Origin of the sequence: Pseudonocardia yunnanensis (assembly GCF_039534065.1) — a bacterium.
GTDB lineage: Bacteria > Actinomycetota > Actinomycetes > Mycobacteriales > Pseudonocardiaceae > Pseudonocardia > Pseudonocardia yunnanensis.
The window spans coordinates 109,336-154,172 of sequence record NZ_BAAAUS010000043.1; the positions used below are offsets into that span (position 1 = coordinate 109,336).

General features: G+C 71.5%; 50 protein-coding genes. 31 read left to right on the top strand and 19 right to left on the bottom strand.

Translation table 11 applies throughout. The annotated features are described in order from the left end of the window. Positions 1–119: 119 nt before the first annotated feature. Positions 120–806: a TetR family transcriptional regulator gene (locus tag ABD743_RS33965; protein ID WP_344727124.1), complete on the bottom strand. Its 687-nt coding sequence runs from the start codon at positions 804–806 to the stop codon at positions 120–122. Between the two features lie 59 nt (positions 807–865). On the opposite strand from ABD743_RS33965, the gene ABD743_RS33970 reads away from it, so the two are divergent. Together ABD743_RS33970 and ABD743_RS33975 are read left to right on the top strand one after the other, a co-directional pair. Further along, complete coding sequence (locus tag ABD743_RS33970; protein ID WP_344727125.1) at positions 866–2,023, top strand: acyl-CoA dehydrogenase family protein; 1,158 nt, start codon at positions 866–868, stop codon at positions 2,021–2,023. A 127-nt stretch (positions 2,024–2,150) separates the two neighbouring features. Further along, entirely contained in the window at positions 2,151–2,933 is a 783-nt protein-coding gene (locus ABD743_RS33975; RefSeq protein WP_344727126.1) for a DUF899 family protein, read from the top strand. Between the two features lie 110 nt (positions 2,934–3,043). On the opposite strand, the gene ABD743_RS33980 is transcribed toward ABD743_RS33975, so the two are convergent. From ABD743_RS33980 to ABD743_RS34005, 6 genes are all read right to left on the bottom strand, one after another. Beyond that, complete coding sequence (locus ABD743_RS33980; RefSeq protein WP_344727127.1) at positions 3,044–3,811, bottom strand: hypothetical protein; 768 nt, start codon at positions 3,809–3,811, stop codon at positions 3,044–3,046. Further along, positions 3,739–4,071: a hypothetical protein gene (locus ABD743_RS33985; RefSeq protein ID WP_344727128.1), complete on the bottom strand. Its 333-nt coding sequence runs from the start codon at positions 4,069–4,071 to the stop codon at positions 3,739–3,741. Before ABD743_RS33985 ends, ABD743_RS33980 begins: the two co-directional genes overlap by 73 nt. Then, positions 4,068–4,937: an ATP-binding cassette domain-containing protein gene (locus ABD743_RS33990; protein WP_344727129.1), complete on the bottom strand. Its 870-nt coding sequence runs from the start codon at positions 4,935–4,937 to the stop codon at positions 4,068–4,070. Before ABD743_RS33990 ends, ABD743_RS33985 begins: the two co-directional genes overlap by 4 nt. Beyond that, the gene (locus tag ABD743_RS33995) at positions 4,930–5,319 is read right to left on the bottom strand and encodes a GntR family transcriptional regulator (RefSeq protein ID WP_344727130.1); all 390 of its coding nucleotides are present in this window, start codon (positions 5,317–5,319) and stop codon (positions 4,930–4,932) included. Before ABD743_RS33995 ends, ABD743_RS33990 begins: the two co-directional genes overlap by 8 nt. A gap of 108 nt (positions 5,320–5,427) precedes the next feature. Next, complete coding sequence (locus ABD743_RS34000) at positions 5,428–6,150, bottom strand: TIGR03089 family protein (RefSeq protein WP_344727131.1); 723 nt, start codon at positions 6,148–6,150, stop codon at positions 5,428–5,430. Positions 6,151–6,164: 14 nt separating this feature from the next. After that, positions 6,165–7,643, bottom strand: a complete 1,479-nt coding sequence (locus ABD743_RS34005) for an LCP family protein (RefSeq protein WP_344727132.1) — start codon at positions 7,641–7,643, stop codon at positions 6,165–6,167. A 409-nt stretch (positions 7,644–8,052) separates the two neighbouring features. Here ABD743_RS34005 and ABD743_RS34010 point away from each other — a divergent pair, with 409 nt between their 5' ends. From ABD743_RS34010 to ABD743_RS34050, 9 genes are all read left to right on the top strand, one after another. Next, positions 8,053–8,880 carry a glycosyltransferase gene (locus ABD743_RS34010; RefSeq protein ID WP_344727133.1) on the top strand — a complete coding sequence of 276 codons (828 nt, stop codon included), beginning with the start codon at positions 8,053–8,055 and terminating at the stop codon, positions 8,878–8,880. 51 nt (positions 8,881–8,931) lie between these two features. Further along, positions 8,932–9,777 (top strand): tetratricopeptide repeat protein, encoded by an 846-nt coding sequence (locus ABD743_RS34015; protein ID WP_344727134.1) that lies wholly within the window; start codon positions 8,932–8,934, stop codon positions 9,775–9,777. An 81-nt stretch (positions 9,778–9,858) separates the two neighbouring features. Continuing rightward, on the top strand, positions 9,859–10,737 hold the full coding sequence (locus tag ABD743_RS34020) for a glycosyltransferase family protein (RefSeq protein ID WP_344727136.1): 879 nt from the start codon (positions 9,859–9,861) through the stop codon (positions 10,735–10,737). A 48-nt stretch (positions 10,738–10,785) separates the two neighbouring features. Further along, positions 10,786–11,856, top strand: coding sequence for a mannose-1-phosphate guanylyltransferase (gene manB, locus ABD743_RS34025; protein WP_344727691.1), 1,071 nt, complete (start codon positions 10,786–10,788; stop codon positions 11,854–11,856). After that, positions 11,849–12,778 (top strand): DNA-3-methyladenine glycosylase family protein, encoded by a 930-nt coding sequence (locus ABD743_RS34030; RefSeq protein WP_344727138.1) that lies wholly within the window; start codon positions 11,849–11,851, stop codon positions 12,776–12,778. The genes manB and ABD743_RS34030 overlap by 8 nt, the downstream gene beginning before the upstream one ends. A 40-nt stretch (positions 12,779–12,818) precedes the next feature. After that, entirely contained in the window at positions 12,819–13,646 is an 828-nt protein-coding gene (locus ABD743_RS34035) for an NmrA family NAD(P)-binding protein (protein WP_344727140.1), read from the top strand. A gap of 58 nt (positions 13,647–13,704) precedes the next feature. Then, entirely contained in the window at positions 13,705–14,697 is a 993-nt protein-coding gene (gene cofD, locus ABD743_RS34040; protein ID WP_344727142.1) for a 2-phospho-L-lactate transferase, read from the top strand. Further along, positions 14,690–16,042, top strand: a complete 1,353-nt coding sequence (locus ABD743_RS34045) for a coenzyme F420-0:L-glutamate ligase (RefSeq protein WP_344727693.1) — start codon at positions 14,690–14,692, stop codon at positions 16,040–16,042. The genes cofD and ABD743_RS34045 overlap by 8 nt, the downstream gene beginning before the upstream one ends. Continuing rightward, entirely contained in the window at positions 16,036–16,587 is a 552-nt protein-coding gene (locus tag ABD743_RS34050) for an NUDIX hydrolase (RefSeq protein WP_344727144.1), read from the top strand. The genes ABD743_RS34045 and ABD743_RS34050 overlap by 7 nt, the downstream gene beginning before the upstream one ends. A 21-nt stretch (positions 16,588–16,608) precedes the next feature. Here the strand turns inward: ABD743_RS34050 and ABD743_RS34055 are convergent, their stop codons facing one another. Further along, the gene (locus ABD743_RS34055) at positions 16,609–17,382 is read right to left on the bottom strand and encodes a site-2 protease family protein (protein WP_344727146.1); all 774 of its coding nucleotides are present in this window, start codon (positions 17,380–17,382) and stop codon (positions 16,609–16,611) included. 173 nt (positions 17,383–17,555) lie between these two features. On the opposite strand from ABD743_RS34055, the gene ABD743_RS34060 reads away from it, so the two are divergent. After that, positions 17,556–17,888 (top strand): WhiB family transcriptional regulator, encoded by a 333-nt coding sequence (locus tag ABD743_RS34060; protein ID WP_344727148.1) that lies wholly within the window; start codon positions 17,556–17,558, stop codon positions 17,886–17,888. Positions 17,889–18,248: 360 nt separating this feature from the next. Here the strand turns inward: ABD743_RS34060 and ABD743_RS34065 are convergent, their stop codons facing one another. Beyond that, a complete protein-coding gene (locus ABD743_RS34065) occupies positions 18,249–18,728 on the bottom strand; it encodes a metallopeptidase family protein (RefSeq protein WP_344727150.1) in 480 nt (159 codons plus the stop codon). Between the two features lie 101 nt (positions 18,729–18,829). On the opposite strand from ABD743_RS34065, the gene ABD743_RS34070 reads away from it, so the two are divergent. The 5 genes from ABD743_RS34070 to manA all read left to right on the top strand — a co-directional run bounded on the left by ABD743_RS34070 (position 18,830) and on the right by manA (position 23,289). Next, a complete protein-coding gene (locus ABD743_RS34070) occupies positions 18,830–19,177 on the top strand; it encodes a DUF3499 domain-containing protein (protein ID WP_379659187.1) in 348 nt (115 codons plus the stop codon). Positions 19,178–19,232: 55 nt separating this feature from the next. Further along, a complete protein-coding gene (locus tag ABD743_RS34075; protein ID WP_344727154.1) occupies positions 19,233–20,594 on the top strand; it encodes a phosphomannomutase/phosphoglucomutase in 1,362 nt (453 codons plus the stop codon). 121 nt (positions 20,595–20,715) lie between these two features. Then, on the top strand, positions 20,716–20,937 hold the full coding sequence (locus tag ABD743_RS34080; RefSeq protein ID WP_344727156.1) for a Trm112 family protein: 222 nt from the start codon (positions 20,716–20,718) through the stop codon (positions 20,935–20,937). Continuing rightward, positions 20,934–22,067 carry an SIS domain-containing protein gene (locus ABD743_RS34085; protein WP_344727158.1) on the top strand — a complete coding sequence of 378 codons (1,134 nt, stop codon included), beginning with the start codon at positions 20,934–20,936 and terminating at the stop codon, positions 22,065–22,067. The genes ABD743_RS34080 and ABD743_RS34085 overlap by 4 nt, the downstream gene beginning before the upstream one ends. 7 nt (positions 22,068–22,074) lie before the next feature. Next, positions 22,075–23,289: a mannose-6-phosphate isomerase, class I gene (gene manA / locus ABD743_RS34090; protein WP_344727694.1), complete on the top strand. Its 1,215-nt coding sequence runs from the start codon at positions 22,075–22,077 to the stop codon at positions 23,287–23,289. On the opposite strand, the gene ABD743_RS34095 is transcribed toward manA, so the two are convergent. Then, a complete protein-coding gene (locus tag ABD743_RS34095; RefSeq protein ID WP_344727160.1) occupies positions 23,286–24,434 on the bottom strand; it encodes a DUF418 domain-containing protein in 1,149 nt (382 codons plus the stop codon). The genes manA and ABD743_RS34095 overlap by 4 nt on opposite strands. A gap of 94 nt (positions 24,435–24,528) precedes the next feature. Here ABD743_RS34095 and ABD743_RS34100 point away from each other — a divergent pair, with 94 nt between their 5' ends. Both ABD743_RS34100 and ABD743_RS34105 read left to right on the top strand, forming a co-directional pair. Further along, entirely contained in the window at positions 24,529–25,122 is a 594-nt protein-coding gene (locus ABD743_RS34100; RefSeq protein WP_344727162.1) for a TetR/AcrR family transcriptional regulator, read from the top strand. A gap of 39 nt (positions 25,123–25,161) precedes the next feature. Then, on the top strand, positions 25,162–26,082 hold the full coding sequence (locus tag ABD743_RS34105) for a cation diffusion facilitator family transporter (RefSeq protein WP_344727164.1): 921 nt from the start codon (positions 25,162–25,164) through the stop codon (positions 26,080–26,082). Here ABD743_RS34105 and ABD743_RS34110 read toward each other — a convergent pair. After that, positions 26,040–27,335: an O-antigen ligase family protein gene (locus tag ABD743_RS34110; protein ID WP_344727166.1), complete on the bottom strand. Its 1,296-nt coding sequence runs from the start codon at positions 27,333–27,335 to the stop codon at positions 26,040–26,042. The genes ABD743_RS34105 and ABD743_RS34110 overlap by 43 nt on opposite strands. A 187-nt stretch (positions 27,336–27,522) precedes the next feature. On the opposite strand from ABD743_RS34110, the gene ABD743_RS34115 reads away from it, so the two are divergent. From ABD743_RS34115 to ABD743_RS34145, 7 genes are all read left to right on the top strand, one after another. Further along, entirely contained in the window at positions 27,523–29,070 is a 1,548-nt protein-coding gene (locus tag ABD743_RS34115) for an amino acid permease (RefSeq protein WP_344727168.1), read from the top strand. Between the two features lie 57 nt (positions 29,071–29,127). Next, positions 29,128–30,480 carry an MSMEG_0569 family flavin-dependent oxidoreductase gene (locus ABD743_RS34120; RefSeq protein ID WP_344727170.1) on the top strand — a complete coding sequence of 451 codons (1,353 nt, stop codon included), beginning with the start codon at positions 29,128–29,130 and terminating at the stop codon, positions 30,478–30,480. 48 nt (positions 30,481–30,528) lie between these two features. Beyond that, positions 30,529–31,041, top strand: coding sequence for an MSMEG_0572/Sll0783 family nitrogen starvation response protein (locus ABD743_RS34125; protein ID WP_169399708.1), 513 nt, complete (start codon positions 30,529–30,531; stop codon positions 31,039–31,041). 139 nt (positions 31,042–31,180) lie between these two features. Further along, positions 31,181–32,032 (top strand): carbon-nitrogen hydrolase family protein, encoded by an 852-nt coding sequence (locus ABD743_RS34130; protein WP_344727172.1) that lies wholly within the window; start codon positions 31,181–31,183, stop codon positions 32,030–32,032. A 12-nt stretch (positions 32,033–32,044) separates the two neighbouring features. Further along, entirely contained in the window at positions 32,045–32,869 is an 825-nt protein-coding gene (locus ABD743_RS34135; protein WP_344727174.1) for a carbon-nitrogen hydrolase family protein, read from the top strand. A 37-nt stretch (positions 32,870–32,906) separates the two neighbouring features. Then, positions 32,907–33,221, top strand: a complete 315-nt coding sequence (locus ABD743_RS34140) for an ArsR/SmtB family transcription factor (RefSeq protein ID WP_344727696.1) — start codon at positions 32,907–32,909, stop codon at positions 33,219–33,221. Next, on the top strand, positions 33,221–34,000 hold the full coding sequence (locus ABD743_RS34145; RefSeq protein WP_344727176.1) for an SRPBCC family protein: 780 nt from the start codon (positions 33,221–33,223) through the stop codon (positions 33,998–34,000). The genes ABD743_RS34140 and ABD743_RS34145 overlap by 1 nt, the downstream gene beginning before the upstream one ends. A gap of 195 nt (positions 34,001–34,195) precedes the next feature. Here the strand turns inward: ABD743_RS34145 and ABD743_RS34150 are convergent, their stop codons facing one another. Then, positions 34,196–34,753, bottom strand: coding sequence for a nucleoside/nucleotide kinase family protein (locus ABD743_RS34150; protein ID WP_344727178.1), 558 nt, complete (start codon positions 34,751–34,753; stop codon positions 34,196–34,198). A 38-nt stretch (positions 34,754–34,791) separates the two neighbouring features. Beyond that, positions 34,792–36,420: a long-chain fatty acid--CoA ligase gene (locus tag ABD743_RS34155; RefSeq protein ID WP_344727180.1), complete on the bottom strand. Its 1,629-nt coding sequence runs from the start codon at positions 36,418–36,420 to the stop codon at positions 34,792–34,794. A gap of 114 nt (positions 36,421–36,534) precedes the next feature. Between ABD743_RS34155 and ABD743_RS34160 the strand changes: the two genes are divergently transcribed. Next, positions 36,535–37,827: a glutamate mutase L gene (locus tag ABD743_RS34160; RefSeq protein WP_344727182.1), complete on the top strand. Its 1,293-nt coding sequence runs from the start codon at positions 36,535–36,537 to the stop codon at positions 37,825–37,827. Positions 37,828–37,924: 97 nt separating this feature from the next. On the opposite strand, the gene ABD743_RS34165 is transcribed toward ABD743_RS34160, so the two are convergent. From ABD743_RS34165 to ABD743_RS34190, 6 genes are read right to left on the bottom strand one after another with little or no spacing between them, the layout of a single operon-like run. After that, positions 37,925–38,428, bottom strand: a complete 504-nt coding sequence (locus ABD743_RS34165) for an SRPBCC domain-containing protein (protein WP_344727184.1) — start codon at positions 38,426–38,428, stop codon at positions 37,925–37,927. Further along, positions 38,425–38,748: an ArsR/SmtB family transcription factor gene (locus ABD743_RS34170; RefSeq protein ID WP_344727186.1), complete on the bottom strand. Its 324-nt coding sequence runs from the start codon at positions 38,746–38,748 to the stop codon at positions 38,425–38,427. Before ABD743_RS34170 ends, ABD743_RS34165 begins: the two co-directional genes overlap by 4 nt. Before the next feature lie 44 nt (positions 38,749–38,792). Further along, on the bottom strand, positions 38,793–39,308 hold the full coding sequence (locus ABD743_RS34175) for a hypothetical protein (protein WP_344727188.1): 516 nt from the start codon (positions 39,306–39,308) through the stop codon (positions 38,793–38,795). Further along, a complete protein-coding gene (locus ABD743_RS34180; RefSeq protein ID WP_344727190.1) occupies positions 39,305–39,829 on the bottom strand; it encodes an RNA polymerase sigma factor in 525 nt (174 codons plus the stop codon). Before ABD743_RS34180 ends, ABD743_RS34175 begins: the two co-directional genes overlap by 4 nt. Beyond that, positions 39,826–40,497: a class F sortase gene (locus ABD743_RS34185; protein WP_344727192.1), complete on the bottom strand. Its 672-nt coding sequence runs from the start codon at positions 40,495–40,497 to the stop codon at positions 39,826–39,828. Before ABD743_RS34185 ends, ABD743_RS34180 begins: the two co-directional genes overlap by 4 nt. A gap of 2 nt (positions 40,498–40,499) precedes the next feature. Continuing rightward, positions 40,500–40,880, bottom strand: coding sequence for a hypothetical protein (locus tag ABD743_RS34190; protein WP_344727194.1), 381 nt, complete (start codon positions 40,878–40,880; stop codon positions 40,500–40,502). A gap of 544 nt (positions 40,881–41,424) precedes the next feature. On the opposite strand from ABD743_RS34190, the gene ahcY reads away from it, so the two are divergent. The 4 genes from ahcY to mtrA all read left to right on the top strand — a co-directional run. Next, entirely contained in the window at positions 41,425–42,936 is a 1,512-nt protein-coding gene (ahcY, locus tag ABD743_RS34195) for an adenosylhomocysteinase (RefSeq protein ID WP_344727196.1), read from the top strand. 105 nt (positions 42,937–43,041) lie between these two features. After that, on the top strand, positions 43,042–43,494 hold the full coding sequence (locus tag ABD743_RS34200; RefSeq protein WP_344727198.1) for an NUDIX domain-containing protein: 453 nt from the start codon (positions 43,042–43,044) through the stop codon (positions 43,492–43,494). A gap of 54 nt (positions 43,495–43,548) precedes the next feature. Then, positions 43,549–44,190 (top strand): dTMP kinase, encoded by a 642-nt coding sequence (locus ABD743_RS34205; RefSeq protein ID WP_344727200.1) that lies wholly within the window; start codon positions 43,549–43,551, stop codon positions 44,188–44,190. Between the two features lie 97 nt (positions 44,191–44,287). Further along, positions 44,288–44,837, top strand: a 550-nt coding sequence (gene mtrA / locus ABD743_RS34210; protein ID WP_425567028.1) for an MtrAB system response regulator MtrA, incomplete at its 3' end; no start/stop codon positions are given.

The window sequence follows — 44,837 nt, forward strand, 5'->3', positions numbered from 1 at the left end:
CCGTGATCCCCGGGCCCGAGCTCGTCCAGCTCGGCTTGCGCACCCCCCTGGTGCGGCCCGGGGATCACGCATGTCCGGACCCCTTCGCGCTCCGCCACCGGCCCGGCTGCGCGGTCGGGTCATTCGGTCGGTGGTGCGGTCCGCTCCAGGCGGACCACCGCCTGCTCCAGGCGCTGGGTCACGGCGTGCAGGCCGTCTGACGGCTCTCCGGGAAGCATCTCGGCCACCTGCCGGAACCGCTGGAGGGAGGCCTCCATCCCGTCCTCCGGCGCCCCGGCGGCGAGCCAGGCCCGTAGCGCCAGGTTGTGTGCCGCCACCACGGCCGCCCCGATCACCGCCGCGCGCAGGTCGCCGTCCGGGTCGCCGTCGAAGCGCAGGCGCAGGTAGCGCGTGAACATGCGGCGGTAGTGGTCGACGCTCGCCGACTCCCGGTCGCGCAGTGCCGGGACGTCGTGGGTGAGCCGGTAACGCTCCACCGACAGCTTCGGATCATCGGCGTAGATGTCGAACACGGTCTCGCCGGCGCGCAGCGCGAGCGAGGTGGCGGGTTCGGTGGGGTGGGCCGTCTCGAAGATCTCGGCCACCCGGGCGAGCGCCGTCTCGTGGTCGGGAGAGACGGCGTCCTCCTTGCTCCGGAAGTAGCGGAAGAACGTGCGCCGCCCGACTCCGGCTGCCGCGGCGATGTCGTCGACGGTCGTGTCCTCGTAGCCGCGCTCCCGGAACAGCTCGACGGCGGCCGCCACGAGTTCACGGCGGATCTCGGCGCGCCCCTCGGGCGAGCGGCCCCGTCGGGTGGCGACAGTCATGGCACGCAGGGTAGCAATCGGGTTGATTGGTGGCACGCAGTGCCATTAAGATATCGCCCATGGACCCCCAGTTCGACACGTATCGGCTCAGCGATGAGCATGAGGCGCTCCGCGACGCCGTACGCGCGCTGGCGGAGAAGGAGATCGCCCCGTACGCCGCCGAGGTGGACGAGCAGGGCCGCTACCCGGTGGAAGCGCGCGCCGCGCTGGTCAAGGCCGGGTTCCATGCCGTCACGATCCCCGAGGAGTACGGCGGCCAAGGCGCCGACGAGCTCGCGGGCTGCATCGTGATCGAGGAGGTGGCGCGCGTCTGCGCGTCGTCGTCGCTGGTACCGGCCGTCAACGGGCTCGGGCTCACCCCGATCCTGCTCTCGGCGTCCGACGAGCTGAAGAAGCAGGTTCTCCCGTCGATCGCCGCCGGTGAGGCGATGATCAGCTACGCCCTCTCGGAGCGGGAGGCAGGCTCCGACGCCGCGTCGATGAAGACACGTGCACGCCGCGACGGCGACTCCTGGGTGCTGAACGGCACCAAGGCCTGGATCACCAACGCGGGAGAGTCCACCTGGTACACGGTGATGGCGTCGACCGACCCGGGGCGCGGGGCCAACGGCATCTCGGCCTTCGTGGTGCACCGGGACGACCCGGGCTTCGATGTGGGGCCCAAGGAGCGCAAGCTCGGCATCAGCGGCTCGCCCACCCGGGAGATCTACTTCACCGACTGCCGGATCCCGGCCGATCGCATCATCGGCGCGGAGGGCACCGGCTTCAAGACGGCGCTGCGGACGCTGGACCACACCCGCCCCACGATCGGCGCGCAGGCCGTCGGTATCGCGCAGGGGGCGCTGGACGTCGCCATCGGGTACGTCAAGGAGCGCAAGCAGTTCGGCAGGCACCTCGCCGAGTTCCAGGGCCTCCAGTTCATGGTCGCCGACATGGCGATGAAGGTGGAGGCGGCTCGCCAGCTCGTCTACGTGGCGTCCTCCCGCGCGGAGCGGGGCGAGGCGAACCTCGGCTTCATCTCGAGCGCGGCCAAGTGCCTGGCGTCCGACACCGCGATGAGCGTCACCACCGACGCCGTCCAACTGCTCGGCGGGGCCGGGTACACGAAGGACTTTCCCGTGGAACGCATGATGCGCGACGCGAAGATCACCCAGATCTACGAGGGCACCAACCAGATCCAGCGCCTGGTGATGGCCCGAGCGCTGCTCAGGGACTAGACCACCGAACTCGTCGCCCGATCTCCGCGGGCGCCTCCACCGCGATGAGTTCCGGCCGGGTCGCGGGTCTGTTCTGGTGACCGTCGACGTACGACGCTCCCCGGCACGAGACACCACGGAGGACACCATGGCGACCACACCGGACGACCTGACCACCGCGCTGCCCGGCCGCCCGCCCGTCGTCGACCTGGCCACTTGGCAGGCCGCCCGTGACGAGCTGCTGGTCCGCGAGAAGGCCTACACCCGCGAGGGCGACGCCCTCGCCGCGGCCCGCCGCCGACTGCCGATGGTGGAGTTCGACGGGACGGTCGAGGTCGTCGGACCCGACGGCCCGGTCCCGTTCGTGGACCTGTTCCAGGGCCGCGACGAGCTCGTGGTCTACAAGCACATGTGGCACGACGGCGCGCCGCACCAGGGGCAGTGCGAGGGCTGCACCACCACGGCCTGGCACCTGAAGGACGCTGCCTATCTCAACGCCCGCGGCGTCTCGTTCGCCATCCTGACCACGGGCTCGTGGAACGAGGTGGCTTCCTACGTCGAGTTCATGGGCTACACCCAGCCCTGGTACTCGGTGCGCGGTGTGGAGGCGCCGGTCGGCGAAGACATGGGGCACATCACCTGCTTCCTGCGCGACGGCGACCGCGCGTTCCTCACCTACTCCACGACGGGCCGTGGCAACGAGCGGGTCAACGGGTCCCTCGGCCTGCTCGACATGACGCCCTACGGCCGCGGCGAGGCATGGGAGGACAACCCCGAGGGCCGGCCCGAGGGGCGCCACTCGTGCTGGAGCTGGCGCTCGGACGCGGACGGGAACCCCACCTGGGGCCCGACCAGCCGCCCCGTGCCGCAGTGGACCCGCCCCGGCGCGACCCCCGTGGAGACCCTGGGCCGCAACGGCCACCACCACTGACGCGCCTCCGAGTGACAACGCTGTGAGGCAGCTCGGAGCTGCTGGACGCGGATGGATCCCCGGCTTGCGCTAACGGTGGGAGCGCGGCAGGCAACACGATCAACTGGGTATTACAGCTGGATCATCGATGTCGGCCCCGCAGTGCGCTTCGGGGCGGTGACTCGCCGGTCTCGCCACCGCGCGGCGACCCGTGGATGGGTCGACGCGAGAACCACCGCCGACAGCGCCACGAGAATCGCGGTTTCGATCAGCTGGAACGCCCGGTATCGGTGGTCCGGTTGGGTACGCACCTCATCGCCGGTCACGCCCGCGTCGTGCAGGCAGCGCAGGTACTCGTCGGCCTGGCCGCAGCCGGTGGTGTGGCGCTGGACGCCCTGGTCGTCGACCCAGTGGCGCTCGATCTGCCAGGTGCCTGCGACGTCGGTGAGCCCGCCGTCCGGGCGGGTGGGATCGATCGACTGTCGCACGATCTCGGCGGGCAGGTAGTCCGGCCGGGCGATCGTCGCGAGCACGAACATCAGCACGCCGTAGCCGACGACCGCGACGATGACCGCGGTCAGTCGACCGCCGGCGACGAGCCCGGTGCCGGCCGCGAGGGTGAACGCCAGCAGCGCGTACGCGCCCGGGACGATCCCCGAGATCTCGAAGATCGGAGTCTCCAGCGGGCTGAACGAATAGGTGATCAGATCGAACGGGGCGTACGCCCACCCGGCCACGACGCCGAGCAGCACGGGGAGCACCGCGACGGGAACGCCGGTCACCAGCAGGTTGGTCGCCCACCACCGGGTGGGGGTGACGCCCTGGGTCAGGGCGAGGACGTAGGTCCTTTCGTCGATCTCGCGGTGGAACAACCCCACCCCGGCGAGCAGCCCGACCACAAGGGTAGTGCCAGCAGTGCGAAGTGGCCCAGACCCCAGAACATGCCGTAGCCCGACGGCTGGTCCACGCCGAGCGCGGCCGCCGCGTCGCGCCGGCACGCTTCGGACAGCACGTCGAAGCACGTCGCGTCGACACCGTGGGCGCGCATGTGGGCGAGGAAGGCCATCCGGCCGGCGACGAGCACAACGGCGACCACGGCCACCAGCCCGGCGACCGTCAGGAGGGCGGCGCGCTGGCGGCGCCAGACGAGCCAGATCATGCGGCACTCTCCGGTTCCCGCAGGTAGGCAAGGACGAGATCGTCGAGGGTCGGCCGCTCGGCACGGAACGCGGGTGGAGCCTCGGTGCCGCAAACGAGCGCGGTGGTCTGCCGCCCCACCGTGGAAGCGTGGACGACTGTCGCGTCTGCGAGGTCGTCTCGGTTGGAGGTCGGTCCGGCCAGGTGTCGGTGCCCGGCGAGAAGGTCGTCGATGGCACCGGAGAGGCGCACCCGGCCGTTGCGCAGGAGCACCAGATGGTCGCAGGAGTCTTCGAGGTCGGAGAGCACGTGCGAGGACATCAGCACGGTCATCCCGGTCTCGGTGGCCTCGGCGAGCACGGAGCCCATCACCTGCCGGCGGGCCAGCGGGTCCAGCTCGGAGAGCGGCTCGTCCAGGAGCAGTAGCTCGGGCCGGCGGCCGAGCGCGACTGCGAGTGCGACGCGAGCCCGCTGTCCGGGGGAGAGCTCGCGGACGCGTTCCTCCGGGCCGATGCCTGCTTCGTCGATCAGGCGCGCGGCGTACCCGGCGTCCCACCGGGCGCGGGAGTTGAGGGCTGCCGCCGCCCGCAGTACCTCGGCGACCCGGAACGTTCGGTACAGCGGCTTGTCCTGCGCCAGGAAGCTGGCCCCGGCCGGCATGCCGGTGCGTGCGGGGTCGGCGCCGAGGACGTCGATCGTGCCGGAGGTCGGGCGAAGCAGGCCGGTGGCGAGCATGAACAGTGTCGTCTTGCCTGCGCCGTTCGGGCCGACCAGCGCCGACACGCGCCCGCGGGGCAGCTCGAGCGAGCAGTCGCGAAGTGCCCACCGACTGCGGAAACGCCTGCTCAAGCCGTCAAGCCGCAGGGCGACGCCCTCCGCCTCAGCCATTCGTCCTCTCCCTTCGGAAGTGCCGATCACGCACGTCCGCGACCAGCGCGTCGATGTCCTCGCGGTCGAGGCCGGCCGCGATGGCCCGCTCCATCCACTCCTCGAGGTCCCCCCGCAGCTGCTCGTGTGCTCCGGGCCTGGCGAGCGACCGCAGCACGAACGTGCCCGCGCCAGGGCGGGGTTCGACGAGCCCGTCACGTTCGAGCTCGCGGTAGGCCTTGAGGACGGTGTTCGGGTTCACCGCGGTCTGCGCCACGACGGCCTTGGCCGTCGGCAGCCGGTCGCCGGGCTGGAGCGTGCCGAGTCGCAGTGCCTGCTTCACCTGCGTGACGATCTGCAGGTACGTCGGTACTCCCGACCGCCGTTCGATCCGGAACTCCACGCGATGCACCCTCAAATCACTAAGTAAGTAGTGGAATGATGGAGATCGTCGGGTATCGAGTCAATCCCAGATGCAGCAGCGAGCGGAGCAGCAGCTCTTCACGGCCGGCTATGCCAGGCGCACCGTTGTGCGCTCCGCCGCCGCCCTGCGTTCCATCGCGTCCGCCGCCGGGTTCCTGACCTGAACCAGGGACGCTCCGGCCGCCAGCACGGCGAGCAGGCCGTTGCCCAGGCCGTCGGTGGTCGACCACTCCAGTGTGGACAGCACGCGGTCGGAGCCCGTGAGGCCGAGCGCTGCGGCTCGGGCGCGGGCGTCGGCGAGCACCTCCGCCACGGTGGCACCGGCCAGGGCGGGGGTGTCGTCGGGGATCGGTTCCCACGAGACGAACTCGTCGCCGTGCAGCCGCACCTCGGTCGCGAAGTCGATCACGCCCGACGGGAGCCCGGGAACACCCTTGCCGAACGCGTCCAGCGAAAGCGCCAGCACGCCGCCCGACGGGGCCGCGGCCAGCGCGAGATCGAGGCGGTCGGCGTCGCACAGCACCCACTCCGCCTCGGTGGGCGCGTCGACGATCTCGGCACCGCAGGACCAGGCCCCCAGCAGCACGGCGGCCGTCTGCCAGTGCGCGGGGAGCAGCAGGGCCACCCGGGCGCCCGGCTCGACGTCGCACTCGTCATGGAGGAGGTTGGCCGTCTTCGCGGTCCAGTTGGCGGTGGTGGTGCCGGACAGCTCGATGCGCTCGCCCGTCGCGTCGTCGTAGAAGGTGATCAGCGGCCGGGCGGCGGCCGCACCTGAGCGCAGGGGGTCCAGCAGGGCTGCGGTGAGCGTCACGGGCACACCGTAGGTCAGTCGACGCAGGGCACGCCCGCTGCCGTGATCGGCGCGGCGGCACCCGAAGGAGCGGCGACCGGGCGGGCCTGGGCGTCGTCGGCCGCGGCGGGGAGCGTGGCCGGGTTGAAGTCGGCTCCGAGCAACACGACCAGGTGGCCGGGCGTCACACCGCCCTCGCTCTGCACCGGGATACCGCCCAGCTGGTCGGCCACGGCCTGGGCCGCCTGACGGTCGGAGCCGGTGTAGCGGACAACGGAGGTGGGCGTCGGGCCGGTGTTGTCCACAGTGCCCGAGACGAAGTCGAGCTCGCGCATGCGGCGGGCGACCGCGGCGGCCATCCCGGTCAGGTTCGAGCCGTTCTGCACGTCGACGACGTAGCGCGACGCGATCACGTCGATCCGGGCCGGTGGCAGGGGAGGCGCCTTCTGCTCCTCCTCGGCCGCGCGTTGTTGCTCCTCGATGCGCTGGTCGACGAACGTCGTCACCTGTGCTGGATTCACCAGCACGACGTCGCCACGCGAGTTCGACTCGGTACCGGTGGTGGGGATGGTGAGGAACTCGAGGTTCCCCGCTGCGATGTCGGACGCCTGTTGGGCGAAGCTGAGGAGGTCCCAGCCGGAGTCGATGACCAGGGCCTGCTGAGCGGCGCTGATCAACGATCTGAGCTTGCCCGGGTTGGTCAGCGTGCCGCTGGAGAGGATCTTGTCGGCGACCGCGGCGAGGAACACCTGCTGGCGGCGGATCCGCGACATGTCGCCTTCCGGCAGCCCGTGCCGTTGCCGGACGAACGCGAGCGCGGCCGCACCGGAGATCGTCTGCGGCCCGGCCTTGAAGTGGGCTCCGGAGAGCGGGTCGTTCACGGGCGCCTTGAGACAGACGTCGACGCCGCCGATCGCCTCGGTGAGGTTGTAGAAGCCGAGCAGGTTGATCTCCGCGTAGTGGTCGACGTGCAGGCCGGTGAGATCCTCGACCGTCTGGATCAGCGTGCTGCGGCCCTTCTGGGACGACTCGGCGTCCACCTGCTTGGGGTCCTTGACCCCCTGTGCCACCAACTGCTGGGCCGCCAGTGCCTTCGTCGCCGGGTAGGCGGCGTTGATCTTGTCGCGCTGGTAGCCGGGGATGTTGACGTAGCTGTCGCGGGGAATGGAGAACGCCACCGCGGCGCCCCCGTCCTTCGGCACGTGCAGCAGGATGATCGTGTCGGAGTTGAGCACGCCGGAGTCGGGACCGCTGCTCAGAAGGCGCTGCAACGAAGGCGGTAGCGGGTTGCCCTGGGCGTCGGTGCGGCTGTCCACGCCGACCAGCAGGATGTTGTCCGAATCGTCGTCGTCGCCGCCGGCGATCACGTTCGTGGTGGTGATCCCGGCCGTGATGTCGCGGTAGAGGCCCCACGCGGTGCCGGTGAGCACCATGACCAGCACCGACGCCACGACGAGAACCAACTGGAGCCGCTGTTTCACCGTGCGCCGCGGCTTCGGGTCACGCGTGGCCACCGGCGGGCGCGTGCGTGTGGGGCGCGCGGTCCCCGTAGCCGTCGCATCCGATCGGCCGGTGGGGCGGGCGCCGGAACCCCGCGGGGCACCCCGCGTCCTTGCGGTCCCGGACGCCCCCGGCTCGGACGTCGCCCGGCGGCCGGACGCGTACCGCGCCGAGCGGTCCTGGCGCTGTTCGTCCTGGCGGCGGACGGGGCGATGCGGATTGCGGCGCGGACGGTCGTCGGAATTGCCCCGTCCTTGCACCTGTGCACCTCCGAACGCCGCCGCTGTCGGATCTCCTAGGGTGCAGCACGACGTGCGCTCGTCCGCTTCGGGCGGTGCGCGTGTCGCGGGTGAGCGTTATCGCGTCCACAGTTGTCACGAAGAGTGGCCCCGGGTGGCAGCCCGGGAGAAGAGGGGGCCCTCGTTGCCCGAACAGCTGTCGTTGTTGCTTCCCGTATGGGCCGGTGACCAGCCCGACTTCCTCACCGAGGCGTTTCGCTCCTCAGTGGACGACCAGACCCGCCGGCCGGACGAGGTCGTGATCGTTCGTGACGGCCCCGTGCCCGCCGCGCTCGAGGAGCGGATCGCGAAGCTCGCCGTGACGAGTCCGGTGCCCGTGGAGGTGGTGGCGTTGGAGCGCAATGTCGGCCTCGGCCCCGCGCTCGACGCCGGCCTCGCGGCCTGCCGGTACGCGGTCGTCGCCCGGATGGACGCCGACGACATCTCCCTTCCGCACCGGTTCGCCGTGCAGATGCCGATCATCGAGGGCGGCGCGGACATCGTCGGCTCGGGTCTGCTGGAGTTCGGTGAGCACCCCGACGACGTCGTCGGCACCCGGACGCCTCCGACCGAGCCGAGGGACATCCGGACCCGCGCGCGGTTCGCCGTGCCGTTCAACCACCCCACCGTGGTCTACCGGCGTGCGCTGGTGCGGTCCGTCGGCGGTTACACCGACTTTCCGCTGATGGAGGACTATCTGCTCTGGGCGAAGATGATCGTCGCCGGAGCGCAGGTGGCCAACCTCGAGGAGCCCCTCGTGAAGTACCGCGTCGGGGCGGGCGCCTACGCAAGGCGGGGCGGGCTGCGGCAGCTGCGTGTCGAGGTGGCTCTTCAGTGGCGGTTCCGCTCGATGGGGTTCACGACGGGGGGCCAGTTCGCGCGCAACCTCCTCGTTCGCGGGGGCTACCGGCTCGTCCCGGAGCGGGTTCGCCGGATCGCCTATCGAAATGTGATCGCCACGTATCGAAGCTGATCGTCGCCGGGTCGAAGTGGGATGATCGATCATTCGATCGAGGGGAACCCGATGACCCAGTCATCCTCGCCACCGTCCGAACCCCTTTCCGCTGAAGGTTCCGCGCTGCTCGACGCGGGACGGCCGCTGGACGCCGTCGAGGTGCTGCGCCAGGGTGTGGCCGTCGGCGAGCCGTCCGCTCCCGACCTATTGGTCCGCGCCTACTTCGAGAGCGGCAGCTGGTATGCCGCCGCCGAGTGGCTGACCGCGGTGGTGGATCAGGGCGACGTGGCGTTCGCGGGCCGGCTCGGGGTGGCGCGGGCCGAGCTCGGTGATCGCGCAGGCGCCGAGAGCATGCTGCGGCTCGCCGTCGAGTCCGGCGAGGTCACCGCGGCCAACGATCTCGCGATCCTGCTCCGTGACGAGGGCAGGCCCGGCGAGGCGGTGCAGGTGCTCGTCCAGGCGGCCGAAGCGGGAGACGAGCTGGCATCGGCGAACCTCGTGCAGCTGCATCTCGAGGCGGAGGACCTGCCGGCGGCGCGAGAGGCAGCCGAGCGCTACGCCGACGAGAGCCGCCCGGACAGCCTCGTGGCCCTCGCCGACCTCCGGGCGCTGGAGGGCCGGGCCGACGACGCCGACGGGTGGTACCGCAAGGCCAGCGAGCTCGGGGCGATGCGCGCCCATATCGCGTACGGCCAGTTCCTCGCCGGGCTGGGCGATGCGGAGGGCGCGGAGCGCGAGCTGCGCGAGGCCGAGCAGCGCGAGGAGCCCGGCTGGGCCTACACGCTCGGGCGCTTCCTGCTGGACCAAGGCCGGTCGGACGAGGCGCGTGCCTACCTGCAGCTCGCGATCGACTCCGGTGACGCGGCGGCGCAGCAGGCGATGATCGAGCTCGACGGCGGCGACCAGGACGACTGAGGCGAACACCACCCGTTCCGGGCGTCGACCCAGCCGGTGGGGCGCGGCGGGCGCAGTGTCGGGCGCCACTAGGGTGCCGCCGTGGGCCGCGATCCGATCCGCGACGAGCCGAGCCGTGGGACGCCCGGCCGCTCCGGTTCGGGCGACCCGCAGCGGGAGTACGGCGACGGGCTGGCCGTGGTCACCGTCGCGCGCTCGACCTCTCCGGACGTGGACGCCGGGGTGCTCCGCGCGGCCACCACCCGCCCGCTGCGCATCGTCCTGACCGTCGTGGGGGGCGCGGCACCCGAGTCCTCCGACGACGCGGTCGAGGTGCTGCGGCTCGCCGAGGACATCGGCCGGCCTGCCGCGATCAACCGCGCCGTGGCCGGCCTGGACGCCGCGATCGGCTGGGTCGCGATCAGCGACCCGGAGGTGCGCTGGGAGCCCGGCGCGCTCGACTCGTTGCTCGTGGCCGCTGCCCGGTACCCGAGAGCGGCACTGCTCGGGCCGCGGCTCACCGACGCGACCGGCACCGTGGTGCCGTCGGCCGGCACGCTGCCCTCGGTCACGCAGGTGCTGCGCGACCGGATCCCGACCGGCGCGGGCTCAGGCAGGACGGGCTGGCTCTCCACGTCGTGCGTGCTGGTGCGCCGCGCCGCCTGGGACTCCGTGGACGGCTTCGACGCCCGCTACCTCGGCGCCCCCGGGCCCGTCGACATGGCCGACGTCGACCTCGGCGACCGGCTGGGCCGCGCCGGCTGGCTCCTGGTGCACGTGCCCGGCGTCGTGATCACGGCAGGCGCCGGGATCCGCGGCGGGCACGACATCCTGGCCTCCCACACCGACGGGCTGCACCGGTACGTGCACGAGCGCGGCCCGGCCCCGGCCCGGCTGCTGCTGGCGCTCACCGATCGGGTGGCGGCGCTCACTGGCCGGGGCACATACCGAAACATCGCGAGTCGAATTACCGAGAGCTGAAGACCGAGCTGTAACCGAGCTGTACGGAGCTGGAGGAGAGAACGCGTGCTGCAGGACGTCGAGGCCGTGGTGCTGGTCGGGGGCAAGGGAACACGGCTGCGGCCGCTAACACTCTCAGCCCCCAAGCCCATGCTGCCAACGGCGGGCGTGCCGTTCCTGGCGCACCTGCTGTCCCGGATCCGGGCCGCGGGTGTCGGGCGCGTCGTACTAGGCACCTCGTACCTCGCCGAGACGTTCTCCGAGCACTTCGGTGACGGGTCCGCCCTCGGCCTCGAGATCGAGTACGTCGTGGAGAGCCACCCGCTGGGCACCGGTGGCGGCATCCGCAACGTCGCCAAGTACCTCACCACCGACAACGTCCTCGTCTTCAACGGCGACGTGCTCTGCGGCACCGACCTGCGCGCCGTCGTCAACACCCACCGTCGCAACGACGCCGACGTGACCCTGCACCTGGTGCGCGTGCAGGACCCCCGCGCCTACGGCTGCGTCCCCACCGACGAGTCGGGCTCGGTGCTGGACTTCCTCGAGAAGACCGAGGACCCGCCCACCGACCAGATCAACGCGGGTTGCTACGTCTTCCGCCGCTCGGTGATCGAGTCGATCCCCGAGGGACGCGCGGTGTCGGTGGAGCGCGAGACGTTCCCCGAGCTGCTCTCGGCGGGGGCGCAGGTCTTCGGGCACGTCGACAACGCCTACTGGCGTGACATGGGCACCCCGGCCGACCTGATCCACGGCTCGGCCGACCTGGTGCGAGGGGTCGCGCCCTCCGCCGCGTTGCCGGGGCCGACCGGCGAATCGCTGGTGTTGGAGGGCGCCGAGGTCGATGACTCCGCGCTGGTTTTCGGCGGCACCACCGTCGGCCGGGGCGTCCGGATCGGGGCAGGTGCCCGCGTGGAAGGCGCCATGTTGTTCGATGGTGCCGTGGTGGGAGAAGGCGCTGTCGTCGAGCACGCCGTCATCGGCGCGGGTGCGCGGGTCGAGGAAGGCGCGCTGGTCAACGACACCGTCGTGGGGGACAGGGCGGTCGTCGGGGCCCACTGCGAGCTGCGCCGCGGCCTGCGGATCTGGCCGGACGTCGTGCTTCCACCCCATGGGTTGCGGTTCTCCCCGGATGTCTGAGCACCCCGGGCCCGCAGGGGCCCGGGAGTGGCGCCCGGCCTACCGCCTCGACCTCTCGGGTGTGCTCGCCCCGCTCCGGCGTGGGCGCGGCGACCCCACCTGGCACTCGGTCGGCGAGGGTTCGGCGATCTGGCGCACCTCGACCACCCCGGACGGACCGGCGACCACTCGTCTGCATCGCCGCTCCGACGGCACCGTGGTGTGCGAGGCGTGGGGACCGGGTGCGCAGTGGTCGCTGGATGGTCTGCCTGCGTTGCTGGGCGTGCACGACAGACCGGAGGAGTTCGTCGCGCACCACCCGCTCGTCGCCGACGCCGCTCGGCGGATGCCGGGCCTGCGGTTCGGCGCGTCGATGCGTGTGTGGGACGTGCTCGTGCCCGCGGTGCTGGAACAGAAGGTGACAGGTGTGGAGGCACGCCGGTCGTGGCGGGAGCTGTGCCGGCGCTTCGGCGACCCGGCTCCCGGCCCGGCCCCTGACGGGATGCGCGTGCCGCCGACTCCGGCGCAGATCCGGGAGATCCCGGACTGGGAGTGGCACCGCGCGGGCGTCGACTCGGCGCGGCGGCGCGCCATCCTCGCGAGCGCGACCGTCGCCCACCGCCTGGAAGCCGCGTGCGAGCTCGGCGGCGAGGCCGGTCGGGAGTTGCTGCGCAAGGTGCCGGGGATCGGGGTGTGGACGGCCGCCGAGGTGGCACAGCGCGCCTGGGGCGACGCGGACGCCGTGAGTGTCGGGGATTTCCATATTCCCACGCTCGTCGGTTGGGCCCTCGTCGGGCGCCCGATCGACGACGCGGCGATGCTCGGCGTGCTCGCGCCCTACGTGCCGCAGCGCCAGCGGGCCGTGCGGTTCGTGGAGGTCTCGGGCTTCCGGCGACCGCGCTTCGGGCCGCGGTTCTCGCCGAAGGACTACCGCGCGATCTGAGCTTGACCTCGAGTCCGCTTTAACTCCTATCGTCCGAATCATGACGATTCTCGTGACCGGCGCCACCGGAAATGCAGGCCGCCACGTCGTTGCGCACCTGCTGCGTGCGGGGCAGCACGTGCGCGCGCTGACCAGGCACCCGCAACACGCGATGCTCCCCGCCGGGGTCGAGGTGGTGGGCGGTGACCTGACCGACCCGGACACCCTCGGTCCTGCCTTCGACGGCGTGACGGCTGTGCACCTGCTGACGGTCGGCGGCGACGACTACGCGACGCTGCGGACCGGTCCGGAGATCGCCGAGATCGCGTTGAAGGCCGGCGTGCGACGCGCCGCGCTGCTCTGGAACGGCGAGGACGGGCCCGTCGAGAAGGCCGTCGAGGCGAGCGGCCTGGAATGGACGCGGCTGCAGCCCGTCGACTTCATGAGCAACGCACTCGGCTGGGCCACCTCGATCCGGGACGAGGACGTGGTGCGGGAACCGTTCGCGGCGGTGCCCCTGGCCGTGGTGCACGAGGCGGACGTCGGGGCGGTCGCGGCCACGGTGCTCGTTGATGACGGGCACGCCGGCCGGACGTACCGGATCACGGGTCCGCAGGCGCTCACCCCACCGCAGCGCGTGGCCGCCATCGCGAGGGCGATCGGTCGGCCGGTCGAGTTCGCCGAGCTGACCGAGGCGCAGGCCCGCGAGCGGTGGCGGGCGGCCGGCCACGCCGAGGAGCTGATCGAGATCCTGGCGGCCTGGCAGTCGAACCCACCGGCGTCGGCGCGCGCGGCGACCGACACGGTGGAGCGCATGACCGGCCGCCGCCCCCGGACGTTCGCGGACTGGGCTGCTGAGCACGCACCGGCATTCGGGCGATCGGTGTGAAGTCCTCCGGGCCGGACGCCGCGCCGGAGCGGCGATCTCCCCGCGTAGGCTCGTTCGGGTGAGAGTGACGGTGCTTGTCGGCGGCGTCGGCGGAGCCAGGTTCCTGCTCGGGGTGAAGGCGGCGCTGGGGCTGCCCGCGGTCGGCCCGGGAGAGTCGGAACACGAGATCACGGCTGTCGTGAACGTCGGCGACGACGTCTGGATGCACGGCCTGCGCATCTGTCCCGACCTGGACACATGCATGTACACACTCGGTGGCGGCATCGACCCGGACCGCGGCTGGGGCCGCGCAGGGGAGACGTGGGCCGTACGCGACGAGCTGGCCGCCTACGACGCGGATCCCTCGTGGTTCGGTCTGGGCGACCGTGACATCGCCACCCATTTGGTGCGCACCCGAATGCTGCGGGCCGGCTACCCGCTCTCGGACGTCGCCGCGGCGCTGTGTCACCGCTGGCGGCCCGGCGTCACGCTGCTCCCGGCCACCGACGACCGCGTGGAGACGCACGTGGTGATCGACGACCCGGAGACCAGCCCCCAGGCGCGCAAGGCGATTCACTTCCAGGAGTGGTGGGTGCGCCACAAGGCCGAACCGCATGCCCACGGCTTCGCCTCGGTGGGCGCGGAGCAGGCGAGCGTGCTGCCCGCCGCCCGCGACGCGATCCTGGGCGCCGACGCCGTGCTCCTCGCTCCGTCGAACCCCGTGGTGAGCATCGGTGCCGTGCTCGACGTCCCGGGCGTCCGCGACGCCCTGCGCGACACGCAAGCGAAGATCGTCGGGCTCTCGCCGATCATCGGCGGCAGGCCGCTGCGCGGGATGGCCGATGCGTGCCTCACCGCGATCGGCGTGGAGACCACCGCGGACGCGGTCGGGCGCCACTACGGTGGTCGCGGCGAGGGCGGCCTGCTCGACGGCTGGCTCGTGCACACCGGCGACACCGCCGATGTGCCGGGAGCCGAGGTGCGATCGATCCCGCTGCTCATGACCGACGTCGACGCCACCGCGGAGATGGCTCGGCGCGCCCTGGAATTGGCGGGTGCCGCAGTTGGCTGAGCTGCCGGTCGACCACGCCGCTCCCGACGCCATCACCGTCCTGCCCGTCCGTGGGCTCCCGGAGTTCCGGCCCGGCGACAACCTGGGTGCGGCCCTCGCGGCCGCGGCGCCCTGGATCGTCGACGGGGACGTCGTCGTGGTGACGTCGAAGGTCTTCTCCAAGGTCGAGGGCCGACTCGTCCCCTCGCCCACCGATCCCGAGGCGCGCGACGCGCTGCGCCGGGAGCTCGTGGACGCCGAGACCGAGCGGGTGCTCGCGCGGCGGGGGCGCACCCTGATCGTCGCCGGGAAGCTCGGGATCGTGCAGGCCGCCGCCGGCATCGACGGTTCCAACGTGCGGCGCGACGAGCTCGCGCTCCTGCCGGCCGACCCCGACAGCAGCGCCGTCCAGCTACGCGCCGAGCTGCTCCGATTGCTCGGCGTCGATGTGGCGGTGGTGGTGACCGACACGATGGGCCGTAGCTGGCGGGTCGGGCAGACCGACGTCGCGATCGGCACCGCGGGTCTCGAGGCGGTGCACCGTTACGCGGGGGCGTCCGACTCCGAGGGCAACGAGCTGCTGGTCACCGAGGTCGCGATCGCCGACGAGGTGGCCGGCGCGGCCGACCTCGTGAAGGGCAAGCTGGGTGGCCTGCCGGTGGCCGTGGTGCGCGGGATGCGGCCGGTGGACGACGGATCCACCGCCCGTGACCTCGTGCGGCCGCTCGACGAGGACATGTTCTACCTCGGCACCGCGGAAGCGATCGCCCAGGGCAGGCGGGAGGCGGTGTTGCTGCGCCGCAGCACCCGCGACTTCTCCGACGAGCCCGTCGACGAGGCCGCGCTGCGCCGGGCCGTCGGGGTGGCCCTCACCGCGCCGGCGCCGCACCACAGCACCCCGTTCCGGTTCGCCTGGGTGCGCACCCCCGCCCGCCGCGCCGCTCTGCTGGACGCGATGGCGGCGCGGTGGCATGAGCACCTGCAAGCCGACGGGCGCCCGGCCGACGAGGTCGAGCGCCGCATGCGCCGTGGCGACCTGCTGCGCCGAGCGCCCGAACTCGTTCTGGCTTTCCGCACCGGCGAAGGCATGCACACCTACCCCGACGACGCCCGCCGCATCGGCGAACGCACGATGTTCACGGTGGCGGGAGGGGCGGCCGTGCAGTCGTTCCTGGTGGCGCTGGCCGCCGAGGGGCTGGCGTCGTGCTGGGTCGGATCCACGATCTTCGCCCCCGACGTCGTGCGCACTGCGCTGGATCTTCCGGCCGACTGGCAGCCACTCGGTGCGGTCGCCGTCGGCATGCCGCTAGAGCCGTCGGCCCCACGGCCGCCGCGCGACCCTGACGCCGGACTGGTCGAGTGGTAGCGGCGGCCACGGCCGCCGCGGAGCTACGCGCCTGGGCGCCCGCGCAGGAGGCGCAGCGCGCGCTCCAGCACGCCCTGCTCGCGTTCCTCGCCGCACGACCCGACGATGCGTGCTCGCGGTCGTGCGTGCCGGGGCACCTGACGGCCTCGGCGCTGGCTCTGGACGCCGACGGCGAGCGGACGCTGCTCACCCTGCACCCGCGGGTCGGACGGTGGCTGCAGCTCGGAGGTCACTGCGAGGACGGCGACGCCTCGCTGCGGGACGCGGCGCTGCGGGAGGCGACCGAGGAGTCGGGCATCGAGGGGCTCCGTATCGACGAGGAGCCACTGCACGTGGACGTCCACCCGGTCACCTGCTCGCTCGGCGTGCCGACGCACCACCTCGACGTCCGGTACCTCGTGCGTGCGCCCGCCGGCGCGGTGGCCCGTATCAGCGCCGAGTCCGACGACCTGCGCTGGTGGCCGATCGATGCGCTGCCCGACAGCGCCGACACCGTGGCGACGATGGTCGCCCTCGCCCGCGAGCGTCGCACGGCGGTGGGCTGAGCGAGCCCGCTCCTGCCCTGGTCAGCGCCAGAACAGCAGCTGGTCGTAGCCGTCGGCCGCGAGGCTGAAGTCGCCTCCGACCGCGGAGTAGACCGCACCGCCGACCTCGAAGAACAGTTGTGACACCCCGGGTACGCCGATGATCAGAAGGAACAGCACGATCGGCGCCCACGGGCGAACCTGAGCCGCCAGCCGCCGCGCGGGCATGGACAGGAACGGCTCGAGTACCCCGAACCCGTCGAGACCGGGAATCGGGAGGATGTTCAGGACGAACGCGAGTACTTGGATCAAGGCGAGACAGGACAGGCCCACCGCGAGTCCGTAGCTCATCGGCGCCAGTGCGACGGCGGCGGTGAGTAACGCTCCGATCACGAGATTTATCGCGGGGCCCGCAAGTGACACCAAGCTCCGCATCGCGCGGGAGCGGATCGCGCCTTGCTCGATCCACACCGCGCCTCCCGGTAGCGGAATACCACCCAGCAGGAGGAAGACGATTGGGAGGACGAAGGACAGTCCGACATCCGTGTAGCGGCGGATGTCGAGCGTCAGATACCCCTTGTGGCGCACCGAGAGGTCGCCGCCGCGGTAGGCGACGTACGCGTGCCCGAACTCGTGCAGGCACAACGACACCGCCCAGCCACCCAGCACCAGCAGCACGACACCGGCGGTGAGCAGCACGGACGTTCCGGAGATCAGGATCTGCGGAGTACCGATCACAGTCAGTACAGCGCCCCCGATCGTCACGGCCAGGAGGAGTAGGAACCACGGGCTGACCGTCTTCGATACGTGGCGCACCGGACCATTGTGCTGATCGGACGACCGACCGGGTGGACTGCATCACCCGGACGGCAGCTTCAGCTTGCCAAGGCCGGACTAACAGCGCTGTACTTACATCGCTGTTATTCAGGGGTGGGGGACCGACGGATCCCCGCGGGCAGCCATTCGCCGGGGTGCGGGGAGGTAGGCGAGTGAACGTGATCACAGCCACGATGGAGCTGGTCGGGACTACGGCGGGTGTGCCGTTCCCGGCTCTCGATCCGTTCGGAGAGGCGGTTGTAACTCTCGGCGAGGAGGAGGCCGAGGAGCAGGATTGGCAAGAGCGCGCTCTCTGCGCACAGACCGATCCGGAGGCGTTCTTCCCCGAGAAGGGCGGCTCCACACGAGAGGCCAAGCGGATCTGCTCGGGATGCGAGGTGCGGGCCGAGTGCCTGGACTACGCCCTCGCCCACGACGAGCGTTTCGGGATCTGGGGCGGTCTCTCCGAGCGTGAGCGGCGCCGGTTGCGCCGCGCAGCTGTCTAAGCCCCACACGGTCCCCGGCCTCGTCGGACCGGAGAAGCCGCCCTGAGCACCCCGAACAGCATCGCCGGCGCAGCAGCCGTCCGTGCGCCGGATCCGTCACCGAGGTGACACGGAGCCGGGTGGGGTAGTCGATCGGCCGGCAGCTCCGGGCGAGCGCCGGGCACCGGGTCGGACACCGGCGGGGTCGCTGCCCAGGGGGAGGGGCAGCCCCCGCCGGCTCAGTTTCGAAGATCGATAAGAACTGCGGGAAGTTCGGGCACGTTCCCGGAGCAGGTGCCGCGAAGTCGTTTCTTGATCATTGTTTGTGGAGTCTTTGCGTTGTGCGGGCGTTCGTCCCGAAATGACGATCACCGCGCGGCGCTACTCGGCGCCGCCGTCCACCGCGTCGGGCTCGATGTTCAGGTACTCCGCCACCTGCTCCACGAGCACCTCGTGGAGCAGATCGGCCAGGTCCGCTCCGCCACGGGCCCGCGCCTCCAGGGGGCGCCGGTAGAGCACGATCCGCGCTCGCGACGGGAGGCCCTCGGGGTCGACGCCGGCCGGAACCAGCTGGGCGAGCGGCACCCCGACGTCGGACAGCACACCCTGCCCCCAGACCACCTCGTCGGGGGACGTCACATCGACCTCCGGTACCTCGTCCACAGCGAGGTCGAGCTCGGCGAGCTCGGTGCCCCAGCGCAGCTCGATCGGTTCGAGCGCCTCCAGCACCAATGCGTCGAACTTCTCGGCCCGGGTGCGTGAGGCCGGGGTGGTGGCCGGGTACATCAGCCCACGCAACCCACGCCCTCGTCGGTCCCGCCGGCGGGGTGAGCGGCGCAGCGTGCGGCGCGCTGTGGTCACCCGCGCGATCCTACGGCTCCGGGCGCCTGCCGCCATCGACGTCCGCGCGTCGCGGTGGGATCAAGGACCGTCGAAGCGCTATCGTCAGAGGCGTGCTGAGTGTGCGGCGGTGTTCGCGGACCGGGTGCACCGAGCTCGCGGTGGCCACGCTCACCTACGTCTACGCCGATTCCACGGCGGTCGTGGGACCGTTGGCCACCCAGGCGGAGCCACATTCATACGATTTGTGTACGAAGCATGCGCACCGCCTAACCGCGCCGCGCGGCTGGGAGGTTGTGCGGTTCGAGGGCGAGTTCGCCCCGCCGCAGCCCAGCAACGACGACCTCACGGCGCTGGCCGAGGCCGTGCGAGAGGCCGGCAGGGTAGACCGGCCGGTCGACGCCGTTCCCACCACGGGCACCGGGCGGCGCGGCCATCTGCGCGTACTCCCCGGACCGGTGGACGACTGACGCGCCCGGGCGACTGCCTGCGCCCCTCGCGCAGAGCCCGCTAGGGTCTCCCTCCGTGGCAGCTGACCTGTCGGCCATCGTGAAGGCCTACGACATCCGCGGCGTTGTCGGTGACCAGCTCGACGGCACGACCGTCCGGGACATCGGCGCCGCCATGGCGTCCCTCATGCGTGCGGAAGGCGCGAGCGGTGTCGTGATCGGCCACGACATGCGTGCGAGCTCCCCCGAGTTGGTGGCCGCGTTCGCCGAGGGTGTGACGGCACAGGGTCTGGACGTCGTCTCCATCGGCCTGGCCAGCACCGACATGCTCTACTTCGCCTCCGGCACGCTCGGCCTGCCGGGCGCGATGTTCACCGCAAGCCACAACCCGGCCAGATACAACGGCATCAAGCTGTGCCGCGCCGGTGCTGTGCCGATCGGCCAGGACACCGGGCTCGCCGCCATCCGGCAGGCCGTCGAGGCCGGGGTGCCGGCCGGCCCAGGGGGCGGCAGCATCACCGAGCGCGACGACCTGCTCGTCGGGTACGCGGAGTACCTGCGCGGGCTCGTCGATCTGTCGGGCAGTCGCCGGCTGCGGGTCGTGGTCGACGCCGGCAACGGAATGGGCGGTTTCACGGTGCCCGCCGTGCTGGCGCCGCTGCCCTTCGACGTGGTGCCGATGTACTTCGAGCTCGACGGCACCTTCCCCAACCACGAGGCCAACCCGCTCGACCCGGCCAACCTCGTGGACCTGCAGAAGCGGGTTGTGGAGGAGGGGGCCGACATCGGGCTCGCCTTCGACGGCGACGCCGACCGCTGCTTCGTGGTCGACGAGCTCGGCGATCCCGTCAGCCCGAGCGCCATCACGGGGCTGGTGGCCGTCCGCGAGCTCGCCAAGGCGCCGGGCGCCGCAGTGATCCACAACCTCATCACGTCCCGGGCCGTGCCCGAGCTCGTGGCCGAGCACGGGGGCCGGGCGGTCCGTACCCGCGTGGGCCATTCGTTCATCAAGCAGACGATGGCGGAGACCGGTGCGGTGTTCGGTGGGGAGCACTCGGCCCACTACTACTTCCGCGACTTCTGGAACGCCGACTCCGGCATGCTCGCCGCACTGCACGTCCTGGCCGCGCTGGGCGAGGACGAGCGCCCGATCTCGCAGCTGATGTCGGCCTACGAGCGGTACGCCGCGTCCGGTGAGGTCAACTCCACGGTCGCCGACCAGGGCGCGAGCATCGCCGCCATCAAGGAGCGTTACTCCGATCGGGACGGCGTCGAGTTCGACGAGCTCGACGGACTCACCGTCGCACTTCCCGACGGTTCCTGGTTCAACCTGCGCGCTTCCAACACCGAGCCGTTGCTGCGGCTCAACGTCGAGGCGGCCGACGCCGTCGCCGTCGCCGTCCTGCGTGACGAGGTCCTCTCGGTCATCCGCGCATAGCGAGCTCCTCCGGGGGCACAAAATGGCTGTCGGATGGACCCGGCGCTCCGCGCTTCGCCCTGGCAGCATCGCGGGGTACGGATCTGCCCGCGGAGCCGTCCCGCAGAGAAAGAGGAAGACCGTGGCCGTAGAGCTCGACCCCCAGCTGATGGACATCCTGGCCTGCCCGTCCGACGACCACGCGCCGTTGCGGGCAGGCACTCCCAGTGACCCCTCCGCCGACGTGCTCACCTGCACGTCGTGCGGCCGGGGTTTCCCGGTGGTCGACGGCGTGCCGGTACTGCTGCTCGACGAGGCGATCCTGCCGGCCGACCCCCCTGATTCCGGCGTGGTCGGCGTGTGACGGTGCTCGACGACATCCTGCTCGCCGATCCGCGGGCGCTCACGGCTCTCGACACGGGGGGCGTGCTGCGCGGTGCCGCCACGGCGGGCGCACAGGTCCGGTCAGCGGCGCAGGGGGCGGCCGACGCCAGGGTCGGCGACCTCGCCGGCGCGCGTCCGCGGGCGCTGGTGCTCGTGCGCAGACCGGGTGCCTCCGGCCCGGCGGCAGGGCTGCTCACCGCGGTGCTCGGCCCGTCGTCCCCGGTCCCGGTCGTCGTGGTGGACACCGTGCCGTCCTGGATCGGACCGCTCGACGTGGTGATCGCCCACACGGCCGACGCGAACGACGTGGAGCTCGCCGACGGGGTGGCGTTCGCCGTGCGCCGGGGTGCGGAGGTCGTGCTCTCGGCGCCCACCGACGGCCCGGTCGCCTCGGCCGGAGCGGGCCGCGCCCGGCTGGTCGAGCAGCGCATCCCCGTTCCTCCGGGACTCGACCTTCCGCGGGCACTGGCCGTCGGGCTCGTGGTGGTGAGTTCGCTCGAACTGCTCTCCAGCCCGCTGGACCCAGGTCTCGACGTGCTGGCCGACCAGCTCGACACCGAGGCGGAACGCAACCAGCCGGCCCATGAGCCGTTCATGAACCCCGCGAAGTCGCTCGCACTGCGTCTCGCCGACCGCACTCCGCTGTTGTGGGGCACCGACCCGCTCGGCGCGGCTGCGGCCGTCCACGCGGCAGGCGCACTGGCCACGCACGCCGGTGTGGTGGCCCACGCCGACGAGGTCGGCCGGGCCGCCACCGCCACCGGCCTGCTCCGCGCGATCGACCACGCGGCCAGAGAGTCGGATGTGTTCCACGACCCGTTCGACGACCCGGACGGTGGCGCGGAGGCACCCCCGCCGCGACTGGTGCTGCTCGCCACCGGCGAGGAGGACCCTGGCCAGGTGACGCTCCGCCGTGCTGGCCGCATGTGGCAGTCGGCCGACGTGGTGCACCCGGTGGACGAGATCGCCCGCGGCGTGCCGCACGCACCGTTGTTGAGGGCAGGCCTCCTCGCGTCGCGTTTCGACGTGGCAGCGGTGTACCTCGGGCTGGCCACCCGCTCGATCGATCCGGGGCACCTTTCCACCGGTGCCGGACGTGAGGAGAGCTGACGAGACCGTGGAGCTGCTGGACAACCCGGTACGGGCCTATGCGTGGGGCTCACGAACGGTGATCGCCGAGCTGCTTGGCCAGGAAGTGCCGTCTCCACATCCGCAGGCCGAGCTCTGGTTCGGCGCGCATCCGGCCGATCCATCGCGGCTGGTGCACGAGGACGGCTCGCACACGTCCCTCCTCGACGCCCTCCGCGCCGACCCGGAGCGCCTACTCGGCACGGACCGCAGCGGTCACTGGGACGCCACGCTGCCGTTCCTGCTCAAGGTGCTCGCGGCCGACGAACCGCTCTCCCTTCAGGCGCACCCGAGCATCGAGCAGGCGCGCACGGGCTTCGCGCACGAGGACGCCGCCGGCATCCCGCGCGACGCCGCCGACCGCAACTACCGGGACGCCAACCACAAGCCCGAGCTCATCTGTGCGCTCACCGAGTTCCACGCTCTCGTCGGGTTCCGCACGCCGGAGGCCACGGTGCGGTTGCTCCGCGAGCTCGAGGTTCCGGAGCTGGCAGGGCACGCCGAGCTGCTCGCCGCGCAGCCCGACCAGGACGGCCTCCGGGCGCTGTTCACCACGTGGATCACCCTGCCCCAGTCGATGCTCGACACGCTGGTCCCAGCGCTACAGGACGGCTGTATCCGGCTGGCAGGCAGCGGGGGCGAGTTCCACGTCGAGGCACGCACGGTGCTCGAGCTCTCGGAGCGCTACCCGGGGGACGCCGGTGTGCTGGCCGCGCTGCTGCTCAACCGCGTCACGCTGGCGCCGGGCGAGGCGCTGTACCTGCCCGCCGGGAACCTGCACGCCTACCTGTCCGGCGCCGGGATCGAACTGATGGCCAACTCCGACAACGTCCTGCGCGGCGGCCTCACGCCCAAGCACGTGGACGTGCCTGAGCTGCTCCGGGTGCTCGACTTCGCGGCCGAGCCGCCGCCGGTGCTCACGGGCGAGCCCGACGGCGGGTGGATCCGCTACGACACTCCCGCGAAGGAGTTCCTCCTGCGCCGCCTGGCCGACGGGGACGGTGGCGCGGTGGTGGCGGTGCCCGACGGCGGTCCGCGGATTCTGCTGTGCACAGCGGGTTCGGCCTGCGTGCGTGCCGCCGGCACGGAGCTGAAGATCACCCGCGGTGGGTCGCTGTGGGTCGCGGCCCACGAGACGGCGGTGTCCGTGCAGCCACTCGTGGAGGGCACCCAGCTCTTCCTGGCGAGCGACGGCCTGGGCTAGGAGTGCACGGCGCTGCCGTAGGTCAGCCTGCGCAGCAGGGCCTCTGCGGGACCTGGCCGGCCGAGGCGGTGCAGCAGGTCGGCGGCCACCACGGTGAGCACCCACACCGCGAGCCCGACCGCGACAGCGCCGGCCACCCCGAGCTCGCCACCGAGGTCGGCCAGATACGGCTCGAACAGCACCAGCCAGAAGACGGACTGCGCCAGGTAGCAGCTCATCGAGCGCTGTCCACAGGCACGCAGAGCGGTGACGATGCGCCCGTCGCGACGGGGCTGCCGGGCCGTCCGGCCGAGTCGGGCGGCCACAACGCCGATCAGGGCGGCGTACCCCAGCCCGCCCGCGTACCCGGTGGCGGTGTGCAGCGCCCCGGCGGCGAGGAGGAGCCCGCCCGTCGACTGCAACTGTCCCGTCGTCACCAGCACCTGGGGTAGCGCACCGACCACCGCGACCGCGATGCCGACTCCGGCGATACGGCTCAGCAGCCGCCTGTGTCGCTCGGGCTCGTCGAGCAGGTGGCGCCGGGCGGCCCATACGCCGACGAGCACGGGGCCCGCCGCCATCACGGCGTTCAGGGGCGTGAGCACCGGAAACGTCGCCATGCGGATGGCCGCGGAGAGCAACGGGTCGACCGGTGCTCCTGCTGAGTCGGGGAAGGGCAGGGTCAGCACCGCGCCGTAGACCAGGGCACCCACCGCACCGGCTACGCACGCGACGGTGAGCAGTAGTTCGTCCCGCCACCGCAAGGCACCGACCAGGCACACGGCGAGCAGCCCGTATGCGGCAAGGATGTCGCCGGGGAACAGCAGCAGGACGTGGGCGAACCCGAAGAGCACCAGCCAGCCGCCCCGGCGGCGCAGCACGCTGCGTGCCTGCTCCCACCCGCCGCCTGCCGTCTGCCGGCGCAGGATGTGCACCATCCCGAAGCCGAACAGGGCGGCGAACATCGGGTAGCCCCTGCTGTCCACGAACAACGTCAGCGCCGTCTGCGCCGCCGCGTCCACGGCGTTCGTCAGTGGCCCACCGCCGCGCGCCAGCACCTGCGCGTGCGCCAGTGCGATCAACGCCAGCATCGCCCCGCGGCCGAGATCGGGAGCGAGCGCCCGAGCCCCAGGAGTGGTCGGCGGTAGCGATCCGGGTGTCGTCATTCGAACTCCCCCTCTTTAAGCTACGGATCCGTAGCTTATGGCGGAAAGATAAGCTACGGATCCGTAGCTGGGCAAGGGTGATCGCGAGGGGACGATGGGCGGGCGGACGCGCAGGCGGGGGGACGCGCTGCTCGCAGTCGTCCACCAGGCCGTGCTCGACGAGCTCGACGAGGTCGGCCTCGGGCGGTTGACCATGGAGGGGATCGCCCGTCGCGCCGAGACGGCGAAGACCTCGCTGTACCGGCGCTGGCCGAGCCCCGAGGAACTGTTGCTGGACGCGATCGCGGCCGCCTATCCGGTCGAGACGCCCTCGCCTGCGGCCGACGATCTGCGCGGCGATCTGATCCGCGCCCTCGAGCTGATGATCGAGTGGTCACGCCATCCCACGGCGCGTGCCGTCCAGGCCGTCCTCGCCGAGCGCCACCGCCACCCCGAGCTCGTCGACGCCCTCTACTCCCGCGTGTTCGAACCGGCCGGTCGCCGATTCACCGCCACCGTGCTGCATCATTACGCCGAGGTCGGGCAGCTCGATCCCGGCCTGATCACGCCCGTGGTGGAGGACATCGGCGAGGCATTGGTGATGAAGCACGCGATCGACACCGGGGAAGAACCGACGCCCCAGCGCCTCGCCGAAATCGTCGACCAGGCGATCCTGCCCGCGGTTCATGAGTGTCCGACAAGACGCTAGGGTCCGGGCCGCATCGGGCCGTGGGTCGAGGAGAGTGCAGTGGCAGCGAGTGGTGGAACCCGGGCGATCGTGGCGGCTCTGCTCGCCAACGCGGGAATCGCGATCGCCAAGTTCATCGGCTTCCTGGTCACAGGGTCGTCCTCCATGCTGGCCGAGGCTGTGCACTCGGTCGCCGACACGTCCAACCAGGGTTTGCTGCTGCTAGGTGGCCGCACCGCGCGGCGCGCAGCCACCCCGGAGCATCCGTTCGGGTACGGCCGCGACCGGTACTTCTACTCCTTCGTCGTGGCACTGCTGCTCTTCACGCTGGGCTCGGTGTTCGCCCTCTACGAGGGCATCCACAAGCTGGAGTCGCACGAGCCCCTGACGTCGCCGCTGGTCGCCGTCGCGATCCTGGTCGTCGCGATCGGTCTGGAGTCGTTCTCGTTCCGCACCGCGATCCACGAGTCCCGGCCCCTCAAGGGCTCGGGTACGTGGTGGCAGTTCATCCGCCAGTCGAAGGTGCCCGAGCTGCCCGTCGTGCTGCTCGAGGACCTCGGCGCGCTCGTCGGTCTGGTGCTCGCCCTTCTCGGTGTCGGGCTCACCGTGCTCACGGGCAACTCGGTGTTCGATGCGCTCGGCACCATCTGCATCGGCGTGCTGCTCGGTGTCATCGCCATCATCCTGATCATCGAGATGAAGAGCCTGCTCGTCGGGGAGGGCGCCACCCAGCCGGTGCTCGCGAAGATCGTCTCGGCGCTCGAGGCAGGTGGTGTCGAGCGCGTCATCCACATCAAGACCCAGTACCTCGGGCCCGAGGAGATGCTCGTCGCCGCGAAGATCGCGCTGCCCCCGGGCCTGCCCCTCGAGCAGGTCGCCCGCAGCATCGACGAGGCCGAGAAGCGCATCCGGGAAGCGGTGCCGGAGGCCCGGGTCATCTACCTCGAACCGGACCTCGACCGCACTCCTGTGGCGAGCTGACCGGAGCGGCGCCGGGCGAGCGTCCGCGGCGCCGACTCGGCCGCGACGAGCGCCAGCACGATCCACAGGACGATCGACACGCGGATCGCGTTCGCCGGGTGGTCGGCGAGGCTCATCACCGCGAAACCGGCCAGCCCCGCCCCGGCGGCAACGGCCGTGGCCGACCCCGCGAGCGCGGCCCGGCGGGTGACGATCACTGCGCCCACGGTGATCGCCAGCACGGCCACGAGTCCGGGTACGCCGGCCTCGACAGCCCAGTTGAGCCAGAGGTTGTGCGCGTGCTGGAACGCCTCGTCACCGGCGATCGCCGCGTCGAGCAGCGCGCCCGCGCGGCCCGGCCCTACGCCCAGCGGGTGCTGTGCCACCAGCCCGACCGCGGCCGTCCAGACGTCGGCGCGCACCCCGACGGAGAGCGCGGTGGCCAGCAGGAGCAGGCCTGCCGCGGCCGCGACCACGCCACCCACCCCGAGGAGGACGACGACCATCTTGCTTGGCCGGCGCCTCCCGCCGACCGGGAGAGCGCGACCGTGGCCGCGCCGGAGCACGACGAACACGACGGCTCCGACGACTGCGGCGACGATGCCGCCCCGGGAGGCCGTCAGCAGCACGGCCGCGTACCCGACCACCACGAGCGCCGTACCCACCAGCCGGGACGCCCGGTCGGCGAGCTGGGCCGCGCCCGCTGCGGCCACGGGCAGGAGCAGCACCAGGAACGCCGCCAGCAGGTTCGGGTTGGAGAAGGTGCCGACCGCGCGGATCACGGCGTCCGGACCACAGACGTCGGCCGAGCCGTCGATGGCGCCGCGGCAGAACCCCGTGGCTGTTCCGGCGGCCGCCTGCCTGGCCGCGACGGTGCCTGCCACGGCCACCCCGACGAGCGCCAGCAGGCCGAGGGCAGGGCCGGCGTCGGGAACGGACCGGCGAACGCCGACCACCAGGTAGTACGCCGCCACCGCGGTGAGCACCCCGCGCCACGCGGCCCACGGCTGCCCGGCCAGCACGGTTCCCAGGGCCGCGGCCAGCAGGAGCGCGCCGATCGCCGGATCCAGCGGGGTTCGCCACTGCCCGGGACGCACCCCCGCGACTGCGGCGGCGACGAGCCCGGCGCCCAGTACGAGCCGGACGGGGGTCAGTACCCATACCACCGGTTCGTCGGGCAGCAGGTCCGCCGTGGCCTCCAGCAGCACGGCGGCCAGGCACAGCACCGCGACCGTTCTCCCTGCTGTGACCCGCGCTTCTCTGGTTCGATCCACGCGAACCGTCATCAACGGGGTGGTACTCGAATCCGACACAGATGCGCTCACGGTGCGGTTTCTCCCGCATGCGCATGTCGGTTCCACTGCGGCAGCGTGGCGCCCACGAGTCGTTCGTGTGATCTCCTCGACAGGGCGTGGCTGCCAGCAGTGTTTCGGTTCGACCTCGCGGGGTTATGTAGCGGGCATGGCGCTGCGGGACAGGCAGAGCGGGATCATGCGGACCAAGTCCGTAGAACAGTCCATTGCCGACACCGACGAGCCCGGCAGTCGGCTCCGGAGAGACCTCGGCACCTGGGACCTGATCGTCTTCGGCGTGGCCGTGGTGGTCGGGGCGGGCATCTTCACCCTCTCCGCCAGCACCGCGGGGGACGTCGCGGGGCCCTCGGTGTCGCTGGCGTTCGTGCTCGCCGCGATCGCCTGCGGCCTCGCCGCCCTGTGCTACGCCGAGTTCGCCTCCACCGTGCCGGTGGCGGGCAGCGCCTACACCTTCTCGTACGCCACCTTCGGTGAGTTCATCGCCTGGATCATCGGCTGGGACCTCGTGCTGGAGTTCGCAGTCGGCTCCGCGGTGGTGTCCAAGGGCTGGTCGGAGTACCTGGAGAACGTGCTGGGGCTCCTCGGGGCCGACATCAGCACCGAGATACACCTCGGCCCGGTCACGCTGGACTGGGGCGCGCTGCTCCTCATCGGCGTGCTCACGGTGCTCCTCGCGCTCGGCACCAAGCTCTCGAGCCGGGTCAGCCTCGTCTTCACCACGATCAAGGTGGCGATCGTGCTGCTGGTGATCGTCGTCGGCATCTTCTACATCAACGCCGCCAACTACAGCCCGTTCATCCCGCCGGCTGCCGAGGGGGCGGCCGGGGACAGCGGGCTGCAGCAGTCGTTGTTGTCGATCTTCGGTGGCAGTGCCTCCAGCACCTACGGGATCTACGGCCTGCTCGCCGCCGCCTCTCTGGTGTTCTTCGCCTTCATCGGCTTCGACGTCGTCGCCACGACGGCGGAGGAGACGCGCGACCCGCAGCGGTCGCTGCCGCGGGGCATCTTCGGGTCGCTCGCGATCGTCACCGTGCTGTACGTGGGCGTCGCGCTGGTGCTCACCGGCATGGTCAGCTACACGGAGCTGCGCACCCAGCCCGACGGCACCCGCGCCACCCTGGCCACGGCGTTCGAGTCGCTCGGCGTGAACTGGGCGGCCACCATCATCGCGTTCGGCGCGCTGGCCGGGCTCACCACCGTGGTCATGGTGCTGATGCTCGGTCAGATCAGGGTGCTTTTCGCGATGTCGCGCGACGGTCTGCTGCCCCGCGGCCTCGCCCGTACGAGCCGACAACGGGGCACCCCCGCCCGCGCCACGATCCTCGTCGGGGTCGTGGTGGCGGCCGGAGCCACGTTCTTCCCGATCGGGGCGCTCGAGGAAATGGTCAACATCGGCACGCTGTTCGCCTTCGTGCTGGTGTCGGTGGGTGTCGTGATGCTGCGGCGGATGAGGCCGGACCTGCCCCGTGGCTTCCGGACCCCGCTCGTGCCGCTGGTGCCCGTGCTGTCGGTGCTCGCGTGCGTCTGGCTGATGATCAATCTGTCTGTCGAGACGTGGCTGCGGTTCGTGATCTGGATGCTGATCGGCCTCGTCGTGTACGCCTTCTACGGGCGTACGCACTCCCGGCTCGGGCTGCGCGGGGGAGCCGACGCCGAGGGTGTGAGCGTTCGGAAAGGAGTCGGCAACACGCCCTAACACCGGCGTGTTCCGGGGGAAACGCCCCGGTGATCAACGGTCGCTGTAATCGTCTACGTGATCGAGACGACGCGCAGCGTCCTCGGCGGGGACCATCGCCCCGTCGTCGTGGTGGGCGGTGGCCAGGCCGGCCTCGCGATGAGCTGGTGGCTCACCCAGCGCTCGATCGGCCATGTCGTGCTGGAGCGAGGCCGCGTGGCCGGCGAGTGGCGGGACCGCCGCTGGGACACCTTCTGCCTGGTCACCCCCAACTGGCAGTGCGACCTTCCGGGCCACCCGTATGCGGGCCGCGACGCCCACGGCTTCATGGTCCGCGACGACATCGTCGCCTACCTGGAGGCGTACGCCGCGTCGTTCGACGCGCCGGTCGTCGAGGGCACCGCGGCCACCCGCCTACGCGGCCGTCGGACGGGCGGCTTCGAGATCCGCACCACGGCAGGCACGCTCACCGCCGACCAGGTGGTCGTCGCTGCCGGTCCCTACCAGGTGCCGATGCGGCCGCGGATGGCCGAGCGGCTGCCCGCCGGCGTCCATCAGATCCACTCCTCGCAGTACCGCAACGCCGAGCAGCTCCCGCCGGGTGACGTGCTGGTGGTCGGCACCGGCCAGTCCGGCTGCCAGATCGCCGAGGACCTGCACCTCGCGGGCCGGCGGGTACACCTCGCCACCGGCAGCGCCCCGCGCGTCGCGCGGTTCTACCGCGGCCGTGACGTCGTGGCGTGGCTCTCCGACATGGGCTACTACCGCAAGGCCGTCACCGAGTTCGACGACGCCGACGCCGTGCGGTTCCGGGTGAACCACTACGTCACCGGCCGCGACGGTGGCCGCGACATCGACCTGCGCGCCTTCGCGCGCGACGGTATGCGCCTCTACGGACGGCTCTCGGGCATCGATGGCGGGCACGTGCGGTTCGCGCCGGATCTGCGCAAGCACCTCGACGACGCCGACGCCGTCTCGGAGGGCATCAAGGACTCGATCGACACCTTCATCGCCGCGCACGGCATCGACGCCCCGACCGAGCCCCGCTACGTCCCCGTCTGGGAGCCGGCCGACGAACCGGCCGAGCTCGACCTGGACGCGGCCGGCGTCACCAGCGTGGTGTGGAGCACCGGCTTCGGCCGTGACAACCGGTGGATCGAACTGCCGATCTTCGACGGCCGCGGCTACCCGACCCATCATCGCGGCGTCACGAGCTGTCCGGGCTTGTACTTCCTCGGGCTGCCGTGGATGCACACCTGGGGATCGGGCCGGTTCGCCGGGGTCGGTGCCGACGCCGAGCACCTGGCCCGCGAGATCGTGGCCCACCAGCACCGCACCGTCCACACCGGTCTGCACTGGCTGGCCGGCACCCCGTACCAGACCTCGCCGGTCGACGACGAGGACTGGTTCGCCCCGCGCACCGTCGCCTAGTCCGTCCGTGTCGCAAGCCCGTCGCACCACCCCACCAGAAGGAGAACCATGGCCGATCTGACCGATCTCGAGAAGCAGAGCCTCGAGGAGATCCAGCACCCGGCGCTGCCGGAGGGCTCGACGATCTACGGGGGCACGAAGGTGTTCCCCGACTACCAGGCCGAGAACGGCGAGACCTACTTCACGCTCGTGCACGGCATCGCACACGAGTCGTCGGTGAGCTTCGTCGCGATCCTGCAGGCCACCCGGGCGCTGCGGAAGGGCTTCGAGTCGGCGATCTACTTCTACGGCCCTGGATCGCTGAACTGCCTGGCCACGCGCGGCTTCCCGACCACGGGCAACTCGGCGTTCCCGGGCGAGCACAACATCAACAACTCCCTGGGGACGTTCATCCAGGAGGGCGGCAAGGTCTACTGCTGCCGCTTCGGGCTCTCGCTGCACGGAGCTCGCGAGGAGGACCTGATCGAGGGAGTCATCCCGACGCACCCGCTCGACGTCCAGGACGCGTTGATCCACTACGCCCGCAAGGGAGCGATCATCAACTCCACCTACATGTTCTGAACGGTCGGTTTCGCGCTCGACGGGCAGAAGGGGCGGGGGTCGTCAGAGGGAAGCGACTCCCGCCCCTTCGTCGCTGTGCCGACGCCCGCTGTGCCACCACCACTGCGACCACCGACCACCACAGGACGGAGCACGAGAAATGGCGACGCTGCGCATGGCGGCTGTCGCGGCCCCCTTCGGCCGCGATCTGGAGGATGACTTCGCGCGGATCTCCGCGCTGGTGTCCGGCGCGCGCGCATCGGGCGTGCGGCTGCTGGCTTTGCCCGAGGCCTGCCTCGGCGGCTACCTGACGAGCCTCGACAGTCCGGAGGATCTCCCACCTGCCCTCCGCTGCGACGGTCCCGAGATCCGCAGGCTGGCCGCGCTCGCCCGCGAGATGGTGGTGGTGGCGGGCTACTGCGAGCTGGACGGTTCGGGCGTCCGTTACAACAGCGCGGTCTGCGTCACGGGCGACGGGGTGCTCGCGAACTACCGCAAGGTGCACCAGCCGCTGCGCGAGGACGCGAGCTACCGCGCGGGAGACGGGTTCGCCGCGTTCGACTCGCCGGTCGGCCGGCTGGGCCTGCAGATCTGCTACGACAAGGCGTTCCCCGAGGCGGCGCGCGCTCTCGCGCTCGACGGGGCCGAGATCGTCGTCTCGGTCTCGGCGTGGCCGCTGAGCGCCACCGACCGGCATCCCGATCCGGCCCAGGACCGGTGGACCCGCCGCTTCGACCTCTTCGACCGGGCCCGCGCTCTGGAGAACCAGATCGTCTGGCTCGCTGCCAACCAGTCCGGCACGTTCGGCTCGCTGCGGTTCGCGGCGGGCGCCAAGATCGTCGATCCCGGGGGCGAGGTGCTCGCGACCACCGGCGTCACGGCCGGCACCGCGGTAGCCGAGCTCGACGTCGCGGCGGTGGTGGAGTCGGCCCGGCGTGCCATGGGATACCTGCGGGACCTGCGACCCGAGGCGTACGGCGCGGCGGCGACCCCGAGCCCCGCGGCTGCCTGAACAATCTTTCGAATGGGTCCCATCCGCATCGGAGCCGTGGCGGCATCCTTCGGCAGGGACGTGGCATTCGATCTCGCGCGCGTCGCAACGTTGGTGGAGCACGCCCGCCGCGACGGCGTGCGGCTGCTGGTGCTGCCCGACGCCGCGCTCGGCGGCTACCTCGACGACATCACCGATCCCGACCCGAGCTCCGTGCCACCAGCACTCGACCCGGACGGGTCCGAGGTGAAGGCGGTCGCGGAGCTGGCCAGGGACATGGTGATCTGCGTCGGGTTCTGCGAGGCCGACGGCGACCTGCGCTACAACACCGCAGTGTGCGTCACCGGTGACGGGGTGCTGGGTCTGCACCGGAAGGTGCACCAGCCGCCTGGGGAGTCACGGGTCTATGCGGCGGGGTCGGAATTCCGCGCGGTCGACACACCCGTCGGGCGGATCGGGATGCTCGTCGACTACGACAAGACGTTCCCGGAGTCGGCCCGCAGCCTCGCGCTCGACGGGGCGCAGGTGCTGGCCTGCCTCTCGGCCTGGCCGACGAGCATCACGAACCGGGCGCCACGGATGGTCGATGACCGGCAGGCCAAGCTCTTCGACCTCTACGACCGGTCGCGGGCGGCGGAGAACCAGGTGGTGCTCGTGTCGTCGAACCTGACCGGGGTGGCCGGCCGGATGCGCTTTCTCGGCCAGGCCAAGGTCGTCGGCCCGGACGGGGAGATCCTGGCGCGCACGTGGTCCAAGGCGGGTATCGCGGTGGCTGAGGTGGACATCGAGGGATCGGTGGCGGCGGCCCGCAGGGTTCTCGCCCACCTGCGGGAGCGGCGCCCCGATACCTACCTCTGATTATGCCCTTGCAGTTATATAGCCGAATCGGTATGTTATCGGCGTGACGTTCGAGGTGCTCGCCGAGCCGACGCGAAGGCGCATCCTCGACCTGCTCCGGGATCGACCCCGGCTGGTCGGGGAACTGTCCGCCGAACTCGGCCTGAGCCAACCCGGCACGTCGAAGCATCTGCGGGTGCTGCGCGACGCCGGCCTGGTGAAGGTGCGGGCCGAGGCGCAGCGGCGCTGGTACGAGCTCGATCCTGCTCCGCTCGCGGAGGTTGACGAGTGGCTGGCGCCGTACCGATGGATGTGGGCGGACCGGCTCGACGCCCTCGAACGTCACCTCGACGCCGACAGCCCGGAGGAATGATGACCGAGAACCTGAACACCGCCGACGGCCATTCCGTGCTCACCATGGAGCGCCGGCTGAAGCACCCACCGGAGAAGGTCTGGCGGGCGATCACCGAACCCGAGCGGCTGGCCGACTGGTTCCCGTCCACGATGACGCCCGAGCTGCGCCGCGGTGGGAAGATCGAGTTCGGGTTCGGCGGCACAGGCACGGTCACCGACCTCGACGCACCGCGGCTGTTCGCCTACACCTGGCACGACCACCACCTACGCTGGGAGCTCCACCCGGACGGCCCTGGCACCCGTCTCGTCCTCGTGGCCACGTTCGACGACCATGCCGGCGCCGCCAGCTTCGCCTCCGGCTGGCACATCTGCATCGCCACTATGGACCTCGCCCTCGACGGGCGCCCGGGCGTCGACCCCGGCTACGACCACGTGGCGCTGCACGAGCAGTTCATCGTCCAGTTCGGGCTCGACGCAGGAACGGCCGAGACCACAGCTGACGGCTGGCGGGTCCGTTACGAACGCCAGCTCACTCGTCCCGCCGACGACGCATGGGCGGTCCTGTCGGCCCAGGCCCCGCCCGACGCCGTCCGCAACGGTCAGGTGCTGGAGCACGACACGGAACCGAGCGGCCGCCTCCGTTGGGAGCTGGTCGAGGGCACGGGCCACGGCGCGCGCGTGGTGCTCACTCACACCGGCTCCGAGGGCGGCCCGGACGCGGCGCTGTCGGCCGTCAATGCGCGCATGCAGCAGCTCGTCGACGACCTGAGCGAAGCACGGCAACCCGCCACCCGCTGAGTCCGAAGCCGCCATGTGATCGGCAGCCTGGGCCTGCGAACCGCGCCAGATGCGGGTACACGGCCCGGATCGGTGATGAGCGGGGCTCGGTGTCTGGCGTTGATCATCAGTTGGGTCCCGAGAACCGCGCGGCACGCGGCTGTGCGTCCCCAACTGGCGATCATCGTCCGGCACCGCGCGTTGCCGCGTCCGGTGTCAGGGGAGCAGGACCACTTCTGTCTCCACGTCGTGCGGTGCGGTGGGGGCGCCGTCGACGCGGAGGTCGGCGCGGCTGCTGGTCGCCTCCGCTGCGAAGTGCGCCTCCTCCTGCCGGGCCCAGCGCTCCCAGTGCGGGCGGTAGCTCTCTCCGTCGCGCTCGATGCCGCGGCGGAACCGCTCGTCCTGGGGCGCTTCCACCCAGATCAGCAGCGTCGTGTGGCAAGCGACGGCCCTCGCCCCCGACGCCACGCCCTCCACCAGCACCAGCGGAGGCACCCCGAGGTCGTGCTCCTCAGCGTAGGCGCCGGCGACCCAGTCGTAGCGGCGGTACCGCGCGGGCATGCCGGCCGCGAGCGGGGTGACGATCCGGTCGCGCAGCAGCGGAACGGCGTCGTCGAGGCCGTCCCATCCCGGGTAGAGGTCGTCCATCTGCACGAGCGGCGGGTTGCCGAGCGGGCCGGCGAGCCGCCGCGCGAGCGAGCTCTTGCCCGACCCCGACGGTCCGTCGATGCAGACCAGGCGCGTCGCCCCGCACGTCGGCGGTGTGGCGAGCACCCGGCCGGCGACATCGGCGATCGGGAGTATCCGAGCGGTCAGGGGTTCTGCACCTGGTATCCGCCGAACTTCTCCCGGAGCGTCTTCTTGGAGAACTTGCCGACGCTCGTCTTGGGCACCTCGTCGATGAACTCGACGGCGTCGGGCAGCCACCATTTCGCCACGCGGGGCTCGAGGTGGGCGATGACCTCCTCCGCCGTGAGCGTCTCACCGGCCTTCACGACGACACACGCCATCGGCCGCTCCACCCACTTCGGGTGCGGGATCGCGATCACGGCGGCCTCGGCGACCTTCGGGTGAGCCATGATCTCGTTCTCCAGCTCGACGGAGCCGATCCACTCGCCGCCGGACTTGATCAGGTCCTTCGTGCGGTCGACGAGCCGGACGGAGCCGTAGCGGTCGACCGTGGCGACGTCGCCCGTGCGCAGCCACCCGTCCTCGGTGAACTGCGCTCCCTCACCCTCACCGCGGAAGTACTCCGCCGCGATCCACGGTCCGGCCGCCTGGATCTCTCCGGACGCGACGTCGTCCCACGGCTGGATCTCGCCGGTGGAGGGATCCACGAGCCGCAGGTCGACCAGGGGCGTGGCGTACCCCTGCCGGGAGCGGGCGTCGGCCAGGTCCGCCTCCGAGGCGCCGGCGTGGTGGCTGCGCAGACCGGAGATCGTGGCGATCGGGCTGGTCTCCGTCATGCCCCAGGCGTGCAGCATCGGCACGCCGATCGCCTTGCGGTAGTCCTCCGACAACGCCTTCGGCACCGCCGAGCCGCCGCAGAGGATCAACCTCAGCGCCGACAGATCGAGGTCGGGCAGGAGGGGAAGCATCCCCATCCAGATGGTCGGGACGCCACCGGTGACGGTGACCCGGTGCTTCTCCAGCAACGCCGCGATTGCCTGGGGCGTCATGTTCGGGCCGGGGAACACCATGTCGGAACCGGCGAGCAGACAGCCGTAGGGAAGGCCCCACGCGTTGGCGTGGAACATCGGGACCACGGGCAGCACGACGTCACGCTCGGACAGCGCGATCCCGTCGGCGACCAGGGAGATCAGCGAATGCAGGACCGCTGACCGGTGGCTGTAGACCACGCCCTTGGGATTGCCGGTGGTGCCGGACGTGTAGCACATCGCGGCGGCGGTGTTCTCGTCCTCGATCGTGAACGTGCCGGTGAACGGCGTGGCCGCAGCGAGCAGCTCCTCGTAGTCGTGCACGCGGGGGTCGTCCGGCACCTCCGCGTCGGCGCCGTCGTCGATCACCACGAAGTGGCGCACCGTTTCGAGCTTGTCGACGAGCGGCCAGAGCACCGGCAGGAGCGACCGGTCGACGAACACGACCTCGTCCGCCGCATGGTTGACGATGTAGGTGAGCTGCTCGGGGAAGAGCCGGATGTTGAGCGTGTGCAGCACACGGCCGGTGCACGGAGCCGCCATGTAGAGCTCGAGGTGCCGAGCCGTGTTCCAGCAGAAGGTGCCGACGCGGCCGTCGGCGCTCACATCGAGGGTGTCGAGCACGGAGGCGAGCCGCCGGACCCGCTGCGCCCAGTCGGCGATGCTCATGGTGCTCTCGCCGGCAGCCTCGGCCGTGACGAGCGTCTTGTGTCCGAAATACTGCTCGGCGCGATGGAAGACGTGCGGTAGGGCGAGGGGACGCTGCTGCATCAGTGCGAGCATGGGGGCTCCTGTGCCTGTTAACTCCGTGATCTCGGAAAGCTACCGCCGGGCGACGTCGTTGACCATCGCGCCAACTCACGCCATCCGGACGCAGTGGCGTTAGGCTCACTCGCCGTGACACCCGTCGACGAAGGCCCTTCGGTCTGCCTCGATGTGGGTTCCACCTGGACGAAGGCCGCACTTGTACGTCCCGATGGGGCGCTCGCGGGATTCGCCGAGCACCCCACCACGGCAGGCGACGTGCTCGCGGGCATGGATGCGGCGGTTCGGGCGGTGTCGGCGGCGGGCCCGTCCGGCACCGGTGTCGAGCCCGAGCTGCTCGCCTGCTCATCGGCAGGCGGTGGACTGCGGCTCGCAGTCATCGGTTCGGACCGGCTGACCACCACGGAGGCGGGCCATCGTGTGGCCTGCTCGGCCGGAGCCCACGTCGTGCACGTTCACGCGGGTCCGCTCGAACCCGCTGACGTCCGGATGCTGCGCAGCACGCGGCCGGGAGTGGTGCTGCTGCTCGGCGGTGCGGACGGCGACGATCCGGCCGGCCTGCTGCACAACGCGGGACGGCTGGCGCGCGCCCGTATCCGCACACCGATCGTGCTCGCCGGGAACGCCGCAGCCCAGGACGACGCGCTGGCCCTGCTGCGGGCCACCGGACGCACCGTCGTGCCCTGCGACAACGTGCTTCCGCGCCGGGGTGAGCTCGCCCCGGAGCCGGCGCGGGCGGCGCTGGCCGTGCTGTATCAGCGGCACGCGCTCGGTGGGCGGGGCCCGGCCGTCGCGCCCCGGTTCCGCAGGCTCGTACGTGTGGCCACGCCGGACGCGGTCGGTCATGCGGCTTCCGCGCTCGCTCGGATCTGCGACGCCCGGGTGCTCCTCGTCGACGTCGGCTGCGCGACCACGGACGTGCACTCTGCGAGCGGGGCCGACGTCCGTCGCACGGTCGAGGGCGATCTCGGTGTGCGGGCGGCCGCGGGCGGGGTGCTCGTCGAGGGTCAGGCCGAGGGCGTGGTCGACCCGGTGGAAGCCGACCTGCTCGGCCCGACGGTCTCCCGCATGGCGAGCGAGGTCGGACTCGTCCCGCGTGATCCGGGCAGTGCCGCCGAGGACCGCAGGATCGCTGCGCTTGCCTCGGTGATCGCGGTGCGCCGGCACCTGCGGGTGCATCGCGATGCCGGACGGGATGTGGAGCTGGTGGTGCTGTCCGGAGGTGTCTTCCGGCAGCGGGACCGGTCGGGCGGCCTCGGTGCAGTGGTGGCGACCCTGCGCACCGACCCCGTCCTCGCACCCGCCTTGCGTGACGCGCCGGTGGTGGTGGACGCCGACTTCGCCGTCGTCCCTGCCGGGCTGCTCGCCGCCCGGGGCCGCACGACGGCGGCCGAGTCGCTGCTGCGCGACCACCTGCTCGGCTGAGTCCGCCCGCCCGATACCGGGCGACTCACGCGCGGGGAGTGGGCGACTCGCGGGGGTTCCGCGAGTCGCCCCGTTTCTTCCGGCGAGTTGTGTGCCTTCAGCGGTAGAGGGGTTCGCCGCTCTCCAGCAGGGTCTTGAGGTCACTGAGGATCACGCTCCAGCCGCCACCCGCGTCCGAGGGCGGTGCGCTGACCGATGCCCCGGTGATCGGTGCGTTCGTGACGTCGTGCGTGACCGTCAGCATCGTGACCCCGCCCGTCTCCGGCTCGATCTCGTAGGTGAGCCGGGTGAAGCCCTCCGCCACGAGTTCGGGGGTGAAGAGCATGCGCCAGGTCTGCACCAGCCGACGCGGGGGGTCGACCTCGAGGACCTCGCCGTCGATGACCGCGGAGTCAGCAGGCATCCCGTGCGCCACCATCTCCTCGCTCGGCAGGCCCCGGTACGCCCCTCCCGGGCGTAGGTCGAACTCGGCGGTGCTGTGGTAGCCGTACCGCTTGGTCCACTCGGGGCTGGTGATGGCCTCCCAGATCGCCTCGGGCGTGGCCCGGATGTGCACGCGGTGCACCTGCACGGTGGTGGTGGGGGCGGTAGTGCTGCTCATCGCTGGTTCTCCTCGAGCTCGGCCTTGAGGTCCACGAGCGCCGCGACCCGGTGCTCGGTGTACTTGTCGATCCACCGGTCGTGGATCAGCCGGATCGGCACGGGATTGAGGAAATGGAGCTTCTCCCGGCCCGATCGGCGTGTGACGACGAGGTCGGCCGCCTCGAGCACGCCCAGGTGCTTGCTGACCGCCTGCCGCGACATCTCGAGGCCTGCAGTCAGCTCCCGCAGCGTCTGGCCGTCGCGGGCATACAACCGGTCGAGCAGTTCACGCCTGCTCGCGTCGGCGAGGGCGTGGAAGACGGCGTCGTCGTCCTGCACGTGGACCAGAATAGGCAACCTTTTAGTTGCCTGTCAACGGAGGATCAGCGAGACGGGGGCGGTGGGAGCTCCCTGGCCGGTGGTTCCGGGGTACTCGTCGCAGTGACAGGTACCCGTCGTGATCGGCCGGTGGGGCCGCTCGTGCTGGGCTCGGCTGACGGCGCGGGCTCGACGGTCCGGCCCCGCGCGCCCGGCAGGGGCGGTGCGCCGGGCACCGGGGGCGCCGTGAGCGTCGGCGCCGGGAGTGGCGACCCGGTGGGCGGCGTCTGGACCGGGGTCACGGTGGGCGGTTCGGTCATCGGGTGCATCGGGACCGGCGCAGGCACGGCAGGAGGTTGCTGCGCCGGCGTCACCACTGGTCGGTGTGCGGTCGCCACTGCCGCCCCGCCGACGACAAGGACGGCCGCCAGGGCCGCCATGGCCGTCTTCGCGTGCTGGCGGCGCCGGTGCAGCCGCTGCTGCCGCGCTTGCACTCCCGCGAGCAGCGCAGTGGCCGAGATGCCCTCGTCCAGAGCCGGGTCGCGAAGACCGGCCCGCAGTGTCTCCTCCGCGTCGGTCATCGCCGGATCCCTTCCCTCGTGCGTGCGGCGGGGGAGCTGCGTAGAGCCGTCAGGGCCCGCCGGGCGTGCGAACGCACGGTGCCCTCCCGGCAGCCCAGCAACGCGGCGATCTGCGCGTCGGGCTGGTCGTGGTAGTAGCGCAACACCAAGACGGCCCGCTGCACGGGCGAGAGCTGAGCGAGCACCGCCTGCAGCTCGTCACGGCGCACGACGAGCTCCTCCACTCCCGGCTCCGTGGCCGACCGGTCGGCAGCGAGATCGGCCGTCGGGCGCTCGAAGGAGGACAGCCTGCGCCGCCACGACAAGAAGTCGTTGAGAACTGCCTTGAACACGTACGCCCGCAGGTCGTCGACGCGGGACACCCGTGACCAGGACAGCCCGATGCGGGCCAGCACGTCCTGGACGATGTCCTCGGCCCGGTGGTGGTCCAGGGTCAGCCGGCGTGCGAACGCCACCAGCTCCGGGCCGTGCGTGAGCACGAAGGCTTCGAACGACGGCGCGTCCGCCTCGGCGGAGCTCACCCGATCTGCCCGGCGGATACCGCGGAAGCGTAGACGACGATGTTGTCCTCATAGCTGCGGGCGGCCTTGTCGAACCGGCCGCCGCAGGTGATCAGCCGCAGGCCCGCATGGTCGATGTCGCCGTACACCGCTGCCGTGGGGAACACGTTCTTCGGGTACGTCGCCACCTCGTCGACGCGGAAGGCGACCGTGGTTCCGTCGGCCCGGCCCACCGTGATCCCGTCGCCGGGCAGCATCGTGCGCAGGTCGTAGAAGACCCCGGGTCCGGTGCGCGCGGAGTCGACGTGACCGAGGATCACCGCGGGCCCCTGCTCGCCCGGTGTGGGGGAGTTCGCGTACCAGCCGGCTTGCGGGGAGTCCAGCGGTGGCACCTCGACGGTGCCGTCGGGGTTCAGGCCCAGATGCAGCAGCGACGAGTGCACCCCGATCGCCGGGACGTCGAGGGACACCGGGGCCGATGGGCCGAGCGCGGTGTCCGGCACCGCGCCGCCTGCCGGTACGGCGGGCGGAGCGATGACGGTGACGGCCCGGTGTGGTGTGCGCGGGCCGTCACCGAGGGCGAGCGCGAGCGAACCCGCCGCGGCGAACGCCAGCACCACGGCCAGTGCCAGCAGCAGTCTCCCGGTCCGGGAGCGGTGACCGGGACGAGCAGCGGGTTCGTCGCGCACGTTCAGTCCTGCGTGACGGCCCGGCGGCGCCGGGTCATCAGCGCACCTGCCGCCCCGGCCGCCGCGAGCGCTCCGAGCGCGAGCAACGCCCCGTCCGGAACGCCGGCGTTGTCCGCGGTGCTGCCCCCACCCGTGTCGGGCGCCCCCGCAGGCACCTGCCTGACCTGGGGCTGACGGCTCTCTGTCGCCGGAACGGGCCGCGCCATGGGCGGTTCAGCGGGACGCGGCGCCGACTCGGCCGGGGCAGTCGTCACCGGGGCGGTCGGCGGGGCGGGCGCGGGCGTCGGCGGAGCTGCGAGTGCCTGGCCCGGAAGGGCACCGAGGAGCGCGGTGGCCACCACCAGCCCGCCCGCGAGACGACCTGCCCGTGCGCGAAAGTCCATGTCTGTTCCTGTCGTCGAGCCGATGTCGCCCCTGTGACGCAGCGGCACATGCCCTGCGTTGCGGGCGAGCAGCGGTGTGACGAGTGGCACACAGTGGAGCCCGTGGCCGGGTCGGGTTGACAGGCCGGAGTCCCGCTCGGGATCCTGGTAGAGCAATCGTGTGTCGGGGTCGAGAGGCGCTGCGACGGACCGGACGGTCCGCCACGCTCGACCGCCAGGCCATTGCAGAAAGGGCGCCTTCCACACCTCGTGTGAGGAGGCAGCCGTGTCGCCACCATCCACCTCTCCCGCCCGAGCGGGTGTCCACCCAGAGGTGTTGTCCGCCGCCGATCGGGCGGCTCCGACATCGAACCCGGCCGGACCCGCACGTCCCACCGGGAGCTCGGTCGACGTCGAGCCCGACAGCGGCGAAGCGGCCCGAACCCGCACCACGAATCGCGTTCCGTCCAGGCCCGCACCTGCGGCGGATCATTCAGCGGTCACGCCCTCCCCCGGAGACGGCGTGACCGGCCGGAAAGGCCCTATGAGGAGGCATCACCACCCTATGACCGCCAGTGCCGACATCACGACCGACCCGAGCCGCCTGCTGCAGACTCGCAACGGCCTCGACTTCGCCGTCGCCGACCTGTCGGAGGCCGAGTTCGGTCGCAAGGAGATCCGGCTGGCCGAGCACGAGATGCCCGGCCTGATGGAGCTGCGGCGCGAGTACGCGGAGGCCCGTCCGCTGCACGGCGCCCGCATCGCCGGCTCGCTGCACATGACCGTGCAGACCGCCGTGCTGATCGAGACGCTGGTCAGCCTGGGCGCTGACGTGCGCTGGGTCAGCTGCAACATCTTCTCCACCCAGGACCACGCGGCGGCCGCCACCGTCGTCGGGCCTGCCGGCACCCCCGAGGAGCCCAAGGGCGTGCCGGTGTTCGCCTGGAAGGGCGAGACGCTCGAGGAGTACTGGTGGTGCACCGAGCAGCTGTTCAAGTTCACCGACGAGCAGGGCAACATCGTCGGCCCGAACATGATCCTCGACGACGGCGGTGACGCCACGCTGCTCGTGCACAAGGGCGTCGAGTTCGAGAAGACCGGGGTGGTGCCCACGGTCGACGACGAGGACCTGACCGTCTCCGACGAGTACCGGATCATCCTCGACACGCTGCGCCGTTCGCTGGCCGAGGACCCGAAGCACTGGACCACGGTGGCGTCCGACATCCGCGGCGTCACCGAGGAGACCACCACCGGCGTGCACCGGCTCTACCAGCTCGCTGAGCAGGGCCTGCTGCTGTTCCCGGCGATCAACGTCAACGACTCGGTCACGAAGAGCAAGTTCGACAACAAGTACGGCATCCGCCACTCGTTGATCGACGGCCTCAACCGCGCCACGGACGTGCTGATCGGCGGCAAGGTCGCGGTGGTCTGTGGCTACGGCGACACGGGCAAGGGCTCGGTGCAGGCGCTGGCAGGGCAGGGCGCCCGCGTGATCGTCACCGAGGCGGACCCGATCTGCGCGCTGCAGGCGTTGCTCGAGGGCTTCCAGGTGGCGCGCCTCGAGGACGTGATCGACAAGGCCGACATCATCGTCACCGCCACGGGCAACAAGGACCTCGTGAGCGCCGAGCTCATGTCCCGCACGAAGCACCAGGCGATCGTCGCCAACGTCGGCCACTTCGACAACGAGATCGACATGGCGGGCCTCGGGCGCTACCCCGGGATCCGGCGGATCAACATCAAGCCGCAGGTCGACGAGTGGATCTTCCCGGACGGCCACTCGATCATCGTGCTGTCCGAGGGCCGCCTGATGAACCTGGGCAACGCCACGGGGCACCCGTCGTTCGTGATGTCCAACAGCTTCTCGAACCAGGTGATCGCTCAGGTCGAGCTGTTCACCAAGTACGAGGAGTACAACAAGGACGTCTACCGGCTGCCGAAGGTGCTGGACGAGAAGGTCGCCCGCATCCACGTGCAGGCGCTCGGTGGGGAGCTGACCAAGCTCACCAAGGAGCAGGCCGAGTACATCGGCGTCGACGTCGAGGGCCCGTTCAAGCCGGAGCACTACCGCTACTGATCGGCGGCTCCGCCCCCGGTCCGGAGAACCACCTTCCTGTTCCACGGTTCAGGAAGGTGGTTTCCAACCCCTTTGCCGGGCCCTTCCGGCGCCTACTCTGGAGAAGTGGTGCTCCCCCGCGGCAATGGCGACGGTTGGGTCCGCTGTGCACTCGGTCATCGGCATTGGGGCCTGTTCGGTGCGGCGGGGTTGCTGCTGCGTCATGAGGGCGAGATCCTCCTGCAGCACCGTGCGCTCTGGAGCCACCACGGCGGCACGTGGGGCCTGCTCGGCGGCGCCCGCAACCGCGGGGAGACGGCCGAGCAGGCCGCCCAGCGCGAGGCGGCCGAGGAGGCCGGTCTCGCCTCCGACGCCTACACCGTCACCGGCTGTTACGTGGACGACCATGGCGGCTGGTCGTACACCACCGTGGTCGCCCGCGCCCACGAGGCCGTGGATCTCACCGCTCAGACCGGCGAGACGATCGAGATGCGCTGGGTGCCCGCCGACCGGCTCCGGGAGCTCCCGCTGCACCCCGGCTTCGACGCCACATGGGACACGGTGCGGGCCATCGCCTGAGGCGTTCCCCACCCGACGGTCTCCCGCGGCGGGAGCCCGTTAGGGTCCCCGCCCGTGGGCCGCATGGTGGCGATCGAAGGAGTGGACGGCGCAGGCAAGCGCACGCTGACCGACGCGCTCTGCCGTGCGCTCGTCGGCAGGGGCGCCAGTGTCGGCGGGTTCGCCTTCCCGCGCTACGACACCGACGTCCACGCCGAACTCGTACGCGACGCGCTCTACGGCCGCCTCGGCGACCTGATCGACTCGGTACACGGCATGGCGCTGATGTACGCGCTCGACCGCAGGGACGCGGCCGCCGAGCTGCGCGCGGCGCTGCGGTCCAACGACATCGTGCTCGTCGACCGCTACGTCGCCTCGAACGCCGCGTACGGGGCGGCGCGGCTGCGCGAGGAGGCCGGCGGGGAGTTCGTCGCCTGGATCCGGGCTCTGGAGATCGAGCGGTTCCGGATCCCCGCGCCCGATCATCATCTGCTCCTCAACGTGCCCGACGCCGTGGCCGACGAGCGGGTGGCGCACCGCGAGCGCACCGAGACCGGCCGGGAGCGTGACGCCTTCGAAGCCGACGCCGGGCTGCAAACCCGCACGTCGGAGGTGTACGTGCAGCTCGCTCGAGCGTCCTGGCTGTCTCCGTGGACAGTGGTCGACGGCACCGCCCCGGTCGGTTCCGACGAGCTGGCAGCGCGGCTCCTCGGGTAGCCCGAAGACGCGGTCCGCAGCGCGGGGACCGCATCCGGCACCCCGGTAAGAACGGGTCCAAGGCGGCACCCTGCCCATGTGGTGGGATGCTGCGCACATGAAGTCGCGCGTTCTGGTGGTCGACGACGACCCGGCGTTGGCCGAGATGCTGACGATCGTGCTGCGGGGCGAGGGTTTCGACACCGCCGTCGTCGGTGATGGCACCCGCGCGTTGCCGGCCGTCCGGGAGCTACGACCTGACGTCGTACTGCTGGACCTGATGCTCCCCGGCATGAACGGCATCGACGTCTGTCGTGCCATCCGATCCGAGTCGGGCGTGCCGATCGTCATGCTCACGGCCAAGAGCGACACGGTCGACATCGTGCTCGGGCTGGAGTCCGGCGCCGACGACTACGTGGTCAAGCCGTTCAAGCCCAAGGAGCTCGTGGCCCGCATCCGCGCGAGGGTGCGGCGCACGGAGGCCGAGCCTGCCGAGCAGCTCTCGATCGGCGACGTCACGATCGACGTGCCGGCCCACCAGGTCGAGCGGGGTGGCGAGCAGATCGCGCTCACCCCGCTGGAGTTCGACCTGCTCGTCGCGCTGGCCCGCAAGCCGCGCCAGGTGTTCACGCGCGAGGTCCTGCTCGAACAGGTGTGGGGTTACCGGC

Excerpts from the sequence above, each read along its gene's own strand:
- ABD743_RS34095 (WP_344727160.1), bottom strand. The coding sequence starts at position 24,434 with ATGACGACACCCGGATCGCTACCGCCGACCACTCCTGGGGCTCGGGCG.
- ABD743_RS34035 (WP_344727140.1), top strand. The coding sequence starts at position 12,819 with ATGACGATTCTCGTGACCGGCGCCACCGGAAATGCAGGCCGCCACGTC.
- ABD743_RS34165 (WP_344727184.1), bottom strand. The coding sequence starts at position 38,428 with ATGAGCAGCACTACCGCCCCCACCACCACCGTGCAGGTGCACCGCGTG.
- ABD743_RS34155 (WP_344727180.1), bottom strand. The coding sequence starts at position 36,420 with ATGCTCGCACTGATGCAGCAGCGTCCCCTCGCCCTACCGCACGTCTTC.
- ABD743_RS33985 (WP_344727128.1), bottom strand. The coding sequence starts at position 4,071 with ATGATCTGGCTCGTCTGGCGCCGCCAGCGCGCCGCCCTCCTGACGGTC.
- ahcY (WP_344727196.1), top strand. The coding sequence starts at position 41,425 with ATGACCGCCAGTGCCGACATCACGACCGACCCGAGCCGCCTGCTGCAG.
- ABD743_RS33965 (WP_344727124.1), bottom strand. The coding sequence starts at position 806 with ATGACTGTCGCCACCCGACGGGGCCGCTCGCCCGAGGGGCGCGCCGAG.
- ABD743_RS33970 (WP_344727125.1), top strand. The coding sequence starts at position 866 with ATGGACCCCCAGTTCGACACGTATCGGCTCAGCGATGAGCATGAGGCG.
- ABD743_RS34100 (WP_344727162.1), top strand. The coding sequence starts at position 24,529 with ATGGGCGGGCGGACGCGCAGGCGGGGGGACGCGCTGCTCGCAGTCGTC.
- ABD743_RS33975 (WP_344727126.1), top strand. The coding sequence starts at position 2,151 with ATGGCGACCACACCGGACGACCTGACCACCGCGCTGCCCGGCCGCCCG.
- ABD743_RS34130 (WP_344727172.1), top strand. The coding sequence starts at position 31,181 with ATGGCGACGCTGCGCATGGCGGCTGTCGCGGCCCCCTTCGGCCGCGAT.
- ABD743_RS34145 (WP_344727176.1), top strand. The coding sequence starts at position 33,221 with ATGACCGAGAACCTGAACACCGCCGACGGCCATTCCGTGCTCACCATG.
- ABD743_RS34115 (WP_344727168.1), top strand. The coding sequence starts at position 27,523 with ATGGCGCTGCGGGACAGGCAGAGCGGGATCATGCGGACCAAGTCCGTA.
- ABD743_RS34190 (WP_344727194.1), bottom strand. The coding sequence starts at position 40,880 with ATGGACTTTCGCGCACGGGCAGGTCGTCTCGCGGGCGGGCTGGTGGTG.
- ABD743_RS34135 (WP_344727174.1), top strand. The coding sequence starts at position 32,045 with ATGGGTCCCATCCGCATCGGAGCCGTGGCGGCATCCTTCGGCAGGGAC.
- ABD743_RS34030 (WP_344727138.1), top strand. The coding sequence starts at position 11,849 with ATGTCTGAGCACCCCGGGCCCGCAGGGGCCCGGGAGTGGCGCCCGGCC.
- ABD743_RS34175 (WP_344727188.1), bottom strand. The coding sequence starts at position 39,308 with ATGACCGACGCGGAGGAGACACTGCGGGCCGGTCTTCGCGACCCGGCT.
- ABD743_RS34125 (WP_169399708.1), top strand. The coding sequence starts at position 30,529 with ATGGCCGATCTGACCGATCTCGAGAAGCAGAGCCTCGAGGAGATCCAG.
- ABD743_RS33990 (WP_344727129.1), bottom strand. The coding sequence starts at position 4,937 with ATGGCTGAGGCGGAGGGCGTCGCCCTGCGGCTTGACGGCTTGAGCAGG.
- ABD743_RS34015 (WP_344727134.1), top strand. The coding sequence starts at position 8,932 with ATGACCCAGTCATCCTCGCCACCGTCCGAACCCCTTTCCGCTGAAGGT.